54 protein-coding genes and 2 pseudogenes (1 of these 56 cut by a window edge) are annotated in these 55,420 nt (G+C 70.8%); 37 read left to right on the plus strand and 19 right to left on the minus strand.

The features are described from left to right. A pseudogene (locus ACZ5SK_RS40660) lies at positions 1 to 258 on the minus strand (hypothetical protein); the annotation flags it as partial. Between the two features lie 110 nt (positions 259 to 368). Between ACZ5SK_RS40660 and ACZ5SK_RS40665 the strand changes: the two are divergent. The 3 genes from ACZ5SK_RS40665 to ACZ5SK_RS40675 all read left to right on the plus strand — a co-directional run bounded on the left by ACZ5SK_RS40665 (position 369) and on the right by ACZ5SK_RS40675 (position 3,330). Beyond that, positions 369 to 1,649: an ArgE/DapE family deacylase gene (locus ACZ5SK_RS40665; RefSeq protein WP_334577983.1), complete on the plus strand. Its 1,281-nt coding sequence runs from the start codon at positions 369 to 371 to the stop codon at positions 1,647 to 1,649. A 137-nt stretch (positions 1,650 to 1,786) separates the two neighbouring features. Next, the gene (locus tag ACZ5SK_RS40670) at positions 1,787 to 2,512 is read left to right on the plus strand and encodes a hypothetical protein (RefSeq protein WP_468577430.1); all 726 of its coding nucleotides are present in this window, start codon (positions 1,787 to 1,789) and stop codon (positions 2,510 to 2,512) included. A gap of 182 nt (positions 2,513 to 2,694) precedes the next feature. Beyond that, complete coding sequence (locus ACZ5SK_RS40675) at positions 2,695 to 3,330, plus strand: sigma-70 family RNA polymerase sigma factor (protein WP_334577981.1); 636 nt, start codon at positions 2,695 to 2,697, stop codon at positions 3,328 to 3,330. Position 3,331: 1 nt separating this feature from the next. On the opposite strand, the gene ACZ5SK_RS40680 is transcribed toward ACZ5SK_RS40675, so the two are convergent. Then, entirely contained in the window at positions 3,332 to 4,774 is a 1,443-nt protein-coding gene (locus tag ACZ5SK_RS40680) for a helix-turn-helix domain-containing protein (RefSeq protein WP_468577432.1), read from the minus strand. 171 nt (positions 4,775 to 4,945) lie between these two features. Between ACZ5SK_RS40680 and ACZ5SK_RS40685 the strand changes: the two genes are divergently transcribed. Both ACZ5SK_RS40685 and ACZ5SK_RS40690 read left to right on the plus strand, forming a co-directional pair. Further along, positions 4,946 to 6,328 carry an MFS transporter gene (locus ACZ5SK_RS40685; protein WP_468577434.1) on the plus strand — a complete coding sequence of 461 codons (1,383 nt, stop codon included), beginning with the start codon at positions 4,946 to 4,948 and terminating at the stop codon, positions 6,326 to 6,328. A gap of 133 nt (positions 6,329 to 6,461) precedes the next feature. Then, positions 6,462 to 7,313 (plus strand): PaaX family transcriptional regulator, encoded by an 852-nt coding sequence (locus ACZ5SK_RS40690; protein WP_334577977.1) that lies wholly within the window; start codon positions 6,462 to 6,464, stop codon positions 7,311 to 7,313. A 15-nt stretch (positions 7,314 to 7,328) separates the two neighbouring features. Here the strand turns inward: ACZ5SK_RS40690 and ACZ5SK_RS40695 are convergent, their stop codons facing one another. Together ACZ5SK_RS40695 and ACZ5SK_RS40700 are read right to left on the minus strand one after the other, a co-directional pair. After that, a complete protein-coding gene (locus tag ACZ5SK_RS40695) occupies positions 7,329 to 8,165 on the minus strand; it encodes an SAM-dependent methyltransferase (protein WP_457494715.1) in 837 nt (278 codons plus the stop codon). 147 nt (positions 8,166 to 8,312) lie between these two features. Continuing rightward, entirely contained in the window at positions 8,313 to 8,597 is a 285-nt protein-coding gene (locus ACZ5SK_RS40700) for an SHOCT domain-containing protein (RefSeq protein WP_334577975.1), read from the minus strand. Positions 8,598 to 8,898: 301 nt separating this feature from the next. Between ACZ5SK_RS40700 and ACZ5SK_RS40705 the strand changes: the two genes are divergently transcribed. Next, on the plus strand, positions 8,899 to 9,270 hold the full coding sequence (locus ACZ5SK_RS40705) for a hypothetical protein (RefSeq protein WP_334577973.1): 372 nt from the start codon (positions 8,899 to 8,901) through the stop codon (positions 9,268 to 9,270). 40 nt (positions 9,271 to 9,310) lie between these two features. Here ACZ5SK_RS40705 and ACZ5SK_RS40710 read toward each other — a convergent pair whose 3' ends face one another. After that, positions 9,311 to 9,733: a DUF6325 family protein gene (locus tag ACZ5SK_RS40710; RefSeq protein ID WP_334581221.1), complete on the minus strand. Its 423-nt coding sequence runs from the start codon at positions 9,731 to 9,733 to the stop codon at positions 9,311 to 9,313. A 170-nt stretch (positions 9,734 to 9,903) separates the two neighbouring features. Here ACZ5SK_RS40710 and ACZ5SK_RS40715 point away from each other — a divergent pair, with 170 nt between their 5' ends. The 3 genes from ACZ5SK_RS40715 to ACZ5SK_RS40725 all read left to right on the plus strand — a co-directional run bounded on the left by ACZ5SK_RS40715 (position 9,904) and on the right by ACZ5SK_RS40725 (position 13,868). Further along, entirely contained in the window at positions 9,904 to 11,238 is a 1,335-nt protein-coding gene (locus ACZ5SK_RS40715) for a hypothetical protein (RefSeq protein WP_361708240.1), read from the plus strand. Between the two features lie 130 nt (positions 11,239 to 11,368). Further along, on the plus strand, positions 11,369 to 12,310 hold the full coding sequence (locus tag ACZ5SK_RS40720; protein ID WP_334577970.1) for a YhjD/YihY/BrkB family envelope integrity protein: 942 nt from the start codon (positions 11,369 to 11,371) through the stop codon (positions 12,308 to 12,310). Positions 12,311 to 12,449: 139 nt separating this feature from the next. Then, the gene (locus tag ACZ5SK_RS40725; protein ID WP_334577969.1) at positions 12,450 to 13,868 is read left to right on the plus strand and encodes a DUF2252 domain-containing protein; all 1,419 of its coding nucleotides are present in this window, start codon (positions 12,450 to 12,452) and stop codon (positions 13,866 to 13,868) included. 1 nt (position 13,869) lies between these two features. Here the strand turns inward: ACZ5SK_RS40725 and ACZ5SK_RS40730 are convergent, their stop codons facing one another. Then, complete coding sequence (locus ACZ5SK_RS40730) at positions 13,870 to 15,168, minus strand: chloride channel protein (protein ID WP_468577437.1); 1,299 nt, start codon at positions 15,166 to 15,168, stop codon at positions 13,870 to 13,872. Between the two features lie 310 nt (positions 15,169 to 15,478). Between ACZ5SK_RS40730 and ACZ5SK_RS40735 the strand changes: the two genes are divergently transcribed. The 12 genes and pseudogenes from ACZ5SK_RS40735 to ACZ5SK_RS40790 all read left to right on the plus strand — a co-directional run bounded on the left by ACZ5SK_RS40735 (position 15,479) and on the right by ACZ5SK_RS40790 (position 27,040). Beyond that, a complete protein-coding gene (locus ACZ5SK_RS40735; protein ID WP_334577967.1) occupies positions 15,479 to 16,060 on the plus strand; it encodes a carboxymuconolactone decarboxylase family protein in 582 nt (193 codons plus the stop codon). Continuing rightward, positions 16,057 to 16,926, plus strand: coding sequence for an RNA polymerase sigma-70 factor (locus ACZ5SK_RS40740; RefSeq protein ID WP_334577966.1), 870 nt, complete (start codon positions 16,057 to 16,059; stop codon positions 16,924 to 16,926). The genes ACZ5SK_RS40735 and ACZ5SK_RS40740 overlap by 4 nt, the downstream gene beginning before the upstream one ends. A 296-nt stretch (positions 16,927 to 17,222) precedes the next feature. Then, positions 17,223 to 17,636: a peptidase gene (locus tag ACZ5SK_RS40745; RefSeq protein WP_334577965.1), complete on the plus strand. Its 414-nt coding sequence runs from the start codon at positions 17,223 to 17,225 to the stop codon at positions 17,634 to 17,636. A gap of 233 nt (positions 17,637 to 17,869) precedes the next feature. Next, complete coding sequence (locus ACZ5SK_RS40750; protein ID WP_334581220.1) at positions 17,870 to 18,598, plus strand: response regulator transcription factor; 729 nt, start codon at positions 17,870 to 17,872, stop codon at positions 18,596 to 18,598. Beyond that, entirely contained in the window at positions 18,595 to 20,037 is a 1,443-nt protein-coding gene (locus ACZ5SK_RS40755) for a sensor histidine kinase (RefSeq protein WP_334577964.1), read from the plus strand. The genes ACZ5SK_RS40750 and ACZ5SK_RS40755 overlap by 4 nt, the downstream gene beginning before the upstream one ends. A 348-nt stretch (positions 20,038 to 20,385) precedes the next feature. After that, complete coding sequence (locus ACZ5SK_RS40760) at positions 20,386 to 20,727, plus strand: carboxymuconolactone decarboxylase family protein (RefSeq protein WP_334577963.1); 342 nt, start codon at positions 20,386 to 20,388, stop codon at positions 20,725 to 20,727. A gap of 97 nt (positions 20,728 to 20,824) precedes the next feature. After that, positions 20,825 to 21,232 (plus strand): annotated as a pseudogene (locus ACZ5SK_RS40765) (SHOCT domain-containing protein). Positions 21,233 to 21,913: 681 nt separating this feature from the next. After that, positions 21,914 to 22,438, plus strand: a complete 525-nt coding sequence (locus ACZ5SK_RS40770; RefSeq protein ID WP_361708250.1) for a PadR family transcriptional regulator — start codon at positions 21,914 to 21,916, stop codon at positions 22,436 to 22,438. Further along, positions 22,435 to 23,121, plus strand: coding sequence for an ABC transporter ATP-binding protein (locus tag ACZ5SK_RS40775; protein WP_361708253.1), 687 nt, complete (start codon positions 22,435 to 22,437; stop codon positions 23,119 to 23,121). Before ACZ5SK_RS40770 ends, ACZ5SK_RS40775 begins: the two co-directional genes overlap by 4 nt. Beyond that, positions 23,118 to 25,370 carry an ABC transporter permease gene (locus ACZ5SK_RS40780; RefSeq protein WP_361708256.1) on the plus strand — a complete coding sequence of 751 codons (2,253 nt, stop codon included), beginning with the start codon at positions 23,118 to 23,120 and terminating at the stop codon, positions 25,368 to 25,370. Before ACZ5SK_RS40775 ends, ACZ5SK_RS40780 begins: the two co-directional genes overlap by 4 nt. Positions 25,371 to 25,556: 186 nt before the next feature. Beyond that, a complete protein-coding gene (locus tag ACZ5SK_RS40785; RefSeq protein WP_361708259.1) occupies positions 25,557 to 25,763 on the plus strand; it encodes a DUF6191 domain-containing protein in 207 nt (68 codons plus the stop codon). A gap of 122 nt (positions 25,764 to 25,885) precedes the next feature. After that, complete coding sequence (locus tag ACZ5SK_RS40790) at positions 25,886 to 27,040, plus strand: alpha/beta hydrolase family protein (RefSeq protein ID WP_361708322.1); 1,155 nt, start codon at positions 25,886 to 25,888, stop codon at positions 27,038 to 27,040. A 223-nt stretch (positions 27,041 to 27,263) separates the two neighbouring features. On the opposite strand, the gene ACZ5SK_RS40795 is transcribed toward ACZ5SK_RS40790, so the two are convergent. From ACZ5SK_RS40795 to ACZ5SK_RS40810, 4 genes are read right to left on the minus strand one after another with little or no spacing between them, the layout of a single operon-like run. After that, positions 27,264 to 27,617, minus strand: coding sequence for an ASCH domain-containing protein (locus ACZ5SK_RS40795; RefSeq protein ID WP_361708262.1), 354 nt, complete (start codon positions 27,615 to 27,617; stop codon positions 27,264 to 27,266). Further along, positions 27,614 to 28,735, minus strand: coding sequence for a hypothetical protein (locus ACZ5SK_RS40800; RefSeq protein ID WP_361708265.1), 1,122 nt, complete (start codon positions 28,733 to 28,735; stop codon positions 27,614 to 27,616). The genes ACZ5SK_RS40795 and ACZ5SK_RS40800 overlap by 4 nt, the downstream gene beginning before the upstream one ends. Before the next feature lie 45 nt (positions 28,736 to 28,780). Then, on the minus strand, positions 28,781 to 29,209 hold the full coding sequence (locus tag ACZ5SK_RS40805) for a hypothetical protein (RefSeq protein WP_361708268.1): 429 nt from the start codon (positions 29,207 to 29,209) through the stop codon (positions 28,781 to 28,783). Continuing rightward, positions 29,209 to 29,625, minus strand: a complete 417-nt coding sequence (locus tag ACZ5SK_RS40810) for a recombinase family protein (protein WP_361708271.1) — start codon at positions 29,623 to 29,625, stop codon at positions 29,209 to 29,211. Before ACZ5SK_RS40810 ends, ACZ5SK_RS40805 begins: the two co-directional genes overlap by 1 nt. A 119-nt stretch (positions 29,626 to 29,744) precedes the next feature. Between ACZ5SK_RS40810 and ACZ5SK_RS40815 the strand changes: the two genes are divergently transcribed. Genes ACZ5SK_RS40815 through ACZ5SK_RS40830 form a run of 4 tightly spaced genes read left to right on the plus strand, consistent with a single transcriptional unit; the run spans position 29,745 to position 32,779 of the window. Continuing rightward, positions 29,745 to 30,788 carry a helix-turn-helix domain-containing protein gene (locus tag ACZ5SK_RS40815; protein WP_361708273.1) on the plus strand — a complete coding sequence of 348 codons (1,044 nt, stop codon included), beginning with the start codon at positions 29,745 to 29,747 and terminating at the stop codon, positions 30,786 to 30,788. Beyond that, positions 30,785 to 31,474: a YdcF family protein gene (locus ACZ5SK_RS40820; protein ID WP_361708276.1), complete on the plus strand. Its 690-nt coding sequence runs from the start codon at positions 30,785 to 30,787 to the stop codon at positions 31,472 to 31,474. Before ACZ5SK_RS40815 ends, ACZ5SK_RS40820 begins: the two co-directional genes overlap by 4 nt. A 28-nt stretch (positions 31,475 to 31,502) precedes the next feature. Beyond that, positions 31,503 to 32,228, plus strand: a complete 726-nt coding sequence (locus ACZ5SK_RS40825; protein WP_361708279.1) for a WbqC family protein — start codon at positions 31,503 to 31,505, stop codon at positions 32,226 to 32,228. Beyond that, positions 32,225 to 32,779 carry a flavoprotein gene (locus tag ACZ5SK_RS40830; RefSeq protein ID WP_361708282.1) on the plus strand — a complete coding sequence of 185 codons (555 nt, stop codon included), beginning with the start codon at positions 32,225 to 32,227 and terminating at the stop codon, positions 32,777 to 32,779. The genes ACZ5SK_RS40825 and ACZ5SK_RS40830 overlap by 4 nt, the downstream gene beginning before the upstream one ends. Here the strand turns inward: ACZ5SK_RS40830 and ACZ5SK_RS40835 are convergent, their stop codons facing one another. From ACZ5SK_RS40835 to ACZ5SK_RS40850, 4 genes are all read right to left on the minus strand, one after another. Beyond that, a complete protein-coding gene (locus ACZ5SK_RS40835; RefSeq protein WP_361708285.1) occupies positions 32,780 to 34,456 on the minus strand; it encodes a relaxase/mobilization nuclease domain-containing protein in 1,677 nt (558 codons plus the stop codon). 4 nt (positions 34,457 to 34,460) lie between these two features. Beyond that, on the minus strand, positions 34,461 to 34,862 hold the full coding sequence (locus ACZ5SK_RS40840; RefSeq protein ID WP_361708288.1) for a MobC family plasmid mobilization relaxosome protein: 402 nt from the start codon (positions 34,860 to 34,862) through the stop codon (positions 34,461 to 34,463). Positions 34,863 to 35,251: 389 nt separating this feature from the next. Further along, positions 35,252 to 36,418, minus strand: coding sequence for a DUF3631 domain-containing protein (locus ACZ5SK_RS40845; RefSeq protein ID WP_457494712.1), 1,167 nt, complete (start codon positions 36,416 to 36,418; stop codon positions 35,252 to 35,254). 679 nt (positions 36,419 to 37,097) lie between these two features. Further along, positions 37,098 to 37,340 (minus strand): helix-turn-helix transcriptional regulator, encoded by a 243-nt coding sequence (locus tag ACZ5SK_RS40850; protein ID WP_361708290.1) that lies wholly within the window; start codon positions 37,338 to 37,340, stop codon positions 37,098 to 37,100. Between the two features lie 467 nt (positions 37,341 to 37,807). On the opposite strand from ACZ5SK_RS40850, the gene ACZ5SK_RS40855 reads away from it, so the two are divergent. After that, positions 37,808 to 38,125 carry a helix-turn-helix domain-containing protein gene (locus tag ACZ5SK_RS40855; RefSeq protein ID WP_361708293.1) on the plus strand — a complete coding sequence of 106 codons (318 nt, stop codon included), beginning with the start codon at positions 37,808 to 37,810 and terminating at the stop codon, positions 38,123 to 38,125. Position 38,126: 1 nt separating this feature from the next. After that, positions 38,127 to 39,458, plus strand: coding sequence for a tyrosine-type recombinase/integrase (locus tag ACZ5SK_RS40860; RefSeq protein WP_361708327.1), 1,332 nt, complete (start codon positions 38,127 to 38,129; stop codon positions 39,456 to 39,458). 66 nt (positions 39,459 to 39,524) lie between these two features. Here ACZ5SK_RS40860 and ACZ5SK_RS40865 read toward each other — a convergent pair whose 3' ends face one another. After that, positions 39,525 to 40,223, minus strand: a complete 699-nt coding sequence (locus ACZ5SK_RS40865) for a hypothetical protein (protein WP_334577961.1) — start codon at positions 40,221 to 40,223, stop codon at positions 39,525 to 39,527. Between the two features lie 314 nt (positions 40,224 to 40,537). Here ACZ5SK_RS40865 and hemL point away from each other — a divergent pair, with 314 nt between their 5' ends. The 10 genes from hemL (at position 40,538) to ACZ5SK_RS40915 (ending at position 50,544) form a co-directional block, all read left to right on the plus strand. Further along, positions 40,538 to 41,854: a glutamate-1-semialdehyde 2,1-aminomutase gene (gene hemL, locus ACZ5SK_RS40870; protein ID WP_334577960.1), complete on the plus strand. Its 1,317-nt coding sequence runs from the start codon at positions 40,538 to 40,540 to the stop codon at positions 41,852 to 41,854. 44 nt (positions 41,855 to 41,898) lie between these two features. After that, complete coding sequence (locus ACZ5SK_RS40875) at positions 41,899 to 42,546, plus strand: histidine phosphatase family protein (protein WP_334581219.1); 648 nt, start codon at positions 41,899 to 41,901, stop codon at positions 42,544 to 42,546. Between the two features lie 214 nt (positions 42,547 to 42,760). Next, positions 42,761 to 44,110: a polysaccharide deacetylase family protein gene (locus tag ACZ5SK_RS40880; RefSeq protein ID WP_334581218.1), complete on the plus strand. Its 1,350-nt coding sequence runs from the start codon at positions 42,761 to 42,763 to the stop codon at positions 44,108 to 44,110. A 66-nt stretch (positions 44,111 to 44,176) separates the two neighbouring features. Then, positions 44,177 to 44,767, plus strand: a complete 591-nt coding sequence (locus ACZ5SK_RS40885) for a TlpA family protein disulfide reductase (RefSeq protein ID WP_334577959.1) — start codon at positions 44,177 to 44,179, stop codon at positions 44,765 to 44,767. A 1-nt stretch (position 44,768) separates the two neighbouring features. Next, the gene (locus ACZ5SK_RS40890) at positions 44,769 to 45,539 is read left to right on the plus strand and encodes a cytochrome c biogenesis CcdA family protein (protein WP_079660559.1); all 771 of its coding nucleotides are present in this window, start codon (positions 44,769 to 44,771) and stop codon (positions 45,537 to 45,539) included. Positions 45,540 to 45,542: 3 nt separating this feature from the next. Then, on the plus strand, positions 45,543 to 47,321 hold the full coding sequence (gene resB, locus ACZ5SK_RS40895; RefSeq protein ID WP_468577447.1) for a cytochrome c biogenesis protein ResB: 1,779 nt from the start codon (positions 45,543 to 45,545) through the stop codon (positions 47,319 to 47,321). Further along, a complete protein-coding gene (ccsB, locus tag ACZ5SK_RS40900; protein ID WP_457494710.1) occupies positions 47,318 to 48,418 on the plus strand; it encodes a c-type cytochrome biogenesis protein CcsB in 1,101 nt (366 codons plus the stop codon). Before resB ends, ccsB begins: the two co-directional genes overlap by 4 nt. A 107-nt stretch (positions 48,419 to 48,525) precedes the next feature. Then, on the plus strand, positions 48,526 to 49,119 hold the full coding sequence (locus tag ACZ5SK_RS40905; RefSeq protein ID WP_361708330.1) for an RNA polymerase sigma factor: 594 nt from the start codon (positions 48,526 to 48,528) through the stop codon (positions 49,117 to 49,119). Beyond that, the gene (locus ACZ5SK_RS40910; RefSeq protein WP_468577449.1) at positions 49,116 to 50,078 is read left to right on the plus strand and encodes a CU044_5270 family protein; all 963 of its coding nucleotides are present in this window, start codon (positions 49,116 to 49,118) and stop codon (positions 50,076 to 50,078) included. The genes ACZ5SK_RS40905 and ACZ5SK_RS40910 overlap by 4 nt, the downstream gene beginning before the upstream one ends. Before the next feature lie 37 nt (positions 50,079 to 50,115). Next, positions 50,116 to 50,544, plus strand: coding sequence for an SRPBCC domain-containing protein (locus ACZ5SK_RS40915; RefSeq protein WP_468577451.1), 429 nt, complete (start codon positions 50,116 to 50,118; stop codon positions 50,542 to 50,544). Between the two features lie 4 nt (positions 50,545 to 50,548). Here ACZ5SK_RS40915 and ACZ5SK_RS40920 read toward each other — a convergent pair whose 3' ends face one another. The 4 genes from ACZ5SK_RS40920 to ACZ5SK_RS40935 form a co-directional block, all read right to left on the minus strand. Then, positions 50,549 to 52,114: an ABC transporter substrate-binding protein gene (locus ACZ5SK_RS40920; protein ID WP_468577452.1), complete on the minus strand. Its 1,566-nt coding sequence runs from the start codon at positions 52,112 to 52,114 to the stop codon at positions 50,549 to 50,551. Continuing rightward, positions 52,114 to 54,321 (minus strand): hypothetical protein, encoded by a 2,208-nt coding sequence (locus ACZ5SK_RS40925; protein ID WP_334577951.1) that lies wholly within the window; start codon positions 54,319 to 54,321, stop codon positions 52,114 to 52,116. The genes ACZ5SK_RS40920 and ACZ5SK_RS40925 overlap by 1 nt, the downstream gene beginning before the upstream one ends. A 249-nt stretch (positions 54,322 to 54,570) precedes the next feature. After that, complete coding sequence (locus ACZ5SK_RS40930) at positions 54,571 to 55,413, minus strand: helix-turn-helix domain-containing protein (protein ID WP_334577950.1); 843 nt, start codon at positions 55,411 to 55,413, stop codon at positions 54,571 to 54,573. Continuing rightward, positions 55,410 to 55,420, minus strand: partial view of a helix-turn-helix domain-containing protein gene (locus tag ACZ5SK_RS40935; RefSeq protein WP_468577454.1) — the 3' end only. 916 nt of this gene lie beyond the right edge of the window; the window shows 11 of its 927 coding nt (coding positions 917-927); its start codon lies beyond the right edge, outside the window — the gene reads right to left on this strand; the stop codon is at positions 55,410 to 55,412. The genes ACZ5SK_RS40930 and ACZ5SK_RS40935 overlap by 4 nt, the downstream gene beginning before the upstream one ends.

Consider the following 55,420-nt stretch of genomic DNA (forward strand, 5'->3'; position numbering starts at 1 on the left):
GGGCGGCAGCGTGGCGGGTGCGGGAGCAGGGGCAGTGCGGGAGCGGTGTCGGGTGTGGCGGCGGTACCGGCGCGGCGGTGGTGGCGGGTGTGGCGAGTGCGGCTGGAGCGGGAGCAGTGTCAGGTGCGGCGGGTGCGGCAGGTGCGGCAGCAGGGGCAGTGCGGGAGCGGTGTCGGGTGTGGCGGCGGTGGCGGTGCGGCAGTGGTGGCGGCGTGGCGGGTGCGGCTGGAGCGGGAGCAGTGTCGGGTGCGGCGGCACGGCGGGGGTGGCGGGGCGGTAGCTGTGGTGGGTGTGGGCGAGTATCGCCGGTGCGGCGATAGTGGCCGGTGTGGCGGGAGAGGCCCGTCGGCGATGGAGGGGAGTGGGGCGTGTTCGGTGACCGGGAGGCGGCCGTGCTGGCCGCGGTGGACGAGGAGACCGTCGGGCGCACGTTGCTCGACCTGATCGCGATACCCAGCGTCACCGGGAGCGCCGCCGAGTCCGATCTCCAGCATCACCTCGCCGGACGGTTGGATCGGCTCGGGCTCGACGTCGACCTGTGGTCCATGGATCTGCCCGCCCTGCGCGCCCACCCCGACTTCCCCGGCACGGAGGCGCCGCGCGAGGAGGCATGGGGGCTGGTGGCGCACACGGCGGACGGCGGCGTCGGCGGCGGCGGTGAGGGGCCGACGTTGATCCTCCAGGGCCATGTGGACGTCGTCCCGCCGGGAGACCGGTCCGCCTGGGACGGTGACCCGTTCGTGCCGCGGGTCACCGGGGATCTCGTGCACGGGCGGGGCGCCTGCGACATGAAGGCCGGACTCGCGGCGCACCTGGGCGCGCTGGCCGCGATCCGGGCGGCCGGGGTGCGGCTGCGCGGGCGGGTCGCCGTCCACTTCGTCGTCGGCGAGGAGGACGGCGGCGTCGGCGCCTTCGGCACCTTGCGGCGTGGGTACGGCGGCGACGCGTGCGTCATCGCCGAGCCGACGTCGGGGACGGTGATCACCGCCAACGCCGGCGCGCTGACCTTCCGGATCACCGTCCCCGGCAAGGCCGCCCACGCCAGTTCCCGGGAGGCCGGGGTCAGCGCGATCGACGCCTACCTGCCGCTGCACCGGGCGCTGGCCCGGCTCGAGGCCGAGCGCAACCGGGACCCGGATCCGCTGCTCGCCGAGTACCCGATCCCCTACGCCCTGTCGGTCGGCACCGTACGCGCGGGCGACTGGGCGAGCAGCGTGCCCGATCTGCTCGTCGCGGAGGGCAGGTTGGGGGTGCGGCTCGGGGAGGATCCGGCCGCGGCCCGGGCGGCGCTGGAGCGGTGCGTGGCCGAGGCGTGCGCACAGGACGACTGGCTGCGCGCACATCCGGCGTCCGTGACCTGGCCGGGCGGTCAGTTCGCGAGCGGCCGGCTGGCGGCGGGGCATCCGCTGCGGGACGTGGTCGCGGACGCCCACGCCGACGCGAGTGGCGACCCGCGCCCCCGGGAACGCGGCGCCACCTACGGGAGCGACCTACGGCTCTACGCCGCGGCCGGGATCCCGTCGCTGCAGTTCGGGCCGGGGGACATCGGTGTCGCGCACAGCGCCCGCGAGCACGTGTCCCTCCGGGAGGTGGTGGAGACGTCCCGGGCACTGGCGCTGACGGTGATGCGGACCGTGGGGGTCAGATGAGGGGCGCGAAGGGGTAGATGGGGGGCGCGGCGAGTCGGCTTGTGGCGTGGATCACAGGTCGGGGGTTGAGTGTGGTGGTGGGGGGAAATCCGTAGCCCCGTACGACGACCGGTGTCCGGATGCGAGGATGAGGCGCCATGACTGCTGGGTGGTGTTCTCGCACGTTACGGGCCGCGCTGTTCGCGGCCGTCTGCGTGCTGCTCGCCGCCCTGGGCCACGTGATGATGTCCGGGTCCGAAGTGCCCGCGTGGGCGCTGGCCCTGGGAGCGGCCGTCACCGGGATCGCGGGCTGGTCCCTCGCGGGCAGGGAGCGCGGACTGCCGTTGATCGTGACGGTCGTAGTCGCCGCGCAGACGGCTCTGCACTCGGCGTTCTCGCTGACCGGCTCGGAGCCGACGGCTGCCGGCCCGGCGGCCATGGGCATGGGCTCGATGCGCATGGGCTCCATGGATCCGATGGACTCCATGGGCCCCATGGCCTCCATGGACATGAGCCGCATGGATCACATGGATCACATGGATCACATGGATCACATGGATCACATGGATCACGTGGGCCACTTGGGGCAGGGCGCCGGTGACGGTGGCTCATCCTCGTTCGGGATGCTCGCCGCCCACCTCCTCGCCGCGCTGCTGTGCGGGCTGTGGCTGGCCTACGGCGAGAAGGCCGCGTTCCGGATTCTGCGTGCGGTCGCCGGATGGCTGGCCGCGCCGCTGCGACTGCTGCTCGCTCTGCCCGCCGTCCCGGACCGTCCGCGCGTCCGGATCAGCCGCCGCCGCTCGGATCGGGCGCCGCGGCTTCTCCTTCTCACCCATGCGATCACCACGAGGGGCCCGCCCCTGAGGGCCGCTGTCGCCGTCTGACCTGAACTGAGCTGAGCTGACGACAAGCGTCAGAAGCGCCGGGCCGCCAGGCCGCCGGGCCGCCAGGACGACAGCAGGCGATCCGACCCGAGGCTGCTCACCCGCGCCTCGGGCCGTCTCTCCTTCATGCCCTCATGCCCCATGCCCTTTTGCCCTCATGGATGATCCGAGAAGGACACCAGGTGATCACGTCTGCCCAAAAGGCACCCCAGGCGCCCCAGATTTCCCAGGCTGCGCTCGACGAGTCGATAACCGCGTGGGCGCTCGCCGCCCGGGCCGGTGACGCGGACGCGGTCGAGCGATTCGTCCGTGCTCTGCACCGCGACGTCGTGCGCTACGTCGCCCATCTGTGCGCCGATCCCCAGGCGGTCGACGACCTCGCGCAGGACACCTTCCTGCGCGCCCTTGGCAGCCTGCACCGGTTCGAGGGCCGTTCCTCGGCGCGGTCCTGGCTGCTGTCCATCGCCCGGCGGGCGGTGGTCGACAGCTACCGGTACGCCGCCGCCCGGCCCCGGCTGTCCGACGTACCGGACTGGCAGCTCGCCGCGGAGCGCGCCCAGCGGCGCGACCTGCCCGGCTTCGACGACGGCGTCGTCCTGCTGGACCTGCTGGCCTCGCTCCCGGCCGAGCGGCGGGAGGCGTTCGTCCTCACGCAACTGGCCGGCCTGCCCTACGCGGAGGCGGCCCGGGTGAGCGACTGTCCGGTCGGCACGGTCCGCTCGCGCGTGGCGCGGGCGCGGGCCACGCTGGTGGACCTGCTGGAGGAGGAGGCGGCCGAACCCGCCGCGCTCGCCGGCCCCACCGCGCTCGTCGCCTGAGTCACCGTGTTCTGCTGAAGGCGGTGGCCCGTGCGACCGCCTTCAGCAGGGCCTGCCAGGGCCAGAAGAGGAACGGCCGTGTCGGCAGGCCGACCTCACGGAGTTTCAGCACTTCGCCGACCGGGAGCGGGGTGCAGTTCAGGGCCAGCAGCCGCAGCCCCTGCTGATCGTCGCGCTCCCGGCACGCCTTGATGAACCGCTCCAGTACGTCGAGGGGTGCATGGTTGCCGATGGCGGTCATCAGGTGGTCGGTGTGCAGGGGGAACAGGCCCACGTGCCGGGTCCCGAGGAACGTTCTCGTGCGCCACAGGCGGTAGAGCGTGATCCCGTTGCAGCACTGTGCCGCCTCGACGAGCAGCCGTTCGGCGTCGAGGCGTCGATGGCCCGCGCGAAACGCCTGCCAGAGCACGGGCAGCAGGTCGGGCTCCGCCTCGCAGATGTCGCTCAGCACCTGGTCCGCCTCGTGGTCGCGGTCCTCGTCGCGCAGTCGTTCCACCGCCGCGACGACCTTCAGGACGTCGACCCTCACCTCCGCCGACGTCGACGGGGCCGCACCCTCCGCACCCCCCTTCGCACCCCCCTCTGTACCCCTCCTCGTGCCTTCCGCCCCTTCCTGTACTTCCACCCCGCCCCGCGCGTTCGGCGCGTTCGGCGCGTTCGAGGCGTCCGTCGCGTTCGCCGTCGTCTCCGGGGAGGGTGTCTTCAGGACCGGGCTGTCGTAGCGCGCGATCTCCTGCGCGGTCTCCTGCGCCATGGCCCGCAGGTGCCGGGCCTCCTTCTCGTGCAGGCGCAACAGCGCCTCGTGCTGGCGGATCTGGTCCTCCAGCTCGGCGATCCGCCCCCGGGCCACATCCCGCTCGGCGGTGGTCTCACCGATCTCCCGGGCGTGGTCGTCGGCGGCCGCGATCAGCACGGTCAGCTGGTCCTCGGCCTGCCGGCGCAGGGCCCGTTCCCGCTCCAGCTCGTCGCGCAGCACGCCGAGTTCGGTGGCGGTCCGCACCCGGACCCGTTCCAGTTGCTCCCGCAGTTCCTCCAGGTCGAACTCCCGTGCCCGTAACGGCTTCGTGGTGCGCTCGGCGTCGAGCGCGGCGTACAGCAGGCGGCGGGTCTCCTGGACCGCCTCCGGGTCGCGCGCGGTCCCGGCGGCGGCCTCGCACACCCGGTGCAATGCCGTGACCTGTGCGCGGCTGGGCACTTCGTGGCCGCTGAGGAAGTCCGACAACCGCGAGGCGGTGAGGGCGACGCCCCGCTGTTCGAGCCGTTGCACCAGCTCCGGGACGGTCAGGCCGGACGCCTCCCGCAGCGCGCGCAGCTGCGCGACCAGTGCGCGGCGCGGTCCGTCGGGTATCTGGTCCAGCACGGCGAGCTCGTCGGAGCCCTTTCCCGTTCCCGCCTGCCCCGCGTCCAGCTCACGGCCCACCGCCACCCCCGGGTTCTTCGCCACGCACCGTCACCTTCGGCTGCTGAGGTCGGAACTGTACTCAACGGCCCGAGAAGACCGGGGCGAAACCTGTCATCCCGCCACCCGACCGAGCAAATGTTGTGCACTTTATTGACGACAGTCAGGTGAGAGCCTAACTTCGCGGTGTCCTTCCCCCGCTCAAGGGAGACCGCGATGTCCCCGTCCCCCATCGCATCACCGTCCCCGTCCTCCTCCCCGCCCCCGTCCCCGTCCACGAACGCCGAACGCACCCGGCAGTTGCGCGTCGTCGCCGCCTCGGGGCTGCTCGGCACCGCCGTGGAGTTCTACGACTTCCTCGTCTACGGAACCGTCGCCGCCCTCGTCTTCGGCGAGCTGTTCTTCCCCGGCGCGGACCCGGCCGTCGGCACCATCGCCGCGTTCGGTACCTTCGCCGCCGGCTATGTCGCCCGTCCGCTCGGCGGCATTCTCTTCGGGCACTTCGGCGACCGGCTCGGCCGCAAGTCGATGCTGCTGCTCACCATGGGTCTGATGGGCGGCGCGAGCTTCCTCGTCGGCCTGCTGCCCACCTACGACACGATCGGCGTGTGGGCGCCGGTGCTGCTGATCGCCCTGCGCGTCGTGCAGGGCGTCGCCATCGGCGGCGAGTGGGGCGGCGCGACCCTGATGGTCGTCGAGCACGCGGGAGAGCGGCGTCGCGGACTGTGGTCCAGCTTCACCCAGATGGGTGCCCCGCTCGGCTCCCTGCTCTCCACCGCCGTCGTCACACTCGTCGTCACCCTCCCCAAGGACGAGTTCGCGGCCTGGGGATGGCGGGTGCCGTTCCTGCTGAGCGTGGTGCTGCTGGGTGTCGGGCTCTTCGTCCGTCTGAAGGTCGTCGAGAGCCCGCTGTTCGCCGAGGTGAAGAAGGAGCGCGCCGAGTCACGGCTGCCGATCCTCGACGTGCTGCGCCGCCCCCGCCCCGTCCTGCTGGCCTGCTGCGTCGGCATCGGCGCGTTCACCGCCCAGTCGCTGCTGACCAGCTATCTGATCGCGTACGCCACGGGCATCGGCTACGCCCGCCCGCAGGTGCTCACCGCGCTCACGGTGTCCGCCTCCGTCGCCCTCGTCGTGCTGCCCTGCGCCTCCACGCTCTCCGACCGCGTCGGCCGCCGCCCGGTCGTCCTCGTCGGCGCCCTCGCCTCGGCCGCGCTCGCCTTCCCGGTGATGGCACTGGTCGACTCGAAGTCGCCGGGACTGCTGATCCTCGCCGTCGTCCTCGGCCACGGCATCGCCCAGTCCACGATGTACGGCCCGCTGGGCGCCCTGCTCACCGAGATGTTCGGCACCAAGGTCCGCTACACCGGCGCCTCCCTCGGCTACCAGGGCGCCACCCTCATCGGCGCCGGCTTCTCCCCGATGATCGCCGGAAGCCTGGTGGCGGGCAGCGGCAACAGCACCCCCGTCGCCCTGCTGCTGTGCGGCGGCGCGGCGATCACCGCCGTGACCGTCCTGTTCGTCCGGGAGACCAGCCGGGAGTCCCTCACAGGCGCCGCCGAGGATTCCGAGGTCCCCCACACCCAGGAGATCTCCGCATGACGACGCCCGCCCGCACCCCCACCCCCTCACCGGCCGCCCTGCCGCTCGCTCACCCCGCCCACCCCGCCTGCCACCAGTGATGCCGTACGACCGCCCACCGCACCCGCCGACGGGCGGTCGTACCCTTTCCCCCGTGGAGGACGACGACATCTCGGACACGGACAGCATCGACGGCGCCCCGCAGTTGCGGCCGCAGTCGCTCATGCTGGCCTTCTTCGGCAACCACGTCCTGGAGGAAGGCGAGCTGTGCGTCTACTCGGGCAGCATCATCGACGTCCTCGGTCGCGTCGGCGTCGGTGAGCAGGCCGTACGCTCCACGCTGACCCGTATGGTCGGCCGGGGTCTGCTGCGGCGGCAGCGGGAGGGCCGCAGGATGTACTTCGGCCTGACCGAGCAGGCGACGCGCGTTCTGCAGGACGGCCGGGTCCGTATCTGGCGCAACGGCGCGGTCAACGACGACTGGGACGGCGACTGGACGCTGCTGGGCTTCTCCCTCCCGGAGTCCCGTCAGCGCGAACGCCACGACCTGCGCTCCCGGCTCGTCTGGTCGGGGTTCGGCGCGCTGTACAGCGGGTTGTGGATCGCGCCGGGGAGGGTGGACGTGGCCGCCGTCGTCGCCGAACTCGGTCTGACCGCGCACGTCAAGATCTTCCACGCGTCGGCCGACGCGGCCACCGACATCGGCCTCATGATCCGCGAGACCTGGGACCTGGAGAGCGTCGCCGCGCGCTACGTCTCCTTCGACAAGCGCTGGACGGCCCATCTGAACGCCGGGCCCGGCGACGATCCGATCGGGGCCCGGCTGCGGCTGGTCAGCGAATGGCTCTGGACGATCCGCACGGACCCCCGCCTCCCGGGCCGCCATCTGCCCCCGGACTGGCCGGCCCGGCCCGCCCAGGAGACCTTCCGCAAGGTCGCGGACCAGACCACGGCCCCCGCGCGGCGCCTGGCCCACGAGCTCCTGGACACGATGCCGCTGCGGTGACCCGTCCGCCGGACCTCAGCCGTCCTTGCGGGCGACTCCGCCGTAGATGCCGATCGGCGGGGCGTCCTGCTGCGGGGGCTCGTCGGGGCGCCAGTGCGGGACCAGGACCAGACCCGGGTCGGTGAGGGTGAGGCCGCCGAAGAACTCCAGGACGCGGCCGTGGTCGCGGGGGTTCATGGTGGCCGTGGCGTTGTTGTAGACCTTCACCGCGTCCTCGCGGTCGTTGTCGTGGATGTCGACCGTCGCGTGGGACAGGATGAGGTAGGAGCCGGCCGGCAGTGCGTCGAGGAAGGCGGCGACGATGGCGTCCGGGTCCTCCTCCTCGGTGATGAAGTGCAGGATGGCCACCAGCAGCAGCGCCACCGGCTCGTCGAAGTCGATGACCCTGCGCACGTCGGGGTGGTCGAGGATGGCCCGGGGGTCGCGCAGGTCGCCCAGGACGACGGAGGTGTGGTCGTCGTCGTCCAGCAGGGTCCGTGAATGGGCGCTGACGATCGGGTCGTTGTCGACGTAGGCCACGCGGGTCTCGGGGGCGATGGCGCGCGCGATCTGGTGCACGTTGGGCTCGGTCGGCAGGCCCGTGCCGATGTCGAGGATCTGCCGGATACCGCCCTCGGCGACGACATGCCGCACGGCGCGGTGCATGAAAGTCCGGTTCGCCCGGACGGCGAGCCGGACCTCCGGCGCCGCCTTGATGAACTGCTCGGCGGCTTCCTGGTCGACCTCGTAGTTGTCCTTGCCGCCGAGGAAGTAGTCGTACATCCGGGCCGGGTGGGGCTTGCTCGTGTCGATCTTCAGGGAGACGGCGTCGCCGCTGCTGTCGCCGCCGTCGCCGCTGAGGGGAGAGGCCATCTGCCTGGCTCCGTCCTGGACTTCGTGTCCTGCCGCCGGATGAACCGTGATGAGTGACTGTCGGATCATCATCCTGGCATGCCTTCGAGGTCGGCCAACCACGGCCTGCTCCTGGGCAGTTGTCCGGGCGGCGGAGCCCGGCCCGGCTCAGCCGAGCAGCCTGCGCTTCTGTTCCGCGAACTCGGCCTCGGTGAGCACCCCTTGCTTCTTGAGCTCGCCGAGCTCCTTGAGCTGGTCGAGCTTGCTGTTCATGTCGTCGGCCTGCGGCGGCGCGGCCTGCTGCGGCTGCTCGGAGGCCTGCTGCTGGGGTTCCCGGTAACCCTCCTGGGCCGCCCAGCGCCCCTGCTGACGGCGCGACACACGGTTGGAGACGGCGGTCGCCGTACCCGCGACGACCGCGGTGCGGGCGACTCCGCGAAGAAGACCTGGCATGGCCCATCCCCTCTCGTCCGTAGGTAATTCCATTGGACCACCGCGCGAGGGCGGCCGCGATTCCTCCGAAGGGACAGCCGCCGTCGCCCTCGGCCGGGTGGGCGCCGTCGAGGGCTTCGGCGTCCGCGCGTACGCGCACGAGGCGGACGTCTCCCGGGAGGGATTCAGCCGACCGGTCCTGCCCCGGGTGCCGGGGGTCGCAGGTCACGGCAGGCTGGATGGAAGAGGCCTCAGTTTTCCCGCTGATCCCGCTGAACCCGCTGAACCCGCTGACTTCCCGCACAGACGAGGACTCGTCGCCATGATCTGTCGTAGCCGGGCCGGCCGCCGGGCCGGAGCCGTCGCTCTCCTGCTCGCCGTCGCGGGCTGTACAGAGCAGTCCGCCCTGGGGACGATCGAGTACACCACCGCGGCCAAGCGGGTGGTGAAGCTCCAGAGCCCGCCCGACGAGGGCTGCCACCTCCTGCCGGGCGGCGCCCACAACGTGTGGAACTACACGGTCGACGACATCCGGCTCTACGCCAACGCGCACTGCGTGCTGACCGAAGCCGGCGACGACCAGAGCGGCCGGGTCGGCGGAGAGAGCTTCTATCTCGGGACGCAGATGTCCGTGGAGTACACGCCGGGCCAGGCCCCGTGGCTGAGCTACTCCGTCGTCGGCGGAGGCGGCTGAGCGCGCGGCCGTCACCTCAGGAGGCCGCCCGGCCGTCACCTCAGGAGGCGGCCTCGGCCGCTTCCAGCGAGGCGAGGATCGCCTGCACGGGCAGCCGTCCGGAGGCGACCAGCTCGGCGCCGCCGCGCCGCAGGGCGGCCGCGAAAGGCGCGGCCCACACGTTCTCGTAGATCAGAAGCCCGGCGGAGTTGCCCGGCTCGACGGCCGCGGCGGCCTCCTCCAGGTCGTCCTGGCCGAGCAGCCCGGAATGGGCGCCTTCGAAGACGGCGAGGTCGAGCTTGCCGTCACCGGTGAGATCAGCGATCTCCAGGGCGGTCACCGAGCCGTCCTCCTCCTTCCTGATGAACATCAGGTCCAGGATCCGGATGAGGCCGCGGTCCACCAGATCGACCAGCAGCGGGAAGCCCTCGCCCGTCATCCGGTTGCCGGGGAACTCCACCACCACGTAGTCGACGGGTCCCATCTCTTCGAGTCGCTCGCTCTGCTCGCTCACGGTCTCACCTCTGGTGCTCGTGCGGCGGCCCCCTGACTGCCATTGCATCACCCGGTATGGGCCGTCGCACCCGGTGCGCGTTCACCTGACCGGATGCTCCCGGCTCGCCGGACCGCCCCTTCGGCGATCTCCTCGAAGGCATGACTGGCAGCGATACGCCCCCGCCACGGCCCGAGGGCCCCTCCGGGGGCTCCGCCGAGGAACGCCGGCTCGCCCAGCAGGACCGGGAGCTGGACGAACTGCATCGCCGACTCGGCGAGTTGGAGCGCGCCCGGCACGAGCCGAAACACCGGCTGCGGGCGCTGGGATCGGCCGTGCTGATCATCCTGGCGTCGCTGCTGGCCCTGCTCGCCGTGGTCGCGGTCTGGGCGAACAGCATCATCCGCGACACCGACCGCTACGTCGCCACCGTGGCGCCGCTGGCCTCCGACCCCGACGTCCAGCAGGCCGTCACCACCCGCGTCACCAACGTCGTACTCCAGCAGATCGACGTGGACGCCCTGGTCGCGGAGCTGAGCCGGGCCGCGTCGGAGAAGGGCGTGCCGCCGAAGGCCGCGGGCCTCATCAAGAACCTGAGCGGCCCCATCGACAGCGGCCTGAAGGAACTGGTGAGCAGCACCGTGATGAAGGTCGTCTCCAGTTCCGCCTTCGAGACGGCCTGGACGAACGCCAACCGCCGCGCCCACAGCGCCGTCGACAAGGCGCTGACCGGCTCGGGCGGCGGCGCGGTGCAGGTGAAGAACAACCAGGTCGCCATCGACGTCGGGCCCATCGTGGCGCAGGTGAAGGAGCGGCTCGTCGACAGGGGACTCGCGGTGGCGGCGAAGATCCCCGAGGTGCACACGAACTTCGTCGTCGTCGAGGGCAAGGACATCGGCAAGATCAAGTCGTATCTGAGGGTGCTCCAGATCATCGGCAACTGGCTGCCGATCATCGCGGTGCTGATCGCCGCCGGGGGCGTGTTCCTGGCCACCCACCGGCGGCGGGCGCTGATCGGGGCCGCGATCGGGGTGTTCCTCGCCATGGTGCTCCTGGGCGTGGTGCTCGCCGTGTTCCGCGCCGTGTATCTGGACCACCTGCCACCGGGGACGAACTCGGACGCCGCGGGCTCCGTCTACGACGCGCTGGTGCGCTTTCTGCGCTCCAGCATCCGGGCGATCGGGGCGCTGGCCTTGGTCACGGCCCTCGGCGCGTTCTTTGTCGGCCCCTCCCGGCCCGCCGTGTTCACCCGGCACTTCTGCACCAAGGGCATCGGAGCGGGGCGCGAGGTGGCGACCTCGGCGGGGCTGCGCCTGGGCGCGGTGGGCGGGTTCGTGCACCGCTTCAAGGGGTGGATCGGGGCGGCGATCCTGGCCGTGGCCGCGGTCGTCCTGTTCACATGGAGCTATCCGACCATGGCGGTGGTGCTCTGGACGGCGGTGATCGTGCTGGTCGCCTTCGCGCTGCGCGAGTTCCTGGACACCGGTCCGGCGTGACACCGGCACGGCCCGGCGACGACCAGTACGCGAACATGCTCCTCGTTCAGCCCTGCCGTTCTCACCCGTTCGGCCCCCGTAGCCTTCCCGCCGCAGGCCGGGAGGGCGTGGTCCGGGGCACGCTGGCAGCATGCAACCTGCTGGGCAGCCCCCACAGGACCGCCCGGCGCCCCGGTCCCGCCGGGAGCGGTGGCGGGCGCGGGGCGCGGCGGTCGGGGCCCGGGCGGCCGGACTGCGGGTCCGGGCCGAGACACGGTTTCCGGTGATCACCCATCTCATGGAGCATCTGATCTCGGTGAACGTGCTGGACTCCGCGACCCGCCTGGCCGCCCAGACATTCCTCACCGTCGTACCGCTGCTCTTCGTGGTGGCGTCCATCGCCCCGCAGGCGCTGCGCGACCGGCTCGTCACCTCCGTGACCGACGCCTTCGGACTGACCGGAAGCGCGAAGGCCCAGCTGGAGCAGGTCCTGACGGGCGACACCTCCGAACTGCGTCAGAGCACCGGTGTCGTCGGCGGGCTGATGGTGCTGATCTCCGCCACCGCGTGCAGCCGTGCCATGCAGCGGCTCTGCGAGCGCGCCTGGAGCCTGCCGAAGACGGGCGCGCGGATGGCCGCCTGGCGCTGGATCGCATGGCTTGCCGCCTGGCTGGTCATGATCTTTGTGCAGGGCGCCCTGCGAAGCGGCTTCGGCCTCGGGCTGTGGCTGGGCCTGCCGCTGCTGCTGGTCGCCGAGACCCTCATGTGGTGGTGGACGCAGCACCTGCTGCTCACCGCCCGCGTGCCGTGGTCGGCGCTGTTGCCGGGCGCGCTCCTGGCGGGCGCGGCCCTGAGCGTCCTCACCTCGCTCGCGCACCTGTACGTACCGCGGGCCCTCAACCACAGCCTCGACAAGTACGGCTCGCTGGGCGCCGTCTTCACCCTGCTGTCGTGGCTCATCGCGCTGTGCGCGGTCGTGACCCTCTGCATCACCGCCGGCGCGGTGATCGCCCGCGAACCCGCGGTGGCCCGGCGACTGGGCGGACCCGAGTCGCCGCGCCCCTCCACCGGCGATACGTTGGAAGACGGATAGCGGTCGACAACTTCCTCCGACAGGACGATCCAGCAGGACGATCCGACAGGACGGCCAGGCATGTCCGAGGCGCGGCACTACGACGTCGTCATCACCCCGACGCCCTGCGCGTCGGCGACCACATCGTGGAGCGTCTGCAATGAGTGACAACAACCCCACCGGCCACGAACTGCGCCACCGCACCCCGAAGGAGCGCGCCGAGCGCGGCAGGGTCGCCCGGGCCGCCGTACCCCGGTCCGCGCACGCCGAGTTCACGCCGCCGCCGAAGCGCACCGACCCGGTGGACATCATCGACGCGCAGTCGGCGAAGCGGGTCCAGGAACTCGTCCCGATCCGCTACGGGCGGATGAGCGAGTCACCGTTCCGCTTCTACCGGGGAGCCGCCGCCATCATGGCCGCGGACCTCGCCGAGACGCCCCGCACCGGCATCAGGGTCCAATGCTGCGGTGATGCGCACATGCTGAACTTCCGGCTGCTGGCCTCCCCGGAACGCCGGCTGATGTTCGACATCAACGACTTCGACGAGACCCTGCCCGGCCCGTGGGAGTGGGACGTCAAGCGGCTCGCGGCCAGCCTGGTCATCGCAGGCCGCGCCAACGGGTTCAGCTCCAAGGAACGGGCGTCCGTGGTGCGGGCCGCCGTACGGTGGTACCGCGAACGGATGCGGGAGTTCGCGGACCAGGGCAATCTCGACGTCTGGTACACCCGCTTCGAGGCGGACGAACTTCAGCAGCAGTTCGACGTGGACCTCGACGCCAAGACCCGCGAACGCTGGGCGCAGACCCGGGAGAAGGCGCACGCGCACGACACGCTCCAGGTCTTCGACAAGCTCACCCGTGCGGTCGACGGCAAGCGCATCATCGCCAACGACCCGCCGCTCCTGATCCGCCTTGAGAACCTGCTGCCGAAGACCGAGGGCCACGCGCTTGAGACGGAGATCAGCAGGCTCGTCGAGCGGTACGGCCAGTCCCTCCAGACCGACCGTCGGTTCCTGCTGGAGAGCTACCGCGTCGCCGACATCGCCCGCAAGGTCGTCGGCGTGGGCAGCGTCGGAACCCGCTGCTGGATCATCCTGCTGCTCGGCAAGGACGACCAGGACCCGCTGTTCCTCCAGGCGAAGGAGGCCGACGAGTCGGTGCTCGCGCCCTACGTCGGCGCCAGCGGATTTCGCACCCAGGGCGAGCGGGTCGTCGCCGGACAGCGGCTGATGCAGGCCACCAGCGACATCTTCCTCGGCTGGGAGCGCGCCACGGGCATCGACGGACGCCGCCGGGACTTCTATGTCCGTCAGCTCAGGGACTGGAAGGGCATCGCTGTCGCCGAGAACATGTCGCCCAAGCGGATGGCCCTGTTCGGGCAGCTGTGCGGCGCCACGCTGGCCCGCGCCCACGCCCGGTCGGGCGACCGTATCGCCATCGCCGCCTACCTGGGCCGCGCCGATGTCTTCGACCGCGCGCTGGCGACCTTCGCCGAGTTGTACGCGGACCAGAACGAGAAGGACCACCAGGCTCTCCTCGACGCCATCGCGGCGGGCCGCGTCCCCGCCGAAGCGGCGTGAACTACCTACCTCGACGAGGCGCTCGACCGGTTGGCGGCCCGCTGAACGCGGGGACGGCCGGGCGCTGTGGCAGCAACTGGGTCAGGGCGAAGGACATCACCGCCGCCAGCACCACGAGCGCCACCGTGTCCACGTTGCCCAGCAGCAGGACGACCAGCACCGCGCTGCTGACGGGCAGCCGCAGGGCCGCCGTCACGGACGCCGCCATCCCGGCCGCCATCGCCGGCACCAGACCCAAGCCCGGCAGCGGCGCCAGCAGGGCCCCGGCCGCCCCGCCCAGGAACAGCGAGGGGAACACGGGACCGCCGCGCAGGCTGCCCAGACAGAGCGCGTAGGCGAGCCCCTTGAACGCCAGCACCGCGACGAGCGCGCCCACGGACCAGGCGTGCGCGTCCTGCGCCAGCTTCGCCAGCGTGCTCTCCCCGGACAGCGCGACCTCGGCGGGGGTGCGGCCCGTGGCAACGGCGTAGAGGGCGGTGCAGCCCGCTACGCCGAGCGCGCACAGGGTGGTGTTCCGTACCGTCCAGGACGTCACGAAGCGGGCCGTGTATCTGCCGACCACGAAGATCCAGTGGATCAGGAAAGCGAGCGCGGGCGCGATCAGCAGGACCCACAGGACGTCCGCCCAGTCGAGCGGCGGCGGCTTGGGCAGCCCGATGTCCAGACTCCCGGTCTGCAGACCGGTCCAGTGCACGAACCCGGTGAAGACCAGGTCGCCGACCCCGCTGGACAGCAGCACGGGCAGCATCACCGCGAACAGCTGCGGCCCGCCCACCCCGGCCACCTCCATCAGGAGGACCGCGCCCACCAGCGGGTTCCCGAAGAGCGCCGAGATGGCCGCGGCGGCGCCGGCCGCGCCGAGCAACGCCGTGCTCGCCTCCGTGTGCGGCGCTCGTACGAAGCTCGCGAAGAGCAGGGCCAGACCGCCGCCCAGGGCGATCAGCGGTGCCTCGGGACCGAGCACGACGCCGAGCGGCAGTCCGACCAGGGCCGCGACGAGCACCCCGGGCAGCGCCTCCTTCGTGACCCCGCCCGAGTGCAGACCGGCCGCGGGGAGGTGTCCGCCCCGCCCGGGAAACCGCGCGACGACCAGCCCGACGACCACGCCGGCCACCAGCAGCAGCGGGAACCCCCACCACCACGGCGCCTGGTTCCAGCCCAGGTCCTTGGGCCACTCCGTCCAGAACAGCCGCTCCAACCGGTTGAGCGTCACGAGGAACCAGAAGGCGATCAGCGCCACCGGAACACCGATCAGACCGCAGAAGACCAGGGCCTTGCGGTATTCGGGCCGCCGCAGCATGGTCCGCAGCAGGTCGGCTTCCGGCGGCTGGCTTCCTGACGCGGGCGTGGCGGGCGCGTCCGGCTTCGTCCCGGCGATGGGGTCCTCCTGGGCTCGTCGACTCGAAAGGCGATTTCCTTGCTTTCACGCTCATTTCGGGCACGAGATTATCCGCCCGCTCGCCCGCTCGGTCCGCGCCCCGCGGGATCGCGGCGCCTGCGTGTCGCTTCTTCGGGGGCAGGAAGAGTGGTCGTCACAGAAGAGTGGTCGTCACATTCGAGGGGCCGCCGGTGTCTTCATGTCGGACAGACCCACAACCGAGGAGGACACCATGGCGCTCCGCGTCCCGAAGGCCGAGCTCCCCGTCGAGCTTGAGGAAAACATGATCAAGCAGCTCGGTGCCGTGCCCGAGAACGTCGAGGTGTTGTGGCACAGCCCCCAAGTCGCGCAGGACAGCTTGCAGTTCGGGGGCAGGGTGGGCGCATGGAGCGCGGCCGACGCGAGCCTCAAGTCGTTCGCGCACATGGCCGTCGCGACACAGGTCGGCTGCAGCTGGTGCCTCGACGTCGGCTACTTCCAGGCGCAGAACGAGAACCTGGACCTGGCCAAGGCGAGCCAGGTGCCGCGCTGGCGGGAGTCGGAGGTGTTCACGCCGCTGGAACGGGACGTGATGGCGTACGCCGAGGCCATGACGAACACGCCGCCGACCGTCACCGACGAACAGCACGCGAGCCTGCTGGAGCGGCTCGGCGCGGCGGCGATGGTCGAGCTCACCGCGTTCGTCGCCTACGTCAACCTGGCGACCAGGGCCAACGTGGCGAACGGGGTGACGTCGCAGGGCTTCTCCGCCGCGTGCGAGATCCCGCTGGCCACGCGCTCTGCCGTGACGCCGGGCGGGGCGTCGGCGGTATGACCGGCGAGGACCCTTTCGTCGTCCATCGCCGTCTGCTGTTCACGGTCGCCTACGAGATGCTCGGTTCGGTGGCCGACGCGGAGGACGTGCTGCAGGAGTCCTGGCTGCGGTGGGCCGACGTCGACCGCGCGCGGGTGCTGGACCCGCGGGCGTACCTCGTGCGGATCGTCACCCGGCAGGCGCTCAACCGGCTGCGGACGGTGGCGCGCAGCCGCGAGGACTACGTCGGCGAGTGGCTGCCGGAACCCCTGTTGACCAGCCCTGACGTCGCCGAGGACGTCGAACTCGCGGAGAGCGTCTCGATCGCGCTGCTGACCGTGCTCGAAACGCTCGGGCCGACGGAGCGGGCGGTGTTCGTGCTCCGTGAGGTCTTCGACCTGTCGTACGGCGAGATCGCCGCGGCCGTCGGGAAGTCCGCGGCCGCGGTGCGGCAGATCGCGCGGCGTGCCCGCGACCATGTGGCGGCTCGGCGGCCCCGGATGCGGGTGAGCCGGGCCGAGCAACAGGCCGTGGTGGAACGGTTCCTGGCCTCCCTGCGCACCGGGCAGGTGCAGGAGCTGCTGGAGATCATGGCGCCGGACGTGGTGCTGGTCGCCGACGGCGGCGGGTTCGCGGCCGCCGCTCTGACCCCGATCCACGGGGCCGCGACGGTGGCGGCGGTGCTCGCGCGCGCCGATCGGGTGACGGCCGCGTTCGAGACGACGACCGTGTGGCTCAACGGCGCGCCCGCGGGCCGGTTCGAGGTCGACGGCGAGCCGACCGCGGTGAGTCTCGTGGTGGAGAGCGGCCGGGTCACCCGCGTCTTCCTGATGAGGAACCCGCGGAAGCTGACGCGGCTGGACGCACCGGCCGAACTTGCCAGGTGAGCCCGCCGACGCCTGCCCGCCGGCGCCTACTTCGCTGCGAGGAGGGCCTCGACGGCCGGGGCCAGGCCGTCTTCGCTCTCGCCACCGTGGACGACGCCCCGCCCCTGAGCGAGCCGGGTCGGTGGGGTGTGGTGTGGTGTGGTGTGGCGGAAGATTGGCAATCTGCTGGTCTCCCGCTCTCCGTCTGCTGGGCTGTCTCTCGACCGCGGGTTCCTAGGGTCCTTGTCATCCCCCGGAGGTCCGGTTCACAGGCCTCTGAACCCGCAAGTGATTCCCCAGTGTTTGGAGACACCCCGATGCGTGCTCTGCCTCGTCGTGCCGTGCTGGCCGCTCCCGCCGCCGTGCTGATGTTCGCCCTCGTCGCCTGCGGCGGTTCCGACTCCGGCTCCGACGCCTCCAGTGCCGCGGACACCCAGCAGTCGGCCCAGAGCGCGGGTGGCGCCCAGGCGGCCGGTGAAGCCGGCGGTGACACCGACGACAAGAAGGAGCCGCCGCTGACCGGTGACATCAAGCAGAAGGCCGAGGCCGCCGCACTGGCCGCGTACCCGGGCACCGTCCTGAAGTCCGAGGAGGACGCAGAGAAGCCCGGCATGTACGCGGTGGAGGTGAAGCAGGCGGACGGCACCTCGATCGAGGTGTACCTCGACACGTCCTTCAAGGTCACCGACACCAAGAAGGAGGGCACCGAGGAGGCCGGGGACGCGAGCTGACGGCCACCGCCCCTGCCGCGGCCGCCGCCCCCGGACGTCCCGCCCACGCCGGCGGCCCACTCCCCGGCCGGCGTCGCGCGACGTCCCCGCCATCGCCGTCCGGCCGACGACTCCCGCACCCTTCGGCCGGACGGCTCCCGCTCGCCCACTGTCGTCCCGTACGTCTCCCTCGCCCCAGGCGGCTTCCCGTGAACTCTCCGACTGCTCAGGCGCAGCTGTGCGAGCCTGGCGCCATGCGGCTGCTGCTCATCGAAGACGACGACCGAATCGCCGGCCCCCTCACCGAGGGCCTGGGACGCTACGGGTTCACCGTGGACCACGTCCGCACCGGCGCGGCCGGGCTTGCCGACGCCGCGCCGGACCTGGTGCTGCTGGATCTCGGCCTGCCCGACATGGACGGCCTGGACGTCTGCCGCAGCCTGCGCGCCCGCTCCGCCGTCCCCATCATCATGATCACCGCGCGGGGCGAGGAGGCCGACCGCATCGTGGGCCTCGAACTCGGCGCCGACGACTACCTCGCCAAGCCCTTCGGCGTACGGGAGTTGATCGCCCGCATCCGCGCCGTCACCCGCCGCGCGGGAGCCCCGGCGTACGCGCCGACCGGGCCCTTGGACGCACTGGAGGCACACCAACCGGCCTCCGGGGCCCAGGTGTTGGGGCCGCTGGCCGTCAACCGCCGCACCCGTGAGATCCACCTCGCGGGACAGCACATCGCCCTGACGCCCAGAGAGTTCGACCTGCTGGCCTTCCTCGCCGACGATCCCGGGACGGTCCACTCCCGGCAGCAGATCATGGACGCCGTGTGGGACCCGCACTTCTTCGGCCCCACCAAGACCCTCGACGCCCACGTCGCCGCCCTGCGCCGCAAGCTCGGCGACCCGGGCTGGATCACCACCGCCCGCGGGGTCGGCTTCCGCCTGACCGTCCCCGGTGACCACAGCGCCTCCGAGGGGTCCGGATGACCCGCCGGCTGCTGCTGAGCTACCTCGTCCTGGCCCTGCTCGTGCTGGCCGGCCTGGAGATCCCGCTCGGTTACGTCTACGCCCGCGGCGAGACCGCCCGTGCCTCGCAGAACGTCGAGCGCGACGCCGCCATGCTCGCCGAGGTCACCGAGGAGGACATCGAGAAGGGCCAGCTCGACGAACTGCCCGGCGTGGTCGGCGAGCACGCCGCCCGCACCGGCGGCCGTGTCGTCGTCACCGACAAGCAGGGCATCGTCCTCGCCGACTCCGACCCGGCCGGCCGTACCGGCATCAGCCTCGCCGGCCAGCCGGACATCGCCCGCGCCCTGACCAACCGGTCCACCGTCACCACCGCGACCGACAGCGCCGGCGCTGACGTCCTGTCGGCCACCATGCCGGGTTCCTCGGGCACCACCGTCCGCGGCGCCCTGCGCCTGACCTACCCGATGGACCAGGTCACCGCCCGCGTCCACCGCATCTGGGGCGCCCTCGCGCTCGCCGGCGCCTGCGTGCTTGCGGCCGTCGCGCTGGTCGCGTTCAGCATGGCCCGCTGGATCACCCGCCCCCTGCGCACCCTGGAGGCGGCGACCACCCAGCTCGCGGACGGCCACCTCGCCCACCCGCCCGACGCCACCACCGGCCCGCCCGAACTGCGCAGCCTGGCCGCCTCCTTCACCCGCACCGCCACCCGGCTGCAACAACTCCTCAAGGGCCAGCAGGCGTTCGCCTCCGAAGCCTCCCACCAGCTGAAGACCCCGCTGACCGCGCTGCGGCTGCGCCTGGAGAACTTCGAGCCCTACCTGGACCCGCGCGCCCACGGCAGCCTGGAAGAAGCCGTCGGGGAGGTGGAACGCCTCGGCCGCATGGTGCAGGGACTGCTCGCCCTGGCCCGTCTGGAGAACACCGCCACCACCCCCGAACCCGTCGACCTGGACGCCGCGCTCGCCGACCGGGTCGCGATGTGGGAGCCGCTGGCCGCCGAGCAGTACGTCGCCATCGACGTCACCGGTCCGCCCGCCGGACGGGTGTGGGCGATCCCCGGGGCGCTGGAACAGATCATCGACAACCTGGTCGCCAACGCCCTGCGCGTCTCGCCGCCCAGCACCACCATCACCCTCCACCGTGGCCCGGGCGGCGAGCTCCACATCGTCGACCAGGGGCCCGGTATGAGCGAGACCGACCGGGAGCGGGCCTTCGACCGCTTCTGGCGCGCCTCCGACTCCCACCACGACGGCACCGGACTGGGCCTGCCCATCGTCCGCCACCTCGTCGACGCCTCCGGCGGCGCCATCACCCTCCACCCCGCCCCCGGCACCGGCCTCGACGCCCGCATCCGGCTCCGCCCCGCCACCGCACACCCCCACGGCCCGCACTCCACGGCCACCGCCCCCCGCGCACCCCGCACCGGCCGCCGCACACAGACAGCGGGCCGGGGCTGAGCCTGCCGACCGACGGCGACGTCGAGCACGGCGGGGCCCGGGAGAACCCCTCCCGCAGCGTGATCGTTCCCGCCGCGTGAACCCGCTCCTGGAGCGGCCGCGGACCGGTCCAGGAGCGGCCCGCGTGTGCTGTCGTGGCCGTGCAGAGGCGCTGGGCCGACGACCTGACACTCCTCCGCCCGGGTCAGGGCATCGACGCGCGAGGCCGGGTCGTCGGCATCCGTGAGGTGAAGAGGTGAGGAGACCGGCGGTCGGCCGGGATCACCTGTCCCGGGTGATCCCGGCCGACCCGAATCGGGCTTTGCTGGTGGTCGAGACCGACACAGCACCGTCGGAAGGAGCCACGAGATGGCTGAGGACATGGCAGGAGCAGGCGGCGTCGGCGCCCTCGCACAGGCGGACGCCCCGGTGTTCGAAACAATCGTCCAGATGACGCTCGACACGTTCGAGCGCTCCGGTCTGGACCCCGAGTCGTACTTGTTGGTGCGCATCGCCGCGCTGGTCGCCATGGATGCCGCCCCCGCCTCCTACCTGCTCAACATCAGCACCGCGGACGATCTCGGCGTACCGCTGGAGAAGATCCAGGGCACGCTGGTGGCGGTGGCGCCGGTGGTCGGAAGCGCCCGCGTCGTGTCCGCCGCGCGCAACATCGGCGAGGCCTTCGGACTGGAACTGCGCCACGAGGAGTAGCGCTCGGGAAAACCGGTCGCGTCACCCCACCGGGCGGTGCGACCGGGCCCACGACCACAGCCGGGACACCGACGGGGGACAGCGACGGGAGAAAACAATGGCTGGCAATCTGAACCTCGCCTACGACTACCCGGTCCTCGGGGCCTTCTGGACCGTCATGTGGATCTTCCTGTGGATCCTCTGATTCACCCTGCTCTTCCGGGTCGTCGCGGACATCTTCCGCGACGACAGCCTGAGCGGATGGGGCAAGACCGGCTGGCTCGTCTTCGCGATCGTGCTCCCCTTCCTCGGAGTCTTCGTCTACGTCGTCGCCCGGGGCAAGGACATGGGCAAGCGCGAACAGCGGCACGCCCAGGCACGGAAGCAGGCCACGGACGCCTACATCCGCGAGACCGCCGGCCGCCCCAGTGAGGCGGACGAACTCGCCAAGCTCTCCGAAGTCCGCGCCAGGGGCGACATCTCGGACGAGGAATTCCGCCAGGCCAAGGAAAAGATCCTCCACTGACCGCCCTGCACGCCTCAGCGACCGGACAGTGTCTTGGCGAGCCCGCCCGCGTCGGGGCCGCCGATCTCTCTCCGGCACCGGCAAACACCGCAAACTCCAGGCGCCCGAGTCGGACCGTGGCGGCCGGACGCAGAGGTGATCGGCGCCGCCGCGCCCGAGGCTGCTGCGGGCGTGGTGCGGCGGGTCGCCCCAGGCGACCCACCCGCCGCCCAGGGCACGTCAGTGCCCCCACCGAAACCAATGGGCCCTCAATGTGCCGGGGCCGCCTGACGGCCCCTGCCCGCACATGACGAGGGCGGAGCCCGAAAGCCCCGCCCAATTCGCAAGAACCCCTGGGTCAGGGCCACACCAGGCAGTACGGCTGATGCCCCGCCTCATGCAACCGGTGGCTGAAGTCCTGCCACTCGTGCAGCGATTGGGGGTGGGAGGGCGCTGACCTGGGGCTTCGTGAGGGAATGTGCGTTGACCTGGGAAAACTTCTCTCCGTAGTTCTCGCGGGTCAACGCTGTTTCCCAGGCTCATGTGCCCTGGATGTGCCCTCGCGGACCTCTCACCAGAGGGCGCCCTGCTCGACCGACGGATGGGTGGCGGGTGGCATCGTCGCCAGGCTCACTCCTCAGGAGCAGAACACACTCTCAGCAGATATACACTCAGAGTATATCTGCGGTGTATGGTCCTCGCATGAGTGTTCCTCTCACCCTGTTGGGGCTGCTGGAGCGGGAGCCGAGCCACGGCTACGACCTCAAGCGCGACTACGACGCCTTCTTCAATCGCGGCAAACCGCTGCCGTACGGGCAGGTCTACACAACCCTTGGCCGGTTGGCGCGGGACGGGAAGGTCATCGCCGGCGAGGCGGAGCCCGGGGTCGGCCCCGAGCGCAAGCGCTACGTGATCACCGAGGCGGGGGCGACGGAGTTCGAGACCTGGCTCACCGAGCCGGTGGCCCCCGAGCCCAATCTGCAGACCGTGCTGTTCACGAAAGTCGTGCTGGCCCTGATGCTCGGTCGCGACGCCCAGCAGTATCTCGACACCCAGCGGGCCGCCCACCTGCAGCGGATGCACGAACTGACCCGGCTGCGCCGCACCGGCCCGATCATCGACGCCCTGCTCGCCGACCACGGCCTGTTCCACCTGGAGGCCGACCTGCGATGGATCGAGCTGACCACGGCCCGGATGGACACGCTGGCAGCGGCGGTGCGTACATGAGCGCCCTGATCGAGGCCCGCGACCTCACTCTCTCCTTCGGCGAGACCCCCGCCCTGCGCGGCGCCAGCCTGGCCATCGAGGCCGGCGAGGTGTTCGCCGTGATGGGCCCGAGCGGCTCGGGCAAGTCCACCCTGCTGCACTGTCTGGCCGGCATCCTCACCCCCGACTCGGGCGAGGTGCACTTCGACGGACGCCGCATCGACACCCTGAACGAGGCCGAGCGCAGCGCCCTGCGCCGCGACACCTTCGGCTTCGTCTTCCAGTTCGGCCAGCTCGTCCCCGAGTTGACCGCCGAGGAGAACGTCGCCCTGCCGCTGCTGTTCTCGGGCGTGCGCCGGGCAGCCGCCCTCGCCGAGGCCCGGCCCTGGTTCGCCCGGCTGGGCCTGGACGGCCTGGAGGGGCGCCGCTCCGGGGAGTTGTCGGGCGGTCAGGCCCAGCGGGTGGCGCTGGCCCGCGGTCTGGTGGCCCGGCCCAAGGTGCTGTTCGCCGACGAGCCGACCGGGGCGCTGGACTCGCTGACCGGCGAGCAGGTGATGGACCTGATGGTGGACGCGGCCCACGAGGAGGGCACCACCATCGTCCTGGTGACCCACGAGCCCCGGGTCGCCGCGCACGCCGACCGGGAGGCCATGGTGCGGGACGGCAAGGCCAGCCTGCTCACGACGGGACGGATCGCCTCGTGATCGCCTTCGCCTTCCGCCTCGCGGTCAGCGGCGGCCGGGAGGCCCTCGCCCGGCTGGCCATGATTGCCGCCGCGGTCGCCATCGGTGTCGGGCTGCTGCTGTCGACCTTCGCCAGCATGAACGCCGTCGAGCGGACGAACCAGCGGCAGGTGTGGCTCGACACCGGCGCCGCCAGCCGTACCGAGCAGGCGTCGGTGGACCCGCTGTGGTGGTGGCCGCACGGCGACTACTACGACGGCAAGTCCCTCACCGAGGTCGACGTCGCCGCGACCGGCCCGGCCTCGCCCGTCCCGCCCGGCCTGACGCACCTGCCGGCGCCTGGCGAGTACTACGCCTCTTCCGCGTTGGCCAAGCTGATCCGCGATACCCCGGCCGACCAGCTGGGCAACCGCTTCCCCGGGCGGCTCACCGGCACGATCGGCGACACCGCCCTGGCTTCTCCGGACTCGCTGATCGCTGTCATCGGCCGTACCCCCGCCCAGATCAAGGGCGCACCAGGGGCGAGAGCGGTCACCAGCATCGCCAGCACCCGGCCAGCCACCTGTGACAACGGGTGCTGGGACAACGCCGTGCGCGGCGACGCGATGACGCTCATCTCCTCCGTGGTGGCCGGGGCACTGATCTTCCCGGTGCTGATCTTCATCGCCACCGCGACCCGGCTGTCCGCCGCCACGCGCGAACAGCGGTACGCGGCGATGCGGCTGGTCGGCGCCACTCCCCGGCAGGTGTCGCTGATATCGGCGGTCGAGTCCGCGCTGGCGGCAGCCGTCGGGACCGTGATCGGTTTCGGGCTCTACGCCGCGCTGCGCCCGCTGGTCGCCACCATTCCGCTCACCGGGCAGCAGCGGTTCTTCCTTTCGGATCTGACGCTCAGCGACCTGCAGGCCCTCGGCGTCGTCGTCGGCGTGCCCATGGCGGCGGCGATCGCGGCGCGCCTCGCGCTGCGCCGGGTCACCATCTCCCCGCTCGGGGTGAGTCGCCGGGTGACTCCGGGCCCGCCGCGCGCCTGGCGACTGATCCCGCTGCTGGCGGGCCTGGCCGAACTGGCGTACTTCGTCTTCGCAGGCCGCCGCCCGGCGACCGGGAACGGCCAGACGGCGGCCTACCTCCCGGGCTTCCTGGTGGTGATGCTGGGCCTGGTGATCGCCGGGCCGTGGCTGACCATGATCGCCGCCCGGGCGGTGGCCCGGCGCACCCGACGCCCGGCCGCCCTGATTGCGGTGCGTCGGCTCGCCGACGACCCGAAGGCAGGCTTCCGCGCGGTCAGCGGCCTCGTTCTGGCCCTGTTCGTGACCACCGCGACAGTCAGCATCATCGGCACCATCAACGACTACCGCGGCACCCTGGGCGGCGACCGACAGACCCGGACGGTGGTGGAGGTCGGCGGTGACGGTCAGGCGCCGCTGGCCGGGGCCATCCCGACACGGCTGCTCACCGAGGTGCGGGCGATCCCGGGCGTGCGGGGCGTGGCGGTCGTCCACGCCAACCCCGACGGCGTCGGCAAGGTGGTGAACCGGCGCGTCCACCCAGGTGATCCCGGCCCGGCCGCGCCGGCACTGGTGACCTGCTCCGACCTGGCGCAGACTCCCATGGTGGGCCGCTGCCCGGCCGGGGCGAGCGTCACGGCCGTCGACTTCTACGCGTTCGTCAGCTTGCAGTCGCACCCGAGCTTGCCATGGCCCGCCGCCGCGATCAGCACCGCAGCCGTCGCCAAGCTGCCCGTACAACTGATCTACGTGGCCAACGATGGGTCGACAGCCGCCATGGAACGCGTACGGACCCTGCTCACCATCGCCTACCCGCACCAAGAGGCCCGCACGGTGGGCGACTGGGGCACCGACTTGCAGCAGGAGCTGGCCGGTTGGCGGCAACTGGCCAACGTGGTGCTGCTGACCACCTTGCCGATCGCAGGCTGCAGCCTGGCGGTGAGCGTCGTCGCGGGCCTGTCGGATCGCCGACGCCCGTTCGCGTTGCTGCGGCTCACCGGCGCGCCGCTGCGGTTGCTGCAGCGGGTGATCGGCCTGGAGAGCACACTGCCGCTGCTGGCGGTGGCCGCGATCTCGATCGGTACGGCCTTCGCCGCCTCCGCCCTGTTCCTGAAATCGCAGATGCGCTACGACCTGGTGTCGCCGGGCGTGGCGTACTACGCGCTCGTCGCCCTCGGCCTCGTTGCCTCGCTGGGCATCATCGCCTCGACTCTCCCCCTGCTCAAACGCATCACCGGCCCAGAGGCCGCCCGCAACGGCTGACGCGCCAACTCCCGCGCTACGGCCCCGGACATCCCTCCCATCGGCGTCCGGGGCTGATGGAAGTCTTCGCAGACGACAACGGTTGTCTCTGAATCCACAGCCAGGAGCCTTGATGATGTGCATCCCTTCAGAGCATCCGTCTGGTCGGCGTCGGGAACCCCGGCCCGATCAAGACAATGTCCTGCGGTGAACATCCTCGAAGAGGTCTTCCTTCCGAGCGCCCGCCACTTTCAGGAGGAGCGACAGCGCCTGGAGTGGATGCGCGACGACGAGGGCGAGGGCGACCCCTGCCGCGGGCCGATCGACCTCGACAGCGGCATCGTCCACATCAGGATCGGCCCGATAGCAGCCGCCTCGGCGGAGCGACGTCGAGGACGTGACGCGAGGCCATGACCATGCCGCCCCACACCCAGCGCCACGGGCTGCGAGCCCGGTTACGACCAAGAAACCCAGACTCGGGAGGATTCATGACCGTCACGGCGTCCAACAGCCGAAAACCAATGACGCGCCGTCGCATGCTCGGGGCAGCGCTGACCGCTGGGATCGGGACTGCCGTGCCGCTCGGCGTCGCATCCCGCGCGTGGGCGGCTCCGACCGCCTCCGGCCCGGTGCAACTCACCCTGCCTCCGCCCACCGGACCGCACCCGGTGGGCATGGTGCCGCTCCACCTCGTCGACACCTCACGCCCGGATCCTGTGGCCGGCCCGGGGCATCATCGCGAGTTGATGGCCAGCGTCTGGTACCCCGCCCGCAGGGCGGAGGACCTGCCGCGCGCCCCCTGGATGACCGAGGGCGCGTTGCGGGCGCTCCTGACGGACGCCGGCTTCGCCCTCGACCCCGCCCTCGGCCCGCTCACCGCCGCACATGCGGGCGCGCCCGTGCACCGTGCCGGCCACCGCCTGCCCGTCATCGTGTACTCGCACGGCTCGGGCAGCCACCGCGCCGACCACACCATCATCGTCCAGGAACTCGCCAGCCACGGCTACGCCGTGGTCACCGTCGACCACACCTACGACACGTTCACCGAGTTCCCCGACGGCCGGGTGGTCACCCCGGGCGACGTTCCGATGTTCCCGAGGGACTTCGCCGCGGACCTCCGGTTCCTGCTCGACTGCGTGGAGGGGCTCGCCGCCGGGCACAACCCCGACGTCGACGGCAGGGCACTGCCCCAGGGCCTGCTCGGCGCCCTCGACCCGCGGTGCATCGGTGCGTTCGGCTGGTCGAAGGGTGGCACCGCCACCGCGCTCACCATGCTCGCCGACCAGCGCGTCAGGGCCGGGCTCAGCATCGACGGCCCGATGCAGCCGACCATCACCGCCGACCTGGACCGGCCGTTCATGATGATGACCGCCGTGTTCACCCGGGCCGCCATGCCGGACGTCGCCGAGTTCTGGACGCACCTTCGGGGCTGGCGGCTCGACATCCAGGCCGACGGGGCCATCCACAACTCATACGGCGACAACGCGACGCTCATCCCACAGGCAGGCAAGATCCTCGGCATGACCGACCAGCAGATCCAGGACTGGATCGGCACCCTCGACCCGGCCAGGTCGGTACGGATCCAACAGGGCTACCCGCTCGCCTTCTTCGACCAGCACCTACGCCACCGCCGAGGGCATCTGCTCGACGGCCCGAGCGCGGCCTTCCCCGAGGTGAAGTTCCTGCCATGAAGCCGTGGACCGCGGCGCTCACGTCCCGCGCCGCGGTCCACGCGCCCCGGCCGCGGCGAAAAGCTGCGGTGGGAACCTCTTGCTGTCCCGTCGAGCAGAGCCCCGTCCGGAATCCTTCCCAGCAACTCCCTCTGGTCAGGCGCCGACAGCACAAGCCTCGGCACGTGGGCGGGGGAACTCGTCCCAGACCCGTCCGTCCAGGGGATGGGTAGGGCGTCAGGTGTCAGCTGATGAGCCTGATCTGGATGGCCAGGGCGCCAAGAGCTTCCTTTTCCGGTGGGTAGATGGCCCGAATGTTGGCGAGCTGCTCGTTGCGGGTGGTCGTGGGGTTCACGTTGGAGGGGCCCTCGCCGTCGAGCAGGGCCTCGAAGTTGGGGTATTCCGTGACTCGCTCGACCGTGACCTCGCGATTCTCGTCTGTGCCCTTGATACGGAAACGGATTGTGTCGCCGGCGGCGAGGTGGGCGAGGTGGGCGTATTTGACCCGCACCTCGATGATCTTGGTGCCTGCGACCACGAGGTCGAAGTACTGGCGGTAGAGGTTGAGTTCGTGGACACGTGGGGTGGTGTTGCTCATCGGGAGGGGATGCTCCTGGGTGCTGGTGTGGTGATCAGGCGGCCGATCTCGGCCGCGGAGTACGAGCGGAAGAAGTGTCGCGGGTCGGACAGCAGCGTTTCGGCCGTGGCCAGCAGTTGATCGGCGTACTCGGTGACGGTGCCGGGCCATTGCCGGGTGTCGAGCATCCAGTCGGCGGCGCCCTCGGGCAAGGGGGCGTTGCCTTCGCGGATGAGGGACTTGGACAGTTTGGCGCCGGTGTCGGTGACGACCTGCGGGCAGAACAGGCGGGCGGGGAGTTGGGCTCGGGTGAGGCCGACGGCCTGGAGGGCTTCGTCGACGAGAAGGGAGCCGAAGATCCAGTCGCCGCCCTTGACCATGACGTACAGGGTTCCGTGGGACGGAGTGCCGGTGAGGGCGAGTTCCTTGACGAGGTTGCGGTAGAGGGTGGCCAGGTCGAGGTAGGCGCCGGCGGTGGGTGTGATGGTGGTTCGGTAGGGGCCGTGGTGGAGGCATACGGCGGCGACGGTGGCCTCTTCTCGGTCGGTGAGATGGACCCGGGTGTGTTCCGCGTGCTTCTCCGCCCAGCCACAGCTTGTGTGCGGGCAGGGGATTCGCAGGTGCGGCGTGCCAGTGGAGGGTGCAAGCCACCAACGGGCGGCGTCGAGGCGGGGAAGTAGCCGTAGCCAAGTTCGGCGGAAGTGCTCGCCGGCCTGCTGCTGCGTGTAGGTCTCGACGCGGTGGGGGATGCCCAGGCGTCGGGACAGAGCCGTGAAGAGCGGCTGGTAGAGGGCTTTGACGAGGTCGGTCAAGGCTTGCTCGCCGAGGGCTTGGGCGTAGGCGCGTTGATAGCGGTGGCCGTTTGTGGGGTCGGTGGCCAGTTCGTACGGCGCGTTGTCGAGTGCGTTGAAGAAGACCTCGGTGGGGATGCCGAAGCGGTCGCGCAGGCGAGCGGCCATGGCGAAGGCCAGGGACTGCACGAGTGAGGTGCCGAGGTGCGGGGCGCCGTTGATCTGGGTGCCGACGACCAGCACGATCCGCTCCGGCGGAGTGGCCAGGATGCGTGGAGTCAGGACGTCCTCGGCGCGGAGAAGGGCGTTGGCGAGCACGGTGTTCGGTGAGACGAGGTGGGTCGTCACAGGTTTCCCCTAGAGGTTGGGGTAGAGGGGCGTGGGGCCCGGGTTCTAGAGGCAGGCGTCGGCGTGCGCTTCGTCCTTGGCCGCGGCGACGTACGGGTGCTGGAGCGCGGCACGGAGGGCGTCCGCGTCGGTGAGGGTGTCGTCGTCAGGCAGCTCGCACCACCCGCCGAACCAGTCGTCGAGCAGCTCCAGGCCGGGCGCGACGAGCCAGGAGTTGGTGGAGAGGTGCCGTACCGGCAGATCGTCCCAACTGGCTGCGGTGCCGGTAGGGACGGCGTAGTAGAGACGCCCGTTGGGCCTGTCGTACAGCACGGGGCCGACGGAAGTACCGATGCAGCGCAGGTAGGCCAGGGCCAGGAGGCCGATCTCGGCGGAGGTGCGCACGACGTCCCAGCCGTCGCCGACCTTCAGTAGCCGCAGCCCCGGCACGTCGTTCACCATGGGAGCCCTTCGCAACGCGTCACGCACGGACATCACGCATCCCCCAGCGGCCGGAAGCTGTGGCTCGCGCCGAGCGAAGAGGTGGATTCCGTGGTCGGTGTGAGGTGGCGGACCACGATCAGACGAGCGCCTGCTGCTGTTATCTGCCGCTTGCGTTCGGTGCCGAGGCCCTTTGGGCCGAGGTGGCTGAGAGCCGGAACCACGGCACCGTAGGCATCGGGGAGTTCGAGCGCGTCGAGCAGACCGACGAAGGCGGGGGAGCGGACGATCACTGTGGCGTCGCGGTCGGTGAAGACGCCGCACAAGGCTAGTTCGTGCCGGTCGCAGTATTCGGTGAGGCAGTCGACGAGAGCCGTATGGCGGGGTAGGCCGCCGGTGACGTGACGCAGGTAGCCGAAGACCTGAGGGAATGCGATGGGGCGGCGTTCGGTGATGAGGTCGTCGTCCATGCCCACAGCGTCGGCCGTCGTGAACGGCCTCGAAATGACCTGCTGTTGTACTTCCGTTGCACTTCCCGCCCCACGTCGTCACTGACAGTGCTTCCATACGTGACGTAGGGAGGTCATCCGTGGTCAGCGTGCAGCAGTGGACAGGTCGGGAGGCGAGCGCCCTGCGCGCCGCGTTGCGTATGAGCATGCGCGCTTTCGCCGAGCACCTCGGTGTCGCGCTGCGCACGGTTGCGAAGTGGGAGAGCCTCGGCGCGGAGACGCAGCCACGCCCAGACACGCAGGCCATCCTCGACACTGCGCTCGCACGGGCGGATTCCGCCTCCCAATCCCGGTTCGAGACAGTGCTGTTCCCTGAACGGCAGAGCGCGCGGCCGACGGACTACGAGACCTGGACCGAGGACATCGAGCGCGCTGTTGTCTGCATCAGCCGCCAGGACTTCCCTTTCGCCTCAACCCTGTTGAACCGCTGGCTGGGCAGCCGTGCACCCCAGCAACTGGACGACAAGGGCCTCTATTTGTACGGCCGTTCCCTCGTGCTCCTTGGCGACCTCCAGCGCGATCAGGGCGCGATCCTCGGCCCACTCTCAGCCCGGCACTCCTATCTGACCGCTCGCGGCATGTTCACCGAGCTCGACATCCCGCGCCGGGTGGCCCAGATCGAGCTGTCCCTCGCTGTCGTCCAGGAGATGTCGGGCCAGCTGGAATCCTCCGCCCACCACTACGAACTGCTCGCCGGGGACGAGCGCTTGAGCCCGCGCGACCGCGCCAGGGCCCGGCTCTGGGTGGGTACGGCGCTGAGCAAGGAGGGCGACAACGAGTACGCCACCGGCGTCATGGTCGAGGCCACCCGCTTCTTCGAGGACCTGGGCGAACCGGAGGACTGGTCGGTCGCGCACCAGAAGCTGGCCCTGGCCCACCGCGGTGCCGGCGACCTGAAGCAGGCCCTGCACTACATCGGGATCGCGCGCACGACCGGCACGGTCGACTCCCCGATGCAGCGGGTGCGGTTGGACACCGCGCACGGGCACATCCTTCTGTCGGATGCGGCGACCCGGAATGATGGGCTGTCCGTCCTCGATCAGGCGGCACAGGTGGCCCGGCAGTACGGGCTGAGCCACCAGCTGCGCAGTATCGAGGGCATCCGCAAGGACCAGCAGGGATGAGCCAGGGAGTGCCAGTGCCGGAGCACGAGCAGCGCCAGATCACCGACGAGCAGTTTCACGACGCGACGCTGATCTGGGACTACCACCAGATGGGCCACGAGCAGCGGCCCTGCTCGGCGGCGATCGGCCTGGGTAGCCACGACCTCGGGGTGGCCACCGCGGCCGCCGATCTGTACCGCGCCGGTCTCTTCCCAGTCGTGGTGTTCAGCGGTGGCAACAGCCCCACCACCCGGGCCCGTTTCCCGCGCGGCGAGGCGGTGCACTACCGCGAGCATGCGCTGAGCCTGGGTGTGCCGGACGAAGCGATCCTGGTCGAGCCGAAGGCAGCCAACACTGGTCAGAACATCACGTTCTCCCGGGAGCTGCTGGCCGAGGCCGGCATCGCGGTGGAGTCGCTGCTGCTGATCTCCAAGCCGTACATGGAGCGCCGCTCGTATGCGACGTGCCGCAAGCTGTGGCCCGAGGCGGAGGTTGTCTGCGCCTCCGAGCCACTGGAGTTGGACGACTACATCAAGTCCATCGGCGACGAGAAGCTCGTCGTCGACATGCTCGTCGGCGACCTGCAACGGGTGATTGAGTACCCGAAGCTCGGCTTCGCCGTCGAGCAGGACGTACCGGGGGATGTGTATGACGCTTACGAGCGCCTTCTGCGCGACGGATTCGACAGCCGCCTCATCGGCACCTAACCCGACCCACGCCGGTTCGCCGGGCGGGGTGTGCGCGATCCACCAACCGAACCTGTTCCCGCGGCTGTCCACGGTGGCGAAGCTGTACGCCGCCGACCGGTGGATCGTCCTCGACGACGTCCAGTTCGCCCGGCGCGACTACCAGCACCGGGCTCGTCTGGCGGCCCTGGACGAGCCCGCTCGGCAGCAGTGGCTCACGCTCCCGACCCGCCTTCCTCACGGGCGCCCGACACCGATCGACCAGGCACGGCTCGCCGAACCCGGCCGATCCCGTCGCACCGTCAGCCTGTTGACACGCCAGTACTACGGCCGCAGCCGCTATTGGCCCGCGGTGCGCGACGTCCTGGACGCGGTTCTCGATCAGTTCGAGGACACCGACCGTGTATCCGACGTTGCCAAGGCGTCGACGGTCGCCCTGCTCACCGCGTTGGGCTGGAGCGGCGAGGTACTGCGCAGCAGCGCGATTCCGACCCGGGTGGGCCGGTCAGAGAGACTCGCCGACCTCGCCGCGGCCACCAGCAGCACCCACTACCTCTGCGGCACGGGCGGCTGGCGCTACCTCGACACTCAGGCTTTCGATGGCCACGGCGTCCAGGTGCTGTCCTTCCACACCCCTGTGGACACGGGCGACCCACGCTGGCGGTGGGCCCGCCACATCAGCAGCCTCTGGGCGCTGAGCCGGATCGGGCCGGAAGCCCTGGCTGCCATGCTGGCGGCCCAACGAGACCATCGGCTTATGGGGGGCTTCACGTGACCGAGCCGCAGGTGCCGGGCAAGAAGCCGTTCCTGTACGTCGTGGTGTGCGCGGCCGGGGTCGCCAGCGACGTCGGCAAGCTGATCACGGCCGCTCAAGTGGCAAACTGGGACGTCGGCGTGGTGGCCACTCCGCAGGGCCTGGGTTTCATCGACACAGAGGCGGTCGAGGCCCAGACCGGCTACCCGATCCGCTCGGCCTGGCGCTCACCCGGCGATCCTCGCCCGTTGCCGCCCGCCGACGCGATCGCGGTGGCGCCGGCCACCTTCAACACGGTCAACAAGTGGGCGGCAGGGATCTCCGACACGCTGGCCCTGGGCATCCTGTGCGAGTCATACGGCATGGGCATCCCCGCCGCCGTCCTGCCGTACGTGAACTCGGCCCAGGCCGCCCATCCCGCATACCGGCAGAGCCTGGAGCGACTGCGCGAGATGGACGTCCTGATCGGCTCGTACGAGCCGCATCGACCGAAGGCCGGCGGCGGGGCCGACCGCTACCGCTGGGAAGAGGCGCTGGAACTGCTCACTCCCAAGGTGTCCGCGCGGCCGTAATCAGCGCCGCCGTGCCGACTGGGGCTGTGGGGGAGGAGCTGCTGCCGCAGGCTGGACCGGAGTAGCCCGGGCTGCCTCGGCTCGTGGACTGGGTGCGTGGCGTTCGCCGAGGCGGCGGATGCGCCAGGTCAGTGCGCGGGCGGGGCTGTGGGCGTCGTCCAGGGTGCGCTGGCCGAGGGCCTGGTCGAGGACGGCGGCTGCGTTGTGTCCTGCTGCTTCGGCCTCGGCGAGCACGGTGGTGAGTGAGTCCCAGGCGGGGTCGTTGAGGATGCGCTCGGCGCGTTCGGGGACTGCCTGCTGGAGGTGGTGGGCGTAGCGGCGCTTGGTCTGCGGGCTGGGTGCTCGGCTGGCGAGACCGGCCAGGACCGGCTTGGCGGCCTGCGCGTACGCGACCTGCAGATGGACGAGGGCTTGTTCCGCTGCTGCCTCCTGTTGGGCGTGCTGGCGGATGCGGTGCCAGTGCATCGCATAGGCGACCGCGGTGAGCGCGACGTCCAGCAGCATCGCCAGTCCGGCACCGTCGCCATGCCGTGTGGGGTCCTTCCAGATCGCCTGGACGCTGCGGCGCAGGACGCGAGTGCTGTCGAGGTCGGCGGCGATGCGGGAGCGGGTGGCGCGCTCGAAGGCGGCGGCTGCCTGTTCGAGTTCGGCCTTCAGTGCCGCCGGTGCGGTGACCGGCAGGAGGTCCAGTGCGGCGCCGAGCGCGACCAGCTGTCCCTGCCCCGTGGGGTCGTCGCCGTGGGTGAGGTGTTGGGGGATGCGTTCGGTGGCGGCGGTGGCCTGGTGCCACGGATTGCCCGGCCGGACGGTGACCGGTTCGGGGCTGGTGGTGGCGAGACGTCGGCGGATCTGGGGGAGGGAGAGGTCGGGCGCGAGGGTAGAGCCGGAGAAGATGACCGGCTCGCCCTTGTCGTTGGTGTCGCCGGGCAGGGCGAAGTTACAGCCAAGTGCATCGCCGGACGGGCCGCGCTTGAGGCGCACGCTCACGCCGGTGGCCTCCAGCAGGGCGAAGAACTCGGCCTCGTCGGCCGCGGCGGCGACGGCACGACGGACCCGCAGACGCAGGATCTCGCGGGAGGTGGCGTCCTGGCCCAGGCGTTTGGCCTTGAAGTGTTCCTTGCTGGTGGGGCGTTTGGCGGCGGTGCCGTCGCCCGGCTTCAACCGCCTCAGCCCGTAGTCAACTTCGATCTGGCGGGCTTCGCGCTGGGCGGCGCGCTGGTCGTAATCGCGCTGGGGGCGGCGGCCGTCTTGCCGTACGAGGGTGGCGGCGATGTGGATGTGGTCGTCGGCGTGGCGGACGGCCACCCAGCGACAGGCTTCGGTATCGCCTTCGGGGGCGATGCCGGCGGCGGCCACGATCCGGCGGGCGATGCTGGCCCACTGGGCGTCGGTGAGGATCGGGTCTTCGGGTGCGGCACGGACGGGGCAGTGCCACACGGTGTACTTGGGCGCCTTGTCGCCGAGCATCTTCACAGGCTGGTCGAGCTGCGCGACGAGCTGCGCCTCCACCTCCTTGGGGTCGCGGTGGGGGCTGCGGCCGGGGTCGGGGGCGAAGTCGTTCCAGGAGGCCACCAGGTGCGGGTCGATGTGCTCGTTGGCCCGGCCCTTGCCGAAGAGATAGCCGATCGTGCGGCGCGTGGCCTCTGGCCCTTTGCCGAGGATGATCTTCGGGATCAAGGGCTCACCGCCCCTCAGTGATCTGCGCGACGGCGGTGTCCACCTCGGCGATGGACGCCTCGACGCGGTCCAGGAGCCGTTGGACGGTGTCGGGGTGGGGCCAGGCGCCGTCCCTGTTGAGGTGCCAGGTGAGCTGGTTGAGGTTGTTGCCGATGCCGCCGAGCTGCCGGTTGGCGGCCATGAGCGCCTTGACCATGGCGCGGTAGTCGGCGACGGCTGCGGTGGGGTCCTCGGCACGGGCGGCGGCGAGCGCGCACTCGGCGACGTAACCGCCGGGCTGCATGCGGCTCAGAGCGGCGGCCTTCTGGACGAGGTCGAACTCGTCATCGTTGTAACGGGGGTGGACGCGGCGCTCGCGCAGCTGCTTGTCACGCAGACGGCGACGCGGCGCAGGCGGCTGCGGCACGCTCGACGACGGCTCGCTGCCCCCAGTCCCGGTCGGCTCCCCCGGGCCGACCGACTCCGGTGCCCCTGCGCCGGATGCCTCCGCCCCCTCCAGGGCGGGAGCCGGGTAAGGACTCCTTACCCGACAACTTGCTGCGCGTGTGACGGGAGTGGTGGCCATCTGTTCCTGGGGCATGGGTTGGTCGAGGTGAGGGTCGCGCATCGGAGTACTCCGTTGGTGAGGGGGCGGGAGGTGTGTCACGTGCGTCGCATCCGTCCCATGCCTGGTCAGGACAGGTACGGACACTCGGGCAGGTACGGAGAAGTCCGTCCCGGCGAGGACATCCGTCCCCGCGCTGACCTGCGCGGGGACGGATGCGACGCATTGATACGGCCCCTGGGGGAGGCGGGTCAGCGGGCGGGCTTGGGGCCGGTGGGGCCGCCGGGCGGGCCGACGGGCAGCTGGCCCGCCGGGGCGGCGGGCGGCTTGCCCTGGGCCCGGTGCGCAGGTGTGGCGTCGTGCGCGGGGGCGGGCGCCGTCTCGGTGAGGTCGGGGCAGTGCCGGGCCCAGCTGTCCAGGAACCGGTTACGGGCGTACCCCTTGGCCTGCCTGCCCTTGTCGAACCGGTAGTTGGCCGGGCTGATGCCGAAGTCCCTCAGCATGTTGCCCAGGTGGTGGGCGTTGAGTCCCTTGGTGCCGTGTTCCGCCCAGGGGGCGTCGGGGTCCTGGAGCAGGCTGGTGACCAGATCCAGGGAGGACAGGGCCTCGGGGTTGCCGTGTGCCTGGAAGATGCGGTGGATGTCGCGCAGCAGCCGCGTCTTCAGGTTGGTCTGCTCGTCCTGGACGGCCTCGAACCGGGTCATCGCCACACAGGCCGCACGGGCATGGGCGGGCCAGTGGCCGCTGGCCAGGTCGGCGATGATGACCAGCGGTTCCCAGGTGTCCGCCGCCCGGTCCTCCACCGGCATGGTCGGCGCCATGCGAGCGGCCGTGCCGCGCAGCGGTCCCAGCCAGGCGGCCAGCTTGTCCCGCAGTGCGTTCAGTTCCGGTACGGTGTAGCGCGAGCGGAACGGGGTCACCTTCTCGCCGGGCTTGCGCTTTTGCATGCGGAGCACGACCGCCCGGTCCGTGATCGTGTCGGGCAGGTCGCCGATCGAGGCCAGCGCGGCCATGGCGAAGGTCGGATACGGGGTCGGCTTGTGCTCCGGACCGGAGATCCGCCAGGCGGGCCGGTTGCGCTGGTGACCGGCGTTCAGCAGGCCGCGCAGTTCCTCGTTCTCGCCGGCCTTGCTGAAGATGGTGTCGGCCTCGTCCACCAGGATCGTGCGCGGGTTCTTGCCGATGACGCGGAAGAGCACCGCCGTGGACATGTTCACCGTCATGATCGGCTGGTGGACGGTCTCGTGGAGTACGTCCAGCACCCGGGACTTGCCGCAGCCCTTCGTCGGGCCGACGACCGCCAGGCGCGGCGCGTGCTGCAGAACGCTCTGGATGTGCGTGGCCGCCACCCACAGGGTGACCGCTGTCAGCGCCTCGTCACTGGGCAGCACGACGTACTTGCCGATCGCCGCCCGCAACTCATCCAGCAGTACGGCACCCTCACCGGAACCCTGTTCCGAAGGGGCTGTCGGTCCCCGAGGAGGCCGGGGACCGACCTCCTGATCCGGTCCCCGTGCGCCGACGGGACCGGTCCCCTCCTGCTGGACGCTGTCCGCCACGAGGGTGTCGGTCCCCACCGACTGGCGGGGATCGTGCTCACCGTCCCCACTGCGGTCCCCTGGTGCAACTGCAGCCTCTTGGGGACCGGTCCCCGATTTCGCGGCGTTGGCCTGCGGGTTTGCACGGGATGTCGATTCGGGGACCGGGACGTGCGGGGACCGAGTGCCGGGCGCGTAGAGGGGACGGTTCCCAACCGCCGCGTCGGCAGACGGCTGGGGACGGTCCCCGTGTGCTTGCGTATCCGATGGGTGTTCGACGGTCCCCGACGCGGGGGACCGTGTGTCCTGCTGATCCTGGCGGCGCCAGGGGATGCCCTCGCCGGGGACCGCGGGAGTGGGCCAGCCGGTAGGGGAGGTGTTCGTGGTGCGGGGGGACGTAGAGTCCTCCATAGGCCTTCCTCTCCGGTGAGGGGCAGGACGGGCAAGGTCCCGTCCCTCACCAGCTCGTTCGTTCAGGGATGGGCGATCGGCAGGGGAGTCTTCGGCCCTCGGCGTTGGCGCGCCGGGGGCCGCTTCGTTGTCCGCGTCAGATGCGGGGTCAGGCCGTGAGGTCGTACGACGTCTGGGCGTCCAGCCACGCGTCCACCTCCCGCCAGCGGTAGCGCAGGTGACGGCCGACCTTGTGGACGCTGGGGCCGATGCCCCGGTACTTCCACTGGTAGAGGGTCTTCACCGGCACCCCGAGATAGGCGGCGACCTCCGCAGGGGTGGCAAGGGGGCCACGCTGGGCAGCCGCCGCGGTGGCAGCGGCGTTGGTGCTACGGGGAGGGGTCTTCGGCACAGGGCTCCTTTTCGGTCTTGAACAATGGGCTGGACAACACAGCCACACCACCCGGAGAAAAGTCCAGAGTTGGTTCTGAAACTCCTCACTACTTCTTTCGGAGTGGCCGGGGAGAGGGAAACAGTAAGGGTGGATCCCCGGTTGCCGAAATCGCTCCCGCCGGGCCCGAAATCTTCTTGCGGCGAAGCAACCGGTCGAGGTGCCGGAATCCGGTACCTCCGCAGCTCAGAGGTGACACCTGGCGGTCAGGTACGAGGTGACTGACCCGCCGGGCATCATGGCTGATGTCTATCCAAATCGCCCAACTCGAAAACGGCGAGGGAAGGTAACACGGCACCTCGGCCGAAACGCCTCGCGATGTACCGGAATTCGACGAGACGAACGCCACTTCGCCCCCGAACGACTATTGGAGAGTTTAAGAGCTAACTCTTGCCATGACGCCCGGATGCAAGTTACAGCTATCTGTCATGCCCAACCGACCTGTCGAAATAGGCCCCGCCGGCCTCCACACCGCCCGCGCCATCGAGCACCTACGTCTCGTGCGCGGCCTGACCCAGCACCAGCTCGCCGCCCGCTGCACCGCGCTGGGCCGCCCGATGGCCAACACGGCCCTCAGTCGCACCGAACGCGCCCGCCGCCGATGCGACGTAGACGACCTCATCGCCCTCGCCACCGCGCTCGGCGCCCCTCCCGCAGCCCTGCTGCTCCCGTGGCCGACACACTCCCCGGTGTCCAACGCCACCTCCCACTCCCTCACCCCCACCCAGGAGGCCCTTCTTGGCTGACGTGTACGACCGCTGGCACAAGTCCCACCCCAAGCCCACCGAGGCCGAGTGCGGCGAGCACAAGAGCCGTACGAAGCGGATGGTCCCGACTGCCGACCACGGCATCGGTAAGCGTTGGCAGGTCCGTTACCGCGACCTGGACGACCGCCAGCGCAAGGAGAACTTCCACACGAAGGCCGAGGCGGACAACCGCGCCGCCGAGGTCGACGTCGAGATCCGGCAGGGCTCCTACGTCGTCCCCGCCGAGACGAAGCAGACGCTCGTCGCCTACGCGCAGAAGTGGCTCGACGCGAACTCCGTCGGCCCGACGACTGCGCTCCGCTATGAGGCGACGGTCCGCAACCACATCACCGAGCACCTCGGCCGACGCGAGCTGAGATCCCTCAACCAGCCCTCGGTCATCCAGGGTTGGGTCCGCACACTCCAGGACGGCGGCCTGGAGGTGTCGACGATCGAGGGCATCTTCGACATCCTCTCCAGCATCCTCGGCGCGGCCGTGGAGGACGGGCTGCTGCCGAAGAACCCGTGCAAGGCGAAGTCGGTCAAGCTCCCGACCGCGACCAAGAAGAAGATCATCCCTTGGTCACTGGAGCGCGTCCGCGCGGTCATCACCGAACTGCCGAAGCGCTTCCAGGCCGGCGGCAAGCTCGCCTTCGGCTGCGGTCTGCGGCAGGGCGAGTTGTTCGGCTTCGCCGTCGAGGACATCGACTTCAAGGGCGGCTGGATCCACGTCAACCGCCAGGTGCGGCTGGTCGGTACGAAGCCCGTCTTCGCCCTGCCCAAGGGCAACAGGATCCGGTCAGTGCCCCTGTCGGCTCAGCTCGCCGCAGCCCTCAAGGCGCACATGAAGGAGTTCCCGCCGGTCGACGTCGCCCTGCCGTGGGGCAAGCCGGACGGCGAGCCGAAGACCTTCCGCCTCCTCTTCGTCGACAAGAAGGGGCGGGCCTACAACCGCAGCGTCTTCAACATGGGCGACTGGAAGCGCGCTCTTGCCGCCGCCGGCGTGATCCCTCCCCGCGAGCGCGGGGCGCGCTACCTCCAGGCGGCCCCGGAAGACGGCATGCACGCCCTCCGGCACGCGTACGCCTCCGTACTCCTGGACGCGGGGGAGAGCATCAAGGCGCTCTCCGAGTACCTCGGACACTCGGACCCGGGCTTCACGCTGCGGACGTACACGCATCTGCTGCCGTCCAGCGAGACCCGCACCCGCAAGGCGATCGACGACGTCTTCGCAGAAGCCGAGGCAGAAGACGAGGACGACCGGCCTGGCACCCAGGGCACATCAGTGCCCCCGGCGAAACCCATGTGCCCTCAATGTGCCCTGGCCGCCTGACGGCCTCTCTCCGCACATGACGAGGGCGGGGTCAGAAACCCCGCCCGAAACCCCTGAAACCCCAGCTCAGGGCCACACCAGGCAGTAAGGCTGATGCCCCGCCTCATGCAACCGGTGGCTGAAGTCCTGCCACTCGTGCAGCAGTTGGTACACGTTGAACGCGTCGCGGGGGCCGCCGCGGTCCGGGACCGTCGACCAGATGAACGCTGCCGCGCCCACCGCTTCCTCGCCGATGTCGCGCAGGGGGTCCACGACCGTCATGGGGAGCTTCACGACGGCGTAGTCGGGGTGGAGGACGACCAGTTCCAGCGGGGGCACCTTGTGGAGGGGGACGCCTTCGATGCCGGTGAGGACCATGGCGGCCATCGTCTCCGGCTTGATCTTGGTGAACATGCCGTTCATGCCGAGCTCGTCGCCGCCGAGCTCCTCGGGGCGCATCGAGATCGGGACGCGGGCCGCCGTCGCACCGTCCGGCGCGCCGAAGTACTTGTACGTCACCCCCACCCGACCACCATTCCTGCTCTCCGCCCGGAGACGATCGACCCGCTGGTCGACGCGACGGTCGAATCGGCCGTCGAATCGTCCCTCGAATCGGCCGTCGACCCGCTCGGGATCATTCGGTACACCCTGGTTCATACCCTGGTTCATGGCTTGGTTCTGGCGTGCTTCGTCGGCTTCCTCCGCGTCGCGCCGGTGCCTTCCCCGATGGGCACGTCGAGGACCCAGGTCGTCAGTCCCCTCGCCCAGCCCGCCACCGCGATGCATATCTCCACCCGACTGCTTTTCTAGGATGCGTGGCCCCCGCCGCGCAACCCGATCATCGTGTCAGTGACCTCCCCCACGGCCGCACGCCGAAACGTGCGTTGAAACACCTGTCCGCAGGATCTTCGCAGCCCCTCGACACCTGGTCGTTGTGAGCTACGTCTATCAGGCTCAGTCCGTTTCAGTTTCGCAGATGACGAAGCGGTCGGGCGGGCGGGCGGCGGCCCCGGCCGAGGGCGAGCACCGCTGGCCTACCCTGGGAGGTCACTGGCAACCGGAGTCCAGCAAGTCGGAGAAGGTCGGAGAAGTCGCAGGTCATGAGCGAACTGCCCTATTCATACGATGCGCCCGTCTCGCAGGCGCTTTTCGACCGTGCGTCGGCCGTCACGCCGGGCGGCGTGAACTCCCCGGTGCGCGCCTTCCGCGCCGTGGGCGGAACGCCCCGGTTCATGGTGTCCGGCACCGGCCCGTATCTGACGGACGCCGACGGGCGCGAGTACGTCGACCTCGTCTGCTCCTGGGGGCCCATGATCCTCGGGCACTCGCACCCCGAGGTCATCGCGGCCGTGCAGGACGCCGTCCTGCGCGGCACCTCCTTCGGCACGCCCGGTGAGGGCGAGGTGGCGCTCGCCGAGGAGATGGTGGCCCGCATCGAGCCCCTGGAGCAGGTGCGGCTGGTCTCCAGCGGCACCGAGGCCACCATGTCGGCCATCCGGCTCGCCCGCGGCTTCACCCGCCGCACCAAGGTGATCAAGTTCGCCGGGTGTTACCACGGTCACGTCGACTCGCTGCTCGCCGCGGCCGGCAGCGGCGTGGCCACCTTCGCGCTGCCCGACACCCCGGGTGTCACCGGCGCCCAGGCCGGCGACACCATCGTCCTGCCGTACAACGACCTGGAGGCCGTGCAGGAGGCCTTCCACCGGCATCCCGGCGAGATCGCGTGCGTGATCACCGAGGCCTCGCCCGGGAACATGGGGGTCGTGCCGCCGCTGCCCGGGTTCAACCAGGGGCTCAAGGACGCCTGCGCCAACAACGGCGCGCTGTTCATCTCCGACGAGGTCATGACCGGCTTCCGGACCAGCCGGGCGGGCTGGTTCGGGATCGACGGGGTGCGGCCCGACCTGATGACCTTCGGGAAGGTCATGGGCGGCGGCTTCCCCGCAGCCGCGTTCGGCGGTCGCGCCGACGTCATGGCGCACCTCGCTCCCGCCGGGCCCGTCTACCAGGCCGGCACGCTCTCCGGGAACCCGATCGCCACCGCCGCCGGGCTCGCCCAGCTGCGGCTCCTCGACGACGACGCCTACACCAGGATCAACGCCGTGTCCGGGCAGATCCAGGCGCTCGTCTCCGAGGCGCTCACCAAGGAGGGCGTCGCGCACACGCTGCAGAGCGCCTCCAACATGTTCTCCGTCTTCTTCACGGACCGGCCCGTCCGTGACTACGAGGACGCCAAGGCGCAGGAGTCATTCCGCTTCACCGCCTTCTTCCACTCGCTGCTGGCGAACGGCGTCTACCTGCCGCCGTCGTCCTTCGAGTCCTGGTTCGTGTCCACGGCCCACGACGACGCGGCCGTCCAGAGAATCGCCGACGCCCTCCCGGCGGCGGCCCGAGCGGCTGCGGAGGCCACCGCGTGAGCACCAACGGCAACAGCGGCAAGGACCTCACCGTCGTCCACCTCATGCGGCACGGCGAGGTCGCCAACCCCGACGGCGTCCTCTACGGCCGTCTCGACGGCTACCACCTCTCCGAGCTGGGCCGGCAGATGGCCGACCGGGTCGCCGAGCACCTCGCTCCGCGTGATGTGACGTACGTCGTCGCCTCGCCGCTGGAGCGGGCGCAGGAGACGGCCACGCCGATCGCGAAGGCGCACGGTCTGGATCTGGCCACCGACGCGCGGCTCATCGAGGCCGCCAACGTCTTCCAGGGCAAGACGTTCGGGGTGGGGGACGGGGCGCTGCGCCGGCCCGAGAACTGGAAGCACCTCGTCAACCCGTTCAAGCCGTCCTGGGGCGAGCCGTACGTCGACCAGGTGGTGCGGATGATGGGCGCGCTGGACGCGGCGAAGGACGCGGCCCGCGGGCACGAGGCCGTGCTCGTCAGCCACCAGCTGCCGATCTGGATCGTGCGGTCCTATGTCGAGCGGCGGCGGCTGTGGCACGACCCGCGCAAGCGGCAGTGCACGCTCGCCTCGCTGACGAGCTTCACGTACCAGGGCGACAGGATCGTGTCCGTCGGCTACAGCGAGCCCGCCATCGACCTCGTGCCGGCCCATCTCCGGGCCGGCGCCAAGCCGGTGAAGGGGAAGGGCAAGGCGTTCGGCGCGTAGCCGCCGCCCGCGCGCACCCGTAGCATCCGCTTCTCCTTCCCACGTCGCATCCGCTTCTCCTGCCCCCGTCGAAACCGCTACCCCTGCCCCCGTCGAAACCGCTGGCTGAATCGGTTCCCCTGTTACCGAATCCGGAACTATGGGCGGAACCCCCTCGTTCGTCATGTCCTCTGAAAGAGTGACCACTGACGAGGACCTGACGAACGAGGACGCCATGCGCACGATCACCCGAAGGGGAGCACTCGGCCTCGGTGCCGGGGCCGCCGCCGTCGCCGGACTGTCCGGCTGCGGCAGCCTCACCGGTTCCGGCGACCCGAAGCCCGCGGGGTCGGGCAAGGACGGTTCCAAGAGCGACCCCTCCGGCAGTCCGAAGCCCTCCGCCCGCCCGATCGGCGACGGCTCGACCTCCTTCACCGGCAAGCAGCCCCACCAGCCGGCCAAGCCGGTCCCGCTGGAGCCCGGCCAGGAGCCGCCGCAGTTCGTCGTCTTCTCCTGGGACGGCGCCGGCGAGGTCGGCAACGGACTCTTCCCGCGCTTCCTCGACCTCGCCAAGGAGCACGGCGCGAGCATGACCTTCTTCCTCTCCGGGCTGTATCTGCTGCCCGAGTCGAAGAAGCGTCTCTACGACCCGCCGAACAACCCGCGCGGTGCCTCCGACATCGGCTACCTCACCGACGACCACGTCAAGGCGACGCTCACCAACGTGCGCCGGGCCTGGCTCGAAGGCCACGAGATAGGCACCCACTTCAACGGGCACTTCTGCTCCGGGCACGGCACCGTCGGCAACTGGACGGCCAAGCAGTGGCGCAGCGAGATAGACCAGGCCAAGTCGTTCGTGAAGAACTGGCGGACCAACACCGGCTGGACGGACCTGCCCGCGCTGCCCTTCGACTACGACAAGGAACTCGTCGGCGGCCGCACCCCCTGCCTCCTCGGCCAGGACAACCTGCTGCCCACCGCCAAGGAACTCGGCTGGCGCTACGACGCCTCCTCGCCGGGCGGGCGTCAGGTGTGGCCGAAGAAGCGGGGCGGCCTGTGGGATCTGCCGCTGCAGCAGGTGCCCTTCCCGGGCCACAGCTTCGAGGTCCTGTCGATGGACTACAACATGCTCGCCAACCAGTCGGTCAACTCGACCAAGGCGCCCAGCTACAACTACCCGGGCTGGCGCAAGCAGTCCGCGCAGGCCTACATCCAGGGCTTCCAGCGGGCGTACGAGTCCAACCGCGCGCCGTTCTTCGTCGGCAACCACTTCGAGAAGTGGAACGGCGGCATCTACATGGACTCCGTCGAGGAGGCCTTCAAGCACATCGCGCGGGAGAAGGAGAAGGGCGCGGACGTACGGCTGGTCTCCTTCCGGCAGTTCGTGGACTGGATCGACGTCCAGAAGCCCGAGGTCCTCGAGAAGCTGCGCACCCTCGACGTCGGCCAGCAGCCGGCGGGCGGCTGGAAGACGTTCCTCGCGGCGGCCCCGAAGACTCCCACGACCCCGAAGAGCCCGAAGAGCACGAAGAGCACGAAGACGTCGGCCGGGGCGTCCGCGACGGGGTCCGCATCCGCCGCCTGATATGCGGTTTTCTCCCCGCAAGGGGGGCGCGCAAGATCCCCGGAACGGACATGCGAAACTTTTCACATGAGTGCCGCCAGCCGCGTCCCCCTGTCTGTCGTCGTCGCCGTAGCCGCGGCGTCGCTGCTGTCCGCGTGCACCTCAGGAGGCGCCTCCGGCGGAGGCGGTGACACCAACTTCGTGATGGGCAAGGACGGCATCTCCACCGTGGAGAAGGGGAAACGGGCCGCCGCGCCCGATCTGTCCGGCAAGACCATCGACGGCAAGCAGCTCGACGTCGCCGCCTACAAGGGCAAGGTCGTCGTCCTCAACGTGTGGGGTTCCTGGTGCTCCCCGTGCCGTGCCGAGGCGCCGGGCTTCCAGAAGGTCTACCAGGACCTCCAGGCCGACGGCGTGCAGTTCGTCGGCCTCAACACCCGGGACACCAAGGCCCGTAACGCCGTCGCCTTCGACGAGCAGTACGGCATCACCTACCCCAGCCTGTACGACCCGACGGGCAAGCTGATGCTCCGCTTCAAGAAGGGCACCCTCAACCCGCAGGCCATCCCCTCCACGCTGGTCATCGACCGGGAGGGGAAGATCGCCGCCCGCTCGCTGGCCGCGCTCAGCGAGGACAAGCTGCGCAAGATGATCTCCCCGGTCGTCGCGGAGAAGTGACGTGAGCGCAGTCACCACGCTCGCCGCGACGGGCTACAACGACACGGTGCTCAACGGCGCCCTGCTCGTCGCCCTGCCCATCGCGCTGCTCGGCGGTCTCGTCTCCTTCTTCTCGCCCTGCGTCCTGCCGCTCGTCCCCGGCTATCTGTCGTACGTCACCGGCGTCGCCGGCACCGACCTGGCCGAGGCCCGCCGCGGCCGGATGGTCGCCGGCGCCTCGCTCTTCGTCCTCGGCTTCACCGCCGTGTTCGTCTCCAGCGGGGCCCTGTTCGGCTACTTCGGCCAGAACCTCCAGGACAGCCAGGGCGTCCTGTCCAAGGTTCTGGGCGTGCTCATGATCATCATGGGCGTCTTCTTCATGGGTCTGATGCCCTGGATGACCCAGCGGGAGTTCCGCTTCCACAAGCGGCCCGTCGCCGGACTGGCCGGCGCCCCGCTGCTCGGCGCGCTGTTCGGCATCGGCTGGACCCCGTGCATCGGCCCCACCCTCGCCTCCGTGATCGCCCTCTCCTCCCAGCAGGGAAGCGCGGGCCGCGGTGCCATACTGACCGTCGCCTACTGCCTCGGCCTCGGTGTGCCGTTCGTGCTCGCCGCGGTCGCCTTCCGCAAGGCACTCGGCGCCTTCGGCTGGGTCAAGCGTCACTACGTCTGGGTGATGCGGATCGGCGGCACGATGATGATCGTGACCGGTCTGCTGCTGCTGACCGGTGCGTGGGACCGCCTCGTGCAGGACATCCAGTCCTGGTCCGCCGGCTTCACTGTGGGGATCTGATTCATGAGCAAGACCACGACAACCGGCAAGAGCCCGACAGGCGAGAGCCCGACCGGCACGACCTCGACGGACGGTGAGCCCTCGACGACCGGTGAGGCGACCTCCGTCGCCTCCGACGACCAGGGCCTCGGCGCCGCCGGCTCGCAGCTGTCCACCGCGCCGGTGGACTCCCTGGCCGGCGGGCCCGGCCTGGGGCTCGTCGGCTGGGTCCGCTGGTTCTGGCGTCAGCTCACGTCCATGCGGGTCGCGCTGCTGCTCCTGCTGCTGCTGGCGCTCGGCGCGATCCCCGGCTCGCTGATCCCGCAGTCCGGCACCGACGCGACGAAGGTCGCCGACTTCCGCCAGGCGCACCCAACGCTCGCGCCGGTCTACGACAGGCTCGGCCTCTTCCACGTCTACAGCTCGGCGTGGTTCTCCGCGGTCTACATCCTGCTTTTCGTCTCCCTCATCGGCTGCATCGTGCCCCGCACCTGGCAGTTCGTGGGCCAGCTGCGCAGCCGTCCGCCGGGCGCGCCGAGGCGTCTGACCCGGCTGCCCGCGTACACGACGTGGCGCACCGAGGCCGAGCCGGAGCAGGTCCGCGAGGCCGCGCTCGCCCTGCTGAAGAAGCGCCGCTTCCGCGCTCATCTCGCCGGGGACGCCGTCGCCGCCGAGAAGGGCTACCTCCGGGAGGTCGGCAACCTCGCCTTCCACGTCGCGCTGATCGTGATGCTGGTCGCCTTCGCCTGGGGCCAGCTGTACAAGTCCGAGGGCAACAAGCTGGTCGTCGAGGGCGACGGCTTCTCCAACACCCTCACCCAATACGACGACTTCAAGTCCGGCACCCTCTTCGGCTCCGACGACCTCACGCCGTTCAGCTTCAGCCTGGACAAGTTCACCGGCACGTACGAGACGAGCGGCCCCAACAAGGGCACCCCGCGCACCTACCAGGCCGCCCTCACCTACAGCGTCGGCGCGTACGGCAAGGACAAGAAGGACGTCGTCAAGGTCAACCACCCGCTGGAGATCGGCGACTCCAAGGTCTACCTCACGGCCCACGGCTACGCCCCCGTCGTCACCGTCCGGGACGGCAAGGGCAAGGTCGTCTACAGCGACGCCGTACCGCTGCTGCCGCTGGACTCCAACGTCACCTCCTCCGGTGTGGTCAAGGTCTACGACGGCTACAAGAACGCCGAGGGCGTCTCCGAGCAGCTCGCCTTCCAGGCGTCCTTCCTGCCGTCGTACGTCAAGGGCATGGAGACGGCCTCCAGCTTCCCCGCGCTGCTCAACCCGGTGCTGAACCTCGTCCCGTACCACGGTGACCTCGGCGTCAACTCGGGCATCCCGCAGAGCGTGTACCAGCTCGACAAGACCCATATGAAGGAGTTCAAGGACGCCAAGGGCGCGCAGCTGCGGGAGAACCTGAAGCCCGGCGAGACCCTGACCCTCCCGGGCGGCGCCGGCTCGCTCACCTACGAGGGCACCAAGCAGTGGGCGAACTTCCAGGTCACCCAGCAGCCGGCCAGCGGCTGGGCGCTGGCCGGCGCGCTCGCCGCGATCTTCGGCCTGGCCGCCTCCCTGTTCATCCAGCGCCGCCGGGTGTGGGTGCGTGCGGTGAAGGACGCCGACGGCGTCACGGTCGTCGAGATGGCCGGCCTCGGCCGCAGCGAGTCCGCCAAGGTGCCCGAGGAACTCGGCGACCTCGCCGGAACCCTGTACGACCAGGCTCCCGGAGCCCCGGAACCTGCTCCCACCGATTCCCCCGAACCCGAAGTCGTACCTGCCGAAGGGTCTGAGAAGTGACTCTCGCCGCCGCAACCGATCTGGCCGTCGCCTCCAACGAGAATCTCGCGAACATCAGCAACACGCTGATCTACTCCTCGATGGCCGTGTACACGCTGGCTTTCTTCGCGTACATCGCCGAATGGCTCCTCGGCAGCCGCAGCAAGGTCGGCCGCACCGCCGCCGCGCTGACCGCCCAGGCGCAGGCCGCGGCGAAGGGCCCGGCCGTCACCGTCAAGAACAACGGCGGCACGGCCGTCCTGGAGCGCCCGCAGGTCGTGGTGCGCTCCGCGGCCGGCGCGCGCGACGTGCCCGACGGGCCGGGCGCGCACGGCGGTGACGAGCAGGGCGACATGTACGGCCGGATCGCCGTCTCCCTCACGGTGCTCGCCTTCCTGGTCGAGCTGGCCGGCGTCGTGGCCCGCGCGGCCTCGGTGGAACGCGCGCCGTGGGGCAACATGTACGAGTTCAACATCACCTTTTCCACGGTGGCCGTCGGCGTGTACCTCGGGCTGCTGGCGCTGAAGAAGAACGTGCGCTGGCTCGGCCTGTTCCTGATCACCACGGTCCTGCTGGACCTGGGCCTCGCGGTCACCGTCCTCTACACGGCGAGCGACCAGCTGGTCCCGGCCCTGCACTCGTACTGGCTGTACATCCACGTCTCCACCGCCATCTTCTGCGGCGCGGTGTTCTACGTCGGCGCGGTCGCCACGATCCTGTACCTGTTCAAGGACTCCTACGAGAACAAGCTCGCGACCGGCGGCAAGCCGGGCCGCTTCGCGAACTCGGTGCTCGACCGGCTCCCCGCCTCCGCGTCCCTCGACAAGTTCGCGTACCGCGTCAACGCGGCGGTCTTCCCGCTGTGGACGTTCACGATCATCGCGGGCGCGATCTGGGCGGGCGACGCGTGGGGCCGTTACTGGGGCTGGGACCCCAAGGAGACCTGGTCGTTCATCACCTGGGTCGCCTACGCCTGCTACCTGCACGCCCGTGCCACGGCCGGCTGGAAGGGCCGCAAGGCCGCCTACCTGGCGATGATCGCCTTCGGCTGCTGGCTGTTCAACTACTACGGCGTCAACATCTTCGTCTCCGGCAAGCACTCGTACGCGGGCGTGTAACTCTCGTACCGACAAGGCCGGTTCCCGTGACCTGGGTCACAGGAACCGGCCTTCGTCGTGCGGACAGGTAGAAGGGCGTGGATACGACTCCGAGCACGACGAGAACGCTGAGGAAACGCATCCGCGCGGGGGACCACGACGCCTTCGGTGAGCTCTTCGACGCCTACGCCCGCTCCGTCTACAACCACGCCTACCGGCTCACGGGGGAGTGGACGGTCGCCGAGGAGGTCGTCTCGCTGACCTTCCTGGACGCCTGGCGGCTGCGCGCGAAACTCGACGAGGACGGCGGCTCCCTGCGCCCGTGGCTGCTGGGCATCGCCACCAACGTCACGCGCAACACCCGCCGCGCGGCCCGAAGACACGCGGCGGCCGTCGCCCGGCTGCCGCGCGACGAGGCGGTGCGGGACTTCGCCGACGAGGTCGCCGGGCGGGTGGACGACGCCGCTCGGCTGGACCTCGTACGCACCGCGCTGGCGAAGCTGCGGCGGGCCGAGCGGGAGGTGCTGGCGCTGTGCGTGTGGGGCGGGCTGGACTACGCGGCGGCGGCCGAGGCGCTGCGGGTGCCGGTCGGGACGGTGCGGTCGCGGTTGTCGAGGGCGCGGACGAAACTCGCGAAACATATGGAACTCCCGCAAAGCAACGGACAGATGAGAGGTGACCGCGGCACCGCGGTCGGCCCCCTGAGGGAGGGAAACCGATGAACCAGACTCCAGAACTGCCGGAGAAGGACCTTCCGCCGGGCCGTCACCGACTCCTCAAGGAGCATCTGATGACCGAGATCCGGTACGAGGAACAGGCTTCCGTCCGCAGGCGGAACCCGTGGCTGCGCCCCGCGCTCACGGCGGCGGCCGTGGCGACCGTCGCCGCCGTCACGTTCACCTTGCTGCCGTCGTCCGGCGACTCCGGCTCCGGACCGCGCGTCACCACGGCGGCCGCCGTCCTGGAGGACGCGGCGCTGGTCGCCGGCCACCAGAACGGGTACGGCAAGATCCGTGACGACCAGTTCACGTACGTCGAGACCAAGGTGACCTCCACCAGGATCGGGAAGGACGGGAAGACAGTCGTCAAACCCCTGCATCGCAGGGAGGTCTGGGTGCCCGTGGACGGCCGCAGCGAGGGCGTGATCCGGGATGCGACCTTCCCGGGCGATGTGAGCTACGACCGCTACGAGCCGGAGAACTACCCCCAGCAGGTCTATGCCGGATACGACTACCTCAAGTCCCTGCCCACCGACCCGGACGCGATGCACGACTGGCTGGCCGCTCACTCTGCGCTCTTGATCCAATTGATGGACGGCGCGCGGCCCATCGTTTTCAACAAGGACCAGACGGTGTTCTTGGCGGTGGGCGACCTGATGACGGACGGCATCGTGCCCCCCGCCCAGGCCGCCGCGCTCTACCGGGTCGCCGCCCGCGTCCCCGGGGCGACCGTGCGGGAGGACGCCGTGGACGTCCTCGGACGGCACGGGGTGGCGGTCGTTTACGAAGACGCGAAGCTGCCGTTGCGGGTGGAATGGATCTTCGACAAGAAGACGCACCAGATGCTCGGACAGCGAACGACCTTCACCCGGGACTACGGGAAGTTCAAGAAGGGGACCGTGTTCGACGACTCCGCCACCGTGCGCCGTGCCGTCGTCGACAAGGCCGGGCAGCGGCCGTAACCGTGCGAAACCGGTTCCCGGGGGTCAGGCTGGTGTCATGAGCGGCTCCGTCGAGCAGGGCATCAGTCAGACCCACGGGAACACGCACATCCTGCACTTCCTGGTGCGGCTCCCGGGGGTCATGGGGGCGGTCTGGCCGGCGTTGTCCACGCCGGAGGGGCTCGGCGGCTGGTGGACGGCCGTCGACGTCCTCGAACCCCGGCTCGGCGGCACGGTCGCCCTGCGCGGTGTGGGCGCGGGGCGGGTCACCGCGTGGGACGTGGACCGGGTCGCCGAGTACACGGTGGCGGACGGCGGCCGGATCCGCTTCCACCTGGAGCGGGACGGGGACGAGGGTACGGTCCTGCGCTTCACCCACGAGTTCCAGGGCGAGGGGGAGAGCGAGCCGACCTGGCGGACTCGATTCGAACGCCTGATCGAGTATCTCGGAGGACCCGGAGGACCCGGAGGAGGCCAGGGCGCGTAGGGGCTCAGGACGGCGGCAGGCATTCCCCCGCCGGCGGCTTCCCCTCCGGCCAGGCGATGCGCACGAAGCGCGAGCCGCCGTCGGCGTGGAGTTCCACGATCGGCACGGCCTTGTCGTAGGGGTTGCCGTGCACGTCCAGACAGATCCAGCCGCTCGCCCCGTTCACCCGCAGCGAGCCCTTGACCTGCGGCCACTGCAGGCCGACGTCGGCGAGGGGCGGCACGGCAGCGCCGTCGGGGGTGGCCTCGCGGATGCCGTGGACGGCCAGCGTGATCGCGTCGTAGGCGATGATCAGCTGGCCGTCGTCCAGGGCGACCGGACCGATCGGGCCGACGGGCTCGCGGACGGCGCGGGCGATGAGGTCGGTGAGGACCTTCGCGTCCGCCGCCGAGCCGCCCCGCCCCGGCGGGGACTGCGTCCAGGCGTCCGGGTGGGCGAGGGAGGTGTAGCGGACGGACAGGTTGTGGGTGAGGGCCGTGCGGTCCAGCTTCTTGTCGCCGGACAGATACGAGCCCTCGTCGCCGGTCAGCACCGTGAACCTGCGGTTCTGGCAGCCCCGGGTGCCGAGCGCGTTGATGAACTGGCGCAACTGTGTGTGGCGGCCGGCGAACAGGATCGTGTCGGTCTCCGCCGAGGTGTCGCACACCAGGTGGGTGATCTGCCGGAAGGTGTTCGCCGTCGTCCCCTCCTGGGTGCGGTCGGCGGGCGGGGTGAACGGCTGCGGCTCGTAGGGCGAGCCCTTGAGCAGCGCGGCGAACGACGTCTGGAGCGTCCGCGTGTACGGGTCGCCCGGCTTGTCGTACACCAGCAGCGCCCGACCCGCGTTGACCTTGGCGAACGAGGCCAGGGCGCGCGCCTCGTCGGTGTTGGTGGGGGCGACCCGGGCCAGCCCGGGCAGCGGGTCCTTGCCGCGCCGGCCGTTGGCGAGATCGTCGGCGGTGATGGACGCGCCGACCACCGGGATGCCCCGCGCGGTCAGTTCCGCAACCGCCTTCTTGTTGTTGTCGGTGCTCTGGCCGACCCCGGCGACCGCCCGCAGCCGGTCGGCGCTCTTCGTCATCCGCTCCAACTGGTCGACCATCGTCTCCCAGTGGGCGCTGGTGGCCCCCGGATTGGCGAGGACCAGACGGATCGACGGGGCCTGCCCGTTGGAGGTGTGGTTGGCCTGCCACTGCGCCAAGTACGCGCCCTGCACCTCGTGTTGGATGTCGCTGAGCGTGGAGGGAGTGGACGCGGTGTACGGGAGCATCAGCGCGATGGTGACGTAACTGCCCGCCTTGAGCCGGTCGTTCTCCCGGTCGATGGCCTGCACCGTGTCCCGCAGCTGGGCATGCCCGAAGTCGTACGGTCCCGTGGCCACGCCCACGCACTCGTCGCTGTCGGCCGGACGGGCCACGCCGGGCCCGCAGGCGCGGTTCTCCTCGGTGACCGCCCGCACGGCGAAGACCACCCCGATCACCAGGGCCGCCGTGACCAGCAGCGCCAGATAGCGGTAGAGGCGGATCTCCCAGACCTCCCGCAGCCACCGCACCAGTGGACCTCTGTCGCCGTTCCTGCCTCCGTCGGCCATCACGCCACCCCGTCCCCGTCGTCGTGGTCGTCGTCCCCGTCGTCCGGCCCGTTGCCGTCCCCGCTCCGGCTCCCGTCTCCGTCGTCTCCGTCGCCGTCCTCGGCCGGTGTGCGCAGGGGGCGGCCGGCGAGGGCGTCCCGGGGCCAGGCCTGGGAGGCCGCGAAGAGCAGCGCGCCCCCGGCGGGCCGCAGGTCGGACAGTTGCAGCAGCTCGAACTCCAGCCGCCCGCACACCTTCGGATCCGGCAGCACCAGCGGGTCGGTGACCTGCCACATCGCGTGCAGCAGCCGCCGTATCCGCAGGTGGAGGGAGGTGTTGACGCCCTCCGGGGGCTGCTGGGCGGCGTCCGTGCGCCCCAGCGCGATCGCGGACCGCCGGTCCTCGTGGCCGTCGTCGCGGCCCTCGGCGTCGTGCGCGTGGAAGTAGGGCGCGGACGCCAGGAAGCGGAGGGTGTCCAGCCAGGTGCGGGTGCGCAGGGTGGTGAAGGTGTCGCGCAGGTGCGCCACCGCGCCGGCCGTGTCGCCGAGGGAGAGCTCGTGGTAGAGGCGGAAGGCGTCGACGCCGGGATGCGGGGTCCGGAAACCGAGGCCGGTCGCGAAGTGGGCGATCAGCGTCTCGTGCACCTCGCGCCACTTGGCGTGGTCGGAGTGCCGGTGGTGCAGGCGCAGCAGCAGCAACGTCCGCACGAAGGGGTCGCCGACGAAGTGTCCCGGCGAGGCCGCGAGCCCCTCCTCGGCGAGCCGCGCCCGCAGCGACCGTACGCCCGACGAGCCGAAGTCGTCCGGGAGCTGGGCGTGCGCGAGGGCTACGGCGGAGTCGTGGCCGTGGGCGGCGGCGAGGACCGTCAGCTCGTCGAGCCGGTCCTCGGGGACCAGCCGGCCGAGCAGTTCGGCGTAGGCGGGACGGCCGTCGTGGGCCTGCCCCTCCTCCAGCTTGACCTTCGCGATGAGCAGCCGCCCCAACGAGGCGGCCTTGTCCGGGTGCTGGCGGGCAGCGGTCGCGAGCAGGACGATGCCGAGGGGGTTGCCGCCGGTCAACCGATGGATGGCGTGCGGGAGTTGGGGCGGGATCTCGACGTCGTCGCAGACCGCGCCGACCATGTGCAGGGTGTCGTCGGGGGAGAGCGGCGGCAGCGGCACGAGCAGCGCCCGCGAGGAGGGCGAGCTGCCCGGCTCCCAGTCCGTGGCCCGTGCGACGTCCGGAAGCTCGCGGCGGACGGCGTCCCCCAGCGCGGGATGGTTGGTGCCGCGCACGGTCGCCGCCCACACCACCTGATCGGCGACGCCGTCGGCCCGGTCCCGCAGGACGGCGTCCAGCAGCCCCGGCCCCGGCCCGCTACGCGCGTTGTCCAACAGCACGAGCGGCCGCCCGAGCCGCGTGAGTCGCGAGCCAATGCCCGCGTACGCCTCGGCCAGGTCGGCGAGCAGCGCCCGCACCAGCCACCGCTCGGCGTGCTCGCGCGAGGTGCCCCCGGCGCGGAAGTTCCCGGCGAGCAGCAGCAGCCCGCGCTTGGCGTTGCCGCCCGCGTTCGGATACGACCGGTACCAGGTCGCCGGGCGCTGCTCCTTGCGGTGCGTGACCCCCTCGGAGAGCGCCTCCAGGGTGGCCTCGACGGTCGCCGCGACGAACGGGCCCCCGCCGCTGGCCGCCGCGATCACCTTCGAGGCGACCTTGGCGGCCCAGCGCCCGGCCAGACTGAACCGCGTCGCCCGCTCGTTCAGCAGCAGGATCCGCACCAGCTCGCGCCGGATGCGGTCGGAGTCGGTCCGCCCGCTCCAGTCACTGGCGCGGACGGCCACCAGCCCCGCCGTGAGCCGCGGAAAGGTGAGCTGCCCCGCCGCTTTCACCGGCTCGGTCAACTGCTCGGCGACCACCAGCAACGCCTGCCACACCGGCGACCAGGACTCGGGGCTCTCCTCGTGTGGAGGCCGCGCGAACTGCTCGTCCTCACAGTCGATCAACGCGACCGGAGTACGCCGACGGGCCTCACCCCGGCGGTTGTGCTCGGTGTACGCGTCCCACAACTCCCCGAGCACCGCGCTCTTGCCGACCCCGCGCCCGCCGGCCAGCACCAGCAGCGGCGGCCCGCCGGGATGCTCCAGCCGCTCCGCGTGCAGCTCGTACGGACGCATCCCCACGAGTCGCGGTACAAGACCGGCGGGCTCGACGTCGAACAGCGCCCCACGCCCGTACAACCGTCCGTGCACCGTGCACCTCCCCCAGGGCCGGTTCCCAACGCAAGGGTAAGGAGAGGGAGTTGCTATGTGCCAGATCGCGTGGTGTCCGTTGGGTTACGAAAGTTCCGGTACGTGGCGGTCGGTTCAGCCGCTGTCGCTGCGATGACGAGGTCGGGGACGGGGGCGGGGACGGGAACGGACAGGGCCTTCCCGTCGCCGACCGCGATGAGCCGCGTCTCCTGCACTGCATCTGCACTGCATCTGCACTGCATCTCACTCTCAGGAGCCGAAGCACTCCTCGCCCGTGCCGCCCGCCGGGGTGAAGCACAGCCGTAGTCCGGTCCGGTCCGGACTGCCGATCATCGGCGTGACGCGGTAGACGACGGTGTCCGCGGAGTTTCTGATGACGACTCGCCCGGGGCGAGTGCCGCGGCCGGGGGCCGAGATCTCGATCCCGTCTCCGACCCGCGAGTGCCAGATCAGGCCCCACGCGGCAGCGCACACCGAGCTGTACCGGATCTCTACACGCGCGCCACTCCTGGTGCGGTGCTGCGCCCCAAGCGTGTCCGCCCGGCCGGGCACGAGCCCGCACAGCATCTGCGTGGGATCCTTCCCCTCGCACGCCTTCCCCCGGCATCCGGGCGGGGGGCTCGGCTCGGGAGACACCAGGATCGACGGCTGTCCGGCGCTGTGGTCCTGCATGGCTGGTGCCGTCAGCGTCGCAGTGATGGCCACTGCGGCCACGCCCGCACCGGCAATGAACAACCACCGACGCCGAACTCGCCCGTGCACGCCAGTTGGGCCGGTCGCGCCCGCCGGGACCGGGGCGGACACAGGCAGGGGCGTCGGAGCAGCGGGGCGTGTCTGTCGGGCGCGGCCGCTCCACTCGGCGTCCGCCAGCTCCCACAGCGCGAGCAGCCGCCCGGCAGGCTCCCGTGCTATCGCGCACAGTTCCTCGACAGCGTGCCGTGGCGGTGGTGTTTTGCCGTTGAGATAGCGTTCCCACGACGACTTGCTGTAGACGGTGCGTTCGGCCAACGCGGCCAGGCTCAGACCCGTACGCGCTCTCACCTGGCGAAGCCCCTCGGCCAGTGCCACGCACTCCGGTGCGGGGGTGGTCATCCGCGCA

Source organism: Streptomyces sp. NPDC031474 (genome assembly GCF_055581185.1).

Bases quoted from the DNA above. Each gene is read 5' to 3' on its own strand.
- ACZ5SK_RS40670 (WP_468577430.1), top strand. From the start codon at position 1,787: ATGACTGCTGGGTGGTGTTCTCGCACGTTACGGGCCGCGCTGTTCGCG.
- ACZ5SK_RS40685 (WP_468577434.1), top strand. From the start codon at position 4,946: ATGTCCCCGTCCCCCATCGCATCACCGTCCCCGTCCTCCTCCCCGCCC.
- ACZ5SK_RS40695 (WP_457494715.1), bottom strand. From the start codon at position 8,165: ATGGCCTCTCCCCTCAGCGGCGACGGCGGCGACAGCAGCGGCGACGCC.
- ACZ5SK_RS40700 (WP_334577975.1), bottom strand. From the start codon at position 8,597: ATGCCAGGTCTTCTTCGCGGAGTCGCCCGCACCGCGGTCGTCGCGGGT.
- ACZ5SK_RS40705 (WP_334577973.1), top strand. From the start codon at position 8,899: ATGATCTGTCGTAGCCGGGCCGGCCGCCGGGCCGGAGCCGTCGCTCTC.
- ACZ5SK_RS40710 (WP_334581221.1), bottom strand. From the start codon at position 9,733: ATGGGACCCGTCGACTACGTGGTGGTGGAGTTCCCCGGCAACCGGATG.
- ACZ5SK_RS40715 (WP_361708240.1), top strand. From the start codon at position 9,904: ATGACTGGCAGCGATACGCCCCCGCCACGGCCCGAGGGCCCCTCCGGG.
- ACZ5SK_RS40720 (WP_334577970.1), top strand. From the start codon at position 11,369: ATGCAACCTGCTGGGCAGCCCCCACAGGACCGCCCGGCGCCCCGGTCC.
- ACZ5SK_RS40725 (WP_334577969.1), top strand. From the start codon at position 12,450: ATGAGTGACAACAACCCCACCGGCCACGAACTGCGCCACCGCACCCCG.
- ACZ5SK_RS40730 (WP_468577437.1), bottom strand. From the start codon at position 15,168: ATGCTGCGGCGGCCCGAATACCGCAAGGCCCTGGTCTTCTGCGGTCTG.
- ACZ5SK_RS40735 (WP_334577967.1), top strand. From the start codon at position 15,479: ATGGCGCTCCGCGTCCCGAAGGCCGAGCTCCCCGTCGAGCTTGAGGAA.
- ACZ5SK_RS40740 (WP_334577966.1), top strand. From the start codon at position 16,057: ATGACCGGCGAGGACCCTTTCGTCGTCCATCGCCGTCTGCTGTTCACG.
- ACZ5SK_RS40745 (WP_334577965.1), top strand. From the start codon at position 17,223: ATGCGTGCTCTGCCTCGTCGTGCCGTGCTGGCCGCTCCCGCCGCCGTG.
- ACZ5SK_RS40750 (WP_334581220.1), top strand. From the start codon at position 17,870: ATGCGGCTGCTGCTCATCGAAGACGACGACCGAATCGCCGGCCCCCTC.
- ACZ5SK_RS40755 (WP_334577964.1), top strand. From the start codon at position 18,595: ATGACCCGCCGGCTGCTGCTGAGCTACCTCGTCCTGGCCCTGCTCGTG.
- ACZ5SK_RS40760 (WP_334577963.1), top strand. From the start codon at position 20,386: ATGGCTGAGGACATGGCAGGAGCAGGCGGCGTCGGCGCCCTCGCACAG.
- ACZ5SK_RS40770 (WP_361708250.1), top strand. From the start codon at position 21,914: ATGAGTGTTCCTCTCACCCTGTTGGGGCTGCTGGAGCGGGAGCCGAGC.
- ACZ5SK_RS40775 (WP_361708253.1), top strand. From the start codon at position 22,435: ATGAGCGCCCTGATCGAGGCCCGCGACCTCACTCTCTCCTTCGGCGAG.
- ACZ5SK_RS40790 (WP_361708322.1), top strand. From the start codon at position 25,886: ATGCTCGGGGCAGCGCTGACCGCTGGGATCGGGACTGCCGTGCCGCTC.
- ACZ5SK_RS40795 (WP_361708262.1), bottom strand. From the start codon at position 27,617: ATGAGCAACACCACCCCACGTGTCCACGAACTCAACCTCTACCGCCAG.
- ACZ5SK_RS40805 (WP_361708268.1), bottom strand. From the start codon at position 29,209: ATGTCCGTGCGTGACGCGTTGCGAAGGGCTCCCATGGTGAACGACGTG.
- ACZ5SK_RS40810 (WP_361708271.1), bottom strand. From the start codon at position 29,625: ATGGACGACGACCTCATCACCGAACGCCGCCCCATCGCATTCCCTCAG.
- ACZ5SK_RS40820 (WP_361708276.1), top strand. From the start codon at position 30,785: ATGAGCCAGGGAGTGCCAGTGCCGGAGCACGAGCAGCGCCAGATCACC.
- ACZ5SK_RS40855 (WP_361708293.1), top strand. From the start codon at position 37,808: ATGCCCAACCGACCTGTCGAAATAGGCCCCGCCGGCCTCCACACCGCC.
- ACZ5SK_RS40865 (WP_334577961.1), bottom strand. From the start codon at position 40,223: ATGCATCGCGGTGGCGGGCTGGGCGAGGGGACTGACGACCTGGGTCCT.
- hemL (WP_334577960.1), top strand. From the start codon at position 40,538: ATGAGCGAACTGCCCTATTCATACGATGCGCCCGTCTCGCAGGCGCTT.
- ACZ5SK_RS40875 (WP_334581219.1), top strand. From the start codon at position 41,899: ATGCGGCACGGCGAGGTCGCCAACCCCGACGGCGTCCTCTACGGCCGT.
- ACZ5SK_RS40880 (WP_334581218.1), top strand. From the start codon at position 42,761: ATGCGCACGATCACCCGAAGGGGAGCACTCGGCCTCGGTGCCGGGGCC.
- ACZ5SK_RS40885 (WP_334577959.1), top strand. From the start codon at position 44,177: ATGAGTGCCGCCAGCCGCGTCCCCCTGTCTGTCGTCGTCGCCGTAGCC.
- resB (WP_468577447.1), top strand. From the start codon at position 45,543: ATGAGCAAGACCACGACAACCGGCAAGAGCCCGACAGGCGAGAGCCCG.
- ACZ5SK_RS40910 (WP_468577449.1), top strand. From the start codon at position 49,116: ATGAACCAGACTCCAGAACTGCCGGAGAAGGACCTTCCGCCGGGCCGT.
- ACZ5SK_RS40915 (WP_468577451.1), top strand. From the start codon at position 50,116: ATGAGCGGCTCCGTCGAGCAGGGCATCAGTCAGACCCACGGGAACACG.
- ACZ5SK_RS40920 (WP_468577452.1), bottom strand. From the start codon at position 52,114: ATGGCCGACGGAGGCAGGAACGGCGACAGAGGTCCACTGGTGCGGTGG.
- ACZ5SK_RS40930 (WP_334577950.1), bottom strand. From the start codon at position 55,413: ATGACCACCCCCGCACCGGAGTGCGTGGCACTGGCCGAGGGGCTTCGC.